Source organism: Nocardia sp. NPDC050710 (genome assembly GCF_040654375.1).
GTDB lineage: Bacteria > Actinomycetota > Actinomycetes > Mycobacteriales > Mycobacteriaceae > Nocardia.
Map to the genome: position 1 here is coordinate 171,583 of NZ_JBFAHV010000011.1, position 53,519 is coordinate 225,101.

The window sequence follows — 53,519 nt, forward strand, 5'->3', positions numbered from 1 at the left end:
CCCGGACCACCGCCAGTGGATCGAGTGTGCCTTCCTGATCGGCCTGCCGCAGGGCCGCGGCAAGGTAATCGCGCGCGGCCGCCTTGGCGGCGGCGGAGGCGCGGTCGCCACCACGCGGCCTGGACAGGCCGTCGTTCAGGACGACCGCGGAGTACTCCGCTCCGCCGACGGTCATCGTGAGCAGTGCGAAATCGTCTTCGTTCTTCGCGTGTCGCGGGCTCCGATCGCTCACTGCCGCAACCGAACCCAGGTTCTCCTGCCGCAGGTTCGCGGCCACGTATCGGCGCGTGGATTGCGCGGTGCCGTCGCCCGATTCCGATTCGGCGGGCTCGGGCTGCCGGTGGGCGGTCTCGGGAGTTGGCGCCGGACCCGGCCGCGCCGGTGAACTCTGTTCCGGCCCGGGTGTTTCGGGCTGGGCGTGGGCGATGTACGTGGGCTGCCCGTCGGCGCCGGGCCAGACGGCAGGTGCGGCGGGGTTCGGGGCCGCGTGGTGCTGTGGTTCGCCCAGCATTTCCGCGATATTGCGGATCGCGCGGTCGGCGATGCCGTAGCTCTCGGTGGCCTGTGCGACTCGTCGTTCCCGCCCGGTCGACGCCGCGACAGCCGCAGCGGCGGTGTCGCGAATATCGGTGGCGGCCACCAGTTCCGATACCGCGCGGAAGTGGTCGAGCAGCAGCGCGAAGCGCTCCGCGCTCAGCTCGGCCGTACCTCGCTCCACCAAGGCTTGCAGTTGCTCCAGCAACTCCGACATGTCCCGCAGCATGTCGTAACGCCGCGTGGCTTCGACCAGCTGATCGGGGTCGCCGGTATCGACCCTGTCGACGACTTCCCCGGCTCGCGCCATATCCGCGAAGATCGCCTCGGCCACCTCGTACAGCCGCTCGACCTCACCGCGCCGGAGGTGGTCCGCGAGCCGCGTCGGCATCGGTGTGCCCGTGTGCGCCAGGCGAGTTCGACCCCAGACCTCCGAGAACGTGGCGAGCGCCGTGCCCAGCCGAATCTCCGCGCTCGCCCGCCGGGTGTCCAGGACAGCGGACGTCCCTTCCGCCAGTCCCTCCTCGTACGCGGCAGCGGCAGCGGCGGCTTCGTCCGATCGGGCCAACCACCCCGACACCTGGTACGCAAGCTGTTCCAGCAACCGCAGCCGCTCCTCGGCAATCGGCACATCCCCGCGCCGCACCGCCAGCAACTCATCGATCAGACCGACCACGCTCTCCAGCACCGGATCACCCGCTGCGCCCGCACGTCTGGCGGCAACCGCCTCGCGAAGCGATCGCAAGTGCTCGATTTCGGAGGATTCGGCGTTGTCGTCGAGATCGATTGCGACGGGATCGATGCGGGGACCGGAATTCGTCTGGGGATCGGTTGTGCGGGCGAGGGCCCCCATGCGCCGTGCCGATGCCGCCGCTTGGGTGCGGTCGCGGGTACCGAGTTTTTCGCAGACCGACGCTATGTAGGTTTTGACGGCCTGGCGCGTGAGGCCGAGCCGGGTGGCGATCTCGTAGTCGCTCATATCCCGCTCGACGAGTTCGAGCACCGCGGCCTCGCGGTCGGTCAGGCGCGGGATGAGGTCCGTGCACACGGCGAACGCGACCGTGCCCGCGCGCGTCCCGAACCCTAATTTGCGGTTGAGACGGCTTACGTACGATTCGGCCGTTTGCAGGGTAAGCCCCAGGGCCTCGGCAATGTCGTTGCTGCTCTTACCTGCTGCGGCCAGGGCCAGCACTTCGATCTCGCGCGTTTTCAGCGCGGGGCGTTCGTCGTTCGCGACCGTGTGCAGTGTGCGCGGGAGTGCGCCGGTGCGGAGGGCTACGGCCACCATGCCCGCGCGCGTGTCGGCGCCCAGCTTGTCGCTGACCTTCTGCAACCGGGTGTCCACGGTCTGATCGGATATGTGGAGCGCCGTCGCGATTTCCTTGCTGGTCATCCCCTGTGCGACGAGGGTCAGCATTTCGGTTTCGCGCGGTGTCAGAACGATTCGGCTGTCGCTGGGTAGCGTCTCCGCGTCCAGCGGTTCGGCGGGCGCCCGCGAGAGCAGGCCCTCGCTCACCGCGACAGCGACGATCCCCGCTCGCAGCCGGACCCCGCCGAACTTGCGGCCGACGCTGCGGAGCACCTTTTCCACGGAATTCGGAGCCAGACCGGTGGATTCCGCGATTTCATCGTTCGTGTGGCCCTTTGCGACCAACCGGACCACCTCGGTCTCGTGTGAGGTCAATTCGCGGAAGGTCGTATCCGATGCCAGCAGGTACGTCCGCGGCAGGACCCCCGTATACAGTGCCGCGGCGACCAGAAGCGCGGCGTCGCCGCGCCCGGTGTCGTGGATACCGAGCTTGTTCCGGATCCGAGACATGTAGTGATGCACCGTGGTCGACCCAACCTGCAGAACGGTCGCGGTTTGCAGGACCGTGTTGTCGGACGCGAGCAACTCGAGCACTTTGCGCTCACGGTCGGTCAACCGTATTTCGGCACGAGGCTCCGCATCCATAAGGTCGATCAGAATGTGCGGGGCCGCCAAGGTATTCGCGATTTCATCGCGTCGGCGGGTGTCCAGATCGCGGAGTTGTTCGCCGAGCAGATCGTGGGCGTTGCGATGCAACCACTCGCGGGCCTCCGCGTCGGTGGCAAGAGGTTCCCAGAATCGGGATTCGGCCAGTTCGACTACCGAGCGGGTGACAGCACGTCCCAGCCGGACGATCTCCTCCGGGAGTCTGCGCCCGGATGCGGGTACGGCTCTCAGCAAACCATGGGCGATATACCGGAATGTGTAGCTTCCGTACCGCTCTCGCATCATGCGCAGAGCAGCGGGGTCGCCTTCCTGTGCCCGCCGCAGCGTGGTGTCCGGATGCACTGAGCCGTCGGCTGGCGGGCTCTGTGTGGGTATGGCACCTACGAGGTTCGCACCGCTCTCTTGGGGCTCGTCCGCATCGCCGAGATCTATGGCGACGGGATCGATGTGGGGACCGGAATTCGTCCGGGGATCGGTGGTGCGGGGCAGGGCCCCCATGCGCCGTGCCGATGCCGCCGCTTGGGTTTCGGCATCGGTTCGCGGCGCCGAGTCGAGGTCGCGGCCCGCCGTCTCCGGTTGGGCGGAGAACTGTTCGACGGCGTCCAGCGGATCTACCACCGGGCTCGCCGGATCCCCGGGTCGGGTTGGCGCGGGCGCATCCGCCGGATCGGCCGGACTGCTCGGCTCGGAAACCTCGACCTGCTGCAGTGGCGCTTGCGACTGTTCCTGCTGCGGTGACGACTCCACCTGCTCCTGCTGTCCGAACCCTTCGCGGGCGGGCTCAGAATCCGTCCGAGCGATGGCATTCCGGTCCCAGGCGATGCCGCGCCGCTCGGCCTCGGCGGCGGCCAGCCCCATCAGGCGGTCGAACAGTACCCGTTCACCCTCGGTCAGCTCCGCCGGGGACATCCGGCCGACGACGAAGGATTCCGCGATCGCTTCGGCCGCATTGAACGAGCCACTGTCGTAGAAGCTGTAACCGCTGAACCGGGGGGTCAGCCAGGCCATGAACTCCTCCACCGGAACCCTTGCCCGCGGTAGTTCGCCCCGGTGGTGATCGCGCAGCGCCTGCCACTCCTCGTCGCCGATCCGTTCGCCCAGCGTGATGCTGAGCGCGTGGCCGAACTCGTGCACGATCGTGGTGTACACCGGCCGGGTCGGATCCCCGCGAAAGTAGCCGGAGGCGATCCGTTCGGCCACCGTGTCGAACAACGCCGGTTCGGTGGCGTAGCGCACGCTGAGGGTGATCGAGTCGACCACGAAGCCGCCGTCGGCACCCACATGCTGGTCGACCCGCGCATGACCGTCCCCGACGACCTCCCCGATCCGGACCTCGGGCAGCCGCACCATCGGCAACTCGGCCAGCTGCTCATCGATCGCTCGGGCGTACTCGCGGGCCACCTCGACATCGACACCCTCGATATCGAACCCGACAACCCGAATGCCGCGCCGCGCCGCCAACTTCTCGCCGATCGCGGCGGCGCTATCGAGGTGCCGGTAGGGATCCGCGGAATTCCGGTCGCCCACACCCCGATCGCCCGGATCAAGGCTCGGTCGGCCTTGGATGGGGACGGTGGTGCCTTCGAGGTTGGCGTCTTCCTCGTGGGGAAGCGGGTGGAGTCTGCCTTCGGTGGTGTGGAAGTAGGCGATGTAGGCGCGGTCGATATGAGGGAAAGACTGTTGCCACGTGTCTCGGGTGCGGATTCGGGCGATGGGTTTGCCGCCGAGGTCTATGTCGGCGGATCGGGGGATATTGGTGTCGTAGATGAGGACTTCGCCGTCGAGTTGGGTGACGTAGTAGGCGTGGGCGATTCCGTTGTGCTCGACGACGAAGACGGCGCTGTGCCTGTCGCTATCGGGGTCGAGAATGCTGTCGATTTCGTTGTCGAGGATCGCCGCGAAGGGGGTGCCGTCCGGATTGTCGATTTCTGCGAGAGCCGTTGTCGCGCCGGTGACGAGTTCGTCCCAGCTCTCCGCGTCCTGATGAGGGATGAGGGCGTCGTCCAGGCCGTCGGCCCAGGCGGCGCGGACGGTGGGGGCGAGGCATTTGCTGACGTGACCGGGAATGGTGCCGGGCGGCTGCTCTTGTGCGCCGTCGCGGAGGAAGCGGCCCGTCGTCACGTAACGGGTCGTGGCGGGCTTCTTTCGCCCTCGGCTGTGTGTCTCGGCGATATTGCCCTCGGGCGGCGTCAGCCAGTATTCGGCGGATTGCTCGACGGTGTTCTTGCCGTGGGCGAAGGTGAGGCGCTGGACGGCGACGGTGCTGTCGGCGACTACGAGCGGGATTCCGCGTCCGCCCTCGCGCTCGACATCTTGTTCGTCGGCATTCCATTTCGGCAGATTCGCGGCGGCTCCGGGTGCGAGTTCGTTGGTGACGGAGACGCGCACCTGGCGTCCCGTCCCGGTACCCGACACACTCACGTCGAGTATTTCCTCCGGGGCGAGCCCGTACTCGGCGGCGTTGCTGTGCAGGTGTTTCTTGGCATTGGTGACGAATTCACTTACTGCCAGCGCCGCCTGGTCGACCAGTCCGCGCGGCAGCGTCCGCAGTCGTTCGGCGACGGCCTTCCGCGTCCCGCCTACCTCTTCCTGGTACGGCGGCACCTCTCCTTCCTCCGTCGCCCCAATTATCTCCATCCACCGGTCGAGATCGAGTTCGTCCGAGGAGGCGCGGATGGGCGCTCGGGCGGCCCGTTCGACAGGACCGGGCGTCGGTCCGAGACGCCAGTCGACCTGCACATAACTGTGGTCACCCGTGATATCGACGAGCCGGACGTGCAGTTCACCCTCGGTGAGCTCCGCGGTGACGCTGATGGGCCCTTGCCCCCACCGAACCGACGCGCCGACGGCCTCGGCGATCTCGCGGATGTAATCGGGGTCGGACCAGCCCTCCAGCAAGTCTGTGAGTTGTTGTTCCACGAGTGCGGTTTCCGCCTCGTCGCCGGCGGTGATGTCATCGAGGCGGACCTGCGGTGCCGAGGATTCCTCGGAATCGCCGAGATTGATGGCCACGAGATCGGATCTCTGCGTGGGGGATCCGATGGGCTGTTGCCACAGTTCCGGCGGGAGCGCCGATTTGTTCTTCCAGCGTTCGCGTGCCCTCGCCGCGGCCGAATTCCTTTTCGGCGCAGCCGGTTCGGGTGTCGTCGAGGTGGCTCGGCCGACGGGCTGGGCGGCGACCGGGGTCCGGTGTGATGCGGCGGCTGTGCGCTGTTCGTTCTCGAGCCGGTCCAGTTCGTTGAGGACGAAGCCCTGCGGCCCATCGGGTTTCAGGTATGCGGGTGCCCGCTCCGCACAGGCTGCGCGGTCGCTGGCGGACATGGCGCGCCATGTCCGGGCGAGGTTACCCGCGGTGCCGTCCGGGGTGATGCTGGGGCGGAAGCCGGAGGCGACCGGGGCCACACCGGGATTATCGGCGCGGGCCGCGGCGAGGGCATTGCGGTGCTCGGCATTTCGCCACACCTCGGCGACCGGTACGCCGCGCAGCAGCGCCTGTAGTGCGTAGGCCGGATGGGTGAAATCCTTCGGTGCGCTCTTGCCGAAGGCGTTGTTCGCCTCGGCGAGTGCCTCCGCCGGGTTGAAGACGGGGAGGGTGCCGAGGGACGGCGCCGTCGCGCCCGGGGCTCGGTGGGTGTGCTCCTCGTGGTACTGCTCACCGGCGAGTATCCGTGCGTGGGTATCGGCGTCGAGCTGCCGAAGCCATGCGCTGTACAGCGGTTCGAGTTCGATCGCACCGTCTCGGCGCGACAGTCCGGCCCGCCGCAGCCACACGTCGAACACCTCTCGGCTCTCGAAATTGCTCAGCCACACGTCGAAGGCCGCGAACAGGCGATCGTCCGGTCGCAGACTCTTCTTTCCGCGGCTGTATTCGTCGAGCTGACCCAGCCAGTCGTCGAATCGGGTATTCCGCGGCAGGGAACCGGCCTCGCGCAATCCGGCGAAATGGGAATACAGGAAGCCGAATGCCCGCGCCTCCAGCGAGTCGGCGTAGCGGCCGACACGCGCCGACCTGTCGCGCAGGTGCGACATCTCATGGCTGATGGAGTCGTACACCGGATCACCGGTGGGCGCCATCAACCGGCCCTTGCCGACCGCCTCCTGCATGGCGGTGCGGAACTTCGCCGGTTGGCCGAAGAGATTCTCGTTGAGCACCATGACGACCGGCGGGGTGTCGGTGATGCTGCCCGCGTCCCAGATGACGGCGCCCGTCATCCCCGCCATGGGTGCTACCAGAATGACGTCGAGACGGATGAACGGGTCCTCGTCGAAGGCGTCGACTATCGCGTTCCTGATCGACAGCGCCGTGTCGACGGTGATACTCGGTTTGTCCAGGCCGAGCACTTCGATGCCGTAGGCATCGAGCAATTCGGCGGCGACGGCCTGCTTCGTGAGCCGCTCGGACTCCGCGGTCGGTGCGGGATCCGGGGCGACGGGGACGCCGGTCGCGGCGAGCCGGGACCGGGTCTGCGGTGCGAAGACCTGCGGTGCCGCACCGGCGACGACCCGTTGCAGCACCGCCTGCACCACGGTCGGAATCAGGCCGCTGGCGCCGAGTTTGCGCCCGGCGCGCGCGAGATGGGCCGCGGCGGCTTCCTTGGTGATCGAGAGCCTGTCGGCGATCGCCACGGTCGACAGCCCCAGCGTCGCCAGCTCCAGCACCCCGACCTCGCGTGCGGTGAGGGTGCCGTGGGAGCCGACGTTCGACAGCGGGCGGCTGTGGTCGGGTGTTCCGATGGCGAGTTGCCCGCGGCTCAGCGCCGACGCCATCGTCGCCACGTCGCCCCGGGTGCCGAGCTTCATGCCCGCCCGGGATATGTGGCCGCGGACCACGTTCGGCGCCATGCCCATCGTGGCGCAGATGCCCCCGAGCGCTACGTCGTTCGCGACCAGAGTGAGTATTTCCGCCTCGACGGCCGACAGGTCCGGCGCGGGTTGCGGCCCGCTCTCGGTCAGCGCCCGCACCTGCTCGCCCAGCAGGGCGATGGCCGCGGTGTGGAGGGGGGTGAGATCGTCGCCCTGTCGCACCGCCTCCGCCGCGTCGGCGACGAGCTGCCGTTGCTCCGGGGTGAGGCGATTCAGGCTGTTGTGCAGCACATTTCGCGCGGCCTCGGACAGGCTGCCGCGGTCGGCGGGTTGCACCCCGGCCTGCGCGTGGGCCGCCGTGTCGACGGCATGGGCCAGCGGCGCGAAGGGAGCACCCGCCTGCTCGCCGGACGCCTGTAGCACCCCGAGAACATTCTGAAAGGCGTTGACGCTATTCACGGTGCGATTACCGGGAACTGCCGCGGGATCTTCCTGCTGTCCGTCGTGCGCCGTCCCTGCCACAGGCGCGGGAGCCCCCGCCCGCCCGAGCGGGTTCGCGGCCGTTGCGGAGTCGTGCTGGTTGCCGGTCGCCGGGGTGTCCTCGGTGTCGCCGTGGGCAGCAGGTGTTTTCGCTGCGGCAGCTGCCCCCTGGGCCTGGTGATGGTCGGTAGCTGTAGCCGCTGTGCCGGGGGCGTGCTGAGTGCCGGGCGTTCTCGCCGTGTCTGCTGCGGTAGCACCTGGACCGTGCTGGCTGCCCGGCGCATTGGCCGCATATGCGGCGGCTGTCCTGGAATCGGTCCGATCGCCCGTGGTGTTCGGACCCGACGAGTCGTCGTTCGGCGCGGTCGCGGCCGCGGACGCCCCGGGAGTGTTCCGAGCACCGGGCGTGTTCGCCGCGCCGGTGGCGGGCACCGCGGAATCAGGTTGCCCGTCCGCCGTTTTCGCATTCGGTGAAACGCCACCGTCGGTGTCCGGCGCACCCGGCATCGCGGCAGCAGCAGCGGGTGCGCCTGCCGCAGCGAGGGTGCCAGGTGCGGCAGCCGCAACCGGTGCGCCGGTTGCGGGTGCGGTGTGGCCGGGCACCTGTGATGGTTGCTGCGGCGGCTGGTGCTGTGGTTGTCCCGAGGCCGGTGCGGCGCGGGCGTGGCCGGAGGCAGGTGGCGCGTTGGGCTGGTGGGCCGAAGCGGGATCGGTGGTGGGGTGGACGACGCCGGAGGGCTGGAGCTTGGACACCAGTCCGCGGATGTCCTTCTCCGCCACGGCGAGGTTGTTCCGGCTGGATTCGAGATTGTTCTTGGCGGCCTCGAGTTTCGCCTGGGACTCCGCGGTGGGTGCGGCGCGATGCTCGGCGACCGCGGCCTGATGCTGGGTGACCGCGGATTCGTGGTGGGCCGCGGCCATGGTGTACCGGATGACGGAGATCTGAGCCTGGGGGCTGCCGCTGTAGAGGGGATCGTCCAGGGCGGTGAAGTACTGGACGCTGCCTTGGCCGCCGCTGCGCGCGGTCCGGTTCTCGGCCTGGATGTCGATATCGCGGTGTTCGGCCGACCGGCTGGACAGCAGCACGTGCAGCCCGCCGCGCTTGTCGATCTCGGGGGTGATGGGAATGTCGACGCCGCGACCACCCTGCCGATTGATGACCAGCACGTGGCCCTCCTCGCCCGCCTTCTTGAAGATCGCCAGCAGATCGGCTTCGGCGGTGACACCGTGTTCGAGAAACCATTTCGCATCGATGGCCACGTGTTCGACACCCCGCGCGTCCAACTCCTTCGACAGCGCGGCAACCTCGCTGTTGCGGTTGCAGATCGCCAGCTGCGGCCGCCCGTCGGGTTGCCGGTCAGCGATGCTGTCGGCCATCGACTTGATCTTGTCCCCCTGGGCGCCTACGACGACGTCGTTCGAGGGGTCCGCGCCCTCCAACTGCGACGGTTTGAAGCGGGGGATGTCGATGATCTCCCGCGCGGGCTTGCCACCGCTGTCCGTGGTGTCCATCCCGATCTGCCGCAGTTCGGGCTCGGCGTTGTCGGTGGTGGCCGACAGGCCGCTGAACTCGTCGCACCGCTCCGAGGAGAACAGTTCCCGTACGGTGACGGATTTGGAGCTGGCGGGATCGTCCCGGATCTGGATGCCGTGCTTTGCTTCGACGGCTTGGGCCAGCCCACCGTTCCAGCGGCTCTCGGTCGAGGTCTCCGCATCGAACATCACCTTGTGAGTGGTCTGATCGATGATGTAGATCTTGTGGGATTCCGGGTTCAGCACCTTCTTGCCGTCGACGATCAGGACGTTTCCGTCACTGTCGGTAAGGAATTCCGGCCCGAGTTCGCGGTGATGCCAGACCACGTAGTGGTCGTTCTCGGTGTAGCGCCACTCGGCGGTGGCGGCCATGGCAAGCCGGTGCGCTTCGGCCTCGGTCGGGATGCGACCGATGATGTTCTCGAGCTTTCCGGTGAGGTCGCGACCGAGGATGTGTTCGACGTTCGCGCGGTCGCTTCCGGTCAAGGTGGTGTGGTCTTCGCTCGCCCCGGCGGCGCGAACGAAATCGGCCTTGCTCAGCAGCCCTGCCTGCACGGCGTCCTGGAGGAAGGTGTGGGCATCGGTGACCCGCGCGGCTACTTCAGGACTGGCCGAGTTGCCGGCGCCCTCGGAGAGAATGAACACCGAACCCTTCACGGCCGCATCGACTTCGTCGACGCATTTGATTCTGCCGGGCGCGATATTGCCGCGGAGTTCCCCGAAGCCGTCCGCGTTCAGAGTGCCGAAGGAGATCGTGGCCTTGTCCTCGGCCACCGGCGCGTAAGGCTGGTCCGGGTTCATGAGGCGGATATCGAATCCATACTTCCCGAACAACTTCTGGCCGATGTTGTAGGCCTCGAGGGCGAGGGTGTCGAGTGTGGTGAGCACCCGCACCGGCTTGCCCTGGACGGCCCGCAAGGCCGAGGCGGCCTGGAATACCAGTGTCTTGCCCTCGCCCGCCTGCATCCTTCCCACATGACCGTCGCGCACGGCCAGCATTCCCATCACCTGGTTCCAGCGCAGGACCTTGCCTTCCCCGCGATTGATGATCTCGATCACCGCCAGGGCGGCCTCGCGATCGTTGCCGTGGAACAGCATCGTCTGCAGGTCCTGGTCCGAGACGGTGGTCCAGTCCCTGGAGCCATACTCGGTGAGGATGTCGTCGGCCTCGGCCCGATACGCCTCCGCGAGGGCTTTGGCGGCACCGTCGCCGGAATCGGGATGCCCTTCGCCCTGCTGGCTTCCGTCGTCGTCCGCGCGCCCGTGCTGCGGATCGGGTTCGCCCTGCGTATCGGCGGCATCGTCCTCGGCCTGTTTCCGGGCGCCGTCGTCCACCGGCGTGGGTTCCGCCTCCGATTCGTCGCGGGTTCTGGCGGGCCCGGGTTCGTTGTCGGCCTGTTTCCCGGCGCCGTCGTCGGCGCGTTCGTGCTTCGGCTCGGGCTTATCCCGCGTACCGGTGGTCTCGGGATGCCCCTTGGCTTGCTGCCCTGAGCCCTTGTCGGTCGCGCGGCCGTGTTCGGGCTCAGGCGCGGGCGGGGGAGCGCCGTCCTTGCCGCGGCCGCGTGCCGACCCGTTCACGTCGACCGCCGGAGGGCGTTCTCCCGCAGCGGATTCCGGAGCCGCGACGCGTGGCGGGCGGCCGTCTCCCGCGGCCGGGCGCACGGCGGTGCCCGGTTCGGATCCGGCGGCGGGACGCGCTTCGCCGGTCGCCGCCTTCCCGGCCGGTCGCTCGCGGACGGCCGCGGCGGGCCGGTCGCCGCCGGTGTTGCGGCCGTGTTCCCCGGGCTGTACCACGGGCACCTCGGCATCGGCCACCGCCGTCATGGTGGGCGCCGGCTTCCGGTCGGACGCCTTCGCGGCCGGACCGTCGGGCTGCGCGGCCGGGGCGTGCTCGGAGTCGACTACGAGAGGTGTCTCGGGCGCCGAGTCTTTCGCTCCCGTGCCGCTGTCGCGCCCGCGCGCCGCGCTGGGAGCGGATTCGTGGTCGCCGCCGCTCTTGGTTCCGGCGGTATGCGCGGTGCCGTCATCGGTCTTCGGTGCGACCGCGGTACCGCCGCTCGTGTCGCCGGGGCCGCGTGTCTGTCCGGCACCGGATGCGGTTTCCGAGGGGGCGGGATGCGGTGCAGCCGTGACGGTTCGGGGGCCGGTGTGGGTGCCGTCGCCTGCCGTTGTCGGCCGCGCGCCGCCCATCTCGCCGTCCGACGGGTGCGGTGTGCCCGGTCCGGTGGTGGCCGCGGGATGCGGCTGTCCGGAGACCGATGGGCGGCGGTCGCCCGGATGGGGGCGCGCCGTGACAGCCGCACCGTCCGCGGGATGCTCTGGCGCAGTGACTGTTCCGGGTGCTGCCGCGCCGTCCGCCGGTTTCGGGGCGCTTCCGTTCTTCGAGTCGAGATGTGCGGCGAGGGCATCTCGCAGTGGAGTCGGCTGTGGTTCCGCCGCTTTCGGCGCGGCCGAGGCGCCGCTTCGGAAATCGACTTTCTTGACCGGATTGACGTTGTCGAGCAAGGCATTCCGCAGTCCGGAGGGATTCCAGTCCATGTTGTTGACGGCGGGGCGCGGCGGCGCGACCCGGTTCCCGGTGGCGTTCGGGTCCACCAGCGCCATGAGTTCTTCGAGCTGCATCCGCGCATGGCTCGGCGGCGGATTGTTCGGATCGAAATCGGCCGTGACCAGACCGCGCGCGGCCAGCGCGTCGGCGAGCCCGCTGCCTTCAGAGGCATCCGCCGACCGCGCCACCGGCGGGGTCGTGGCCGCGGCAGGACGCGCGGCGGCGCGTATGCCCGCGGCGCCGTGCGCGGCAGCGCCGAGGAATCCACCCGTGATCGCGGGCAGCAGCCCCTCGGCGAAATTCTCGAGAGTGAGATCCTCACCGGACAACCCGAGCGCCGCACCGGCACCCACCAGGCCACCAACGATGCCACCGCCGGCGCCCACCACGGCGGTGCCGCCGACCTGAATCAGCACCCGCACACCGGTACGACCGGCCTTTTCGGCCAGGGCGGTGGTCATCGGTATGACCAAGCGGCTTCCGAACCACCGGCCGAAGAGCATGCCGGCGCCGCCACCGAGACCACCGGCGGTCCCGGCGATACCCGCCGCCTTCCAGTCCACCTCGTCGCGGTGGTCGTCGGCAACCTGCTTCAGCTGAACCGCGGCGTTGATGCCACCGCCCTGCAGGGCACCGATCACCATCATCTTGCCGGCCAGTCTGATCGCGCCGCGTTCAGCCGCGAGCCTCGCGCCCTGGCCCGAGAGGTACTGCAACATCTTCGACCAGGCGATCCGCAGCGCGGTGTCGGTCCGCATCTTGACTACATAGGCCTCCAGCGCACCACCGACGGCGAAGGTGATCGCGGCGTGCGCCAGCGTCCAGGCCAGGATCACCGCGAACCCGATGACGGTCCACTTCTGTAGCTCGAGGCCGTTGGCTCCCTCGTACTGCTGCTCGGCCAGGGTGTCGCTGTGGTCGGCCTGGCTGCGGTAATTCCGCGCGAGGTTCTGGTACCGCTCCTCGACCGCGTCACCGATACGCCCCTGGATGATCTGGTGTCGCTGCGCGGCCTCGGCGTCGTAGATCTTCGCCTGTTCACGGCACCATTCGGCCTTGTCCGACCAGTAGTCGCCGACCCGGCGCATCGCGTCTTCGTCGCCGACCGGGAAATGGCCGGCCACACACGCGACGACCTCTTCGGGCAACCACGACGGAAGGTATAGCGGCATAGCCGGGGTGGTCTCGTTATTCGACGGCAGGCAGGGGCACTCGTAACCCCGCAACCGTCAACCGAACCAGCACAAGGGAATTCTCCTGTCCGGCGTCCCTTTTCCCATTTGTGGGAATAGCGATGGGTTCGTGGTGCGGCACTCCGATCACGGTGCCGGGGGGTCCGCCGACGTGTGGGTGCCCCGGAAGAATTCGCGGATGTCGCGGAGCGTGGGCCCTTCGCCCAGGATGTCGGAGAGGTCGGGTTCGCCGTCGAGGGAGGCGGCTACCGGCGCCGCGGCGGACTCGCTGTGCTCGCGGGCACGGCGGGCGGCTTCCTGCGCCACTTGGACGATCAAGCGGGCGAGTTCATCCGGTGGCCTGCGCAGCGCCGCGGCGGTCAGCGACAGATCCGCGAGAACGCCATTCGCGTCGACGGTCGCCCCTACCGATCCATCGGACGAACCTGCTTGCAGGCGAAGGGTTTCCAGCTGCCGATAGATCTCGCTGAGCCGGGACTGCTGCTCCTCGTACGAGTCGACCAGCCGCTCCACCTGATTGCGCAATCCATTGTTGGCCGAACGCAGGCCCTCGCGTTTCCATCGATCCATACCTCATCCTTTCCGGATTCCACGCCATCCAGTTCGCCCTATTGCATGTCCAGCCGCGCCATGACCAGCAGCAGGCGGTGCAGCACCTTGGCCGGACCGGGTGCCTGGACGCCGCCCTGTTCGACCGTGGCGAATCCCTCGGCCAATGCCCGGCCGGGATCCAGTACGCCATCGCGAAAACAGTTCTCGCCGAGCTGGTCGCGCCAGCGCCGATAACCGTCGACCACGTGTGCCAGGGTCCGGCCCTCGGCGCCGGTGACCCGCAGGTATTCGGTGATCAGCGCGCGCTGGACCGTCTGCCGCGCCCGGAATCCGCCGACGAGATCGGCCACGTGGCCGAACTCGCGCAGGATCCTGGTGCGCATCGGGCGGTGCGCGTTCCCGACCGGGCGGGCCCGGGGCTGGTCGCGCCCCGACAGCGCGCCGGGATCGTCGACCGCACGACGGTCCAGGACGATCCACGGCTCCGGCTCCGGCTCCGGCTCCGGCGCCGTCGGCTCCGCCCGGTTCTCGACGCTCGACAGGTCGCCGCCGCTTTCCGCGATCTCGATGCCCCGCAGAGCGATCGGATACTTGGTGAGCACGGAGTCGACGGCGTCCGAGATCTCCTGGGCGGTCTGCGCGGAGATCCCCGAGGCCTCGAATCCGGTGATATGCAGGTTGTGCCGGACCGCCATGGCGGTGATGATCCGCATCGCCTCGTCGCCGGTGACCGGTTTCGGCTGCACTTTCGGTGCCGGATTCTTGCGCTGCTCGGGTTCGGGGGCAGGTTTCGGTGCGGCGGGACGTCGAGGCGGTGCGACCCGCGGCGGTGGTTGTTGCTCCGGAGATGTTCCGGTCCCGGGTTTCGACCAGGGGGCGCCGGGATTCCGGGGGGCGGACGCGTTCCGGCCGCCCGGCGGCGGTGATTGTTGCTCCGGGGATGTTCCGGTCCCGAGTTTCGACCACGGGGCGCCCGGATTCCGGGATGCTGCGGGGGCGGACGCGTTCCGGCCGCCTGGCGGCTGGGCGTTCGGCGTGCTCGTGGTGGGAGTGCCCGCTCCGCGACCGGAACCCGGGGACGGTGATGCGGAGGCTGCGGGCGACGGTGCCGACGCGGCCGGGGCCGAGGGGTTCGGGCCGGGAGTCGTGGGCTGGGAGGGTGCTTGCTGTTGGTGGCCGCCGGGTCCGGAATCGCTACCGGGAGAATTGGATCCGGCGGACGAGTCCGCGTGACGCTGTCCCGCGGGCTGCTGAGCGTTCGTGCCGTTATTGCCCGCGGCCGGTGAGCCGGAGCCCGATTGCGCGGCGTCGTTCGGTGCCTGCCCCGTACCGGGCGCTTGCCGGTCCTGATCGCCGCCGCTGTTCGACTGGTCGTTCCACGACGGATACGTCGTTCCGGGAACCCTGGTACTCCCGGTATCCGAATCCGAATCCCGGATGGAGTTGCCCGCGTCGCGATCCTGATTCTCGAAACTCTCGACCGTGCTGCGGAGATTGGAACTCATGGCCTCGACGTTCTGGACAAGGTTCTCGAATCCCGTCATGCCCTGCTTCGCGCCTGGCACATATGATTCGGCGAAGGTCTTGCCGGGTTTGTCGTCACCCCAGCACTCGCCCTCGCGGGCGAGGTCGGCCTTCAGCTCCGCCACCACCCGGGCCGTCTCCTCGGCGAGCGCGCGGAGTTCGGCAGCGGTTCTGCGCATTTCGTCCGGATCGACGTATAACGACTGGCCCACACGCTCTCCCGCTGTCGTGGCACTCGTTGCGGATATGCCCGTGCCGATGCCCGTCCCGGGCACCTCACCGGTGGAACCGGGGAGATAATTGTGCTCCGGAGCGTCCTCACCGCGCCTATCACGCCTTCTCTTCAGTGGGAATGTGCTGGATGCTGGGCGCGTGACGGCGTCGGCGCGCCGGGAACATGCGCCGACTGCATGGCATGAAATAGACGTGCCGGTGAGTCGAGCCTCAATGGGCGACCGGTGTGGAGGTGACGACGAGGCATCAGCCGGTTCGGACGGCAGTCAGGTCGCGATACCTGTCTACAGAGGTGACGGGCTGATGGCGTCTTTCGAGGTTCGGTACGTCGGTGGTGCGGCAGGAGAGCGCATCGCTGCCGGGCAGGCGAGCGCGCTTGCCGCGCTGTCGAAATGGCAGGCGGATTGCTCCGAAGTCGGGCGGTCCTGAATCCCGGCGAGTTGCCGGCCCGGTTGCCCATTTCTGTGTTTCCGAGGGCTCGCACCAGGGCAACCGTTTGACGAGCACATTTCGGTTCTGTTGGCGATCCGGAAGCGATGCACTGGATCAGGGAAACCCGCTGACCTGCGGAAACGTGTCACAGGTTTGTGCCCTCGGCGGGGCGTGTCGAAGATGGGAACGCAGGTGACCTGGAAATTTGCTCTGGTCGACTTGTAGTCGAGGAAGATTTCGCCTTGGGCTGAGCGCCGATGCGGTCTTCAGCTCGGGTCCTCGGCGACGACTCCAGGTTTGACGGCGTATCGGCTCGGTGGCCCAAACAATGTCGGCCGCACACGTCGGTGCGCTGCGCCCGACCGCTAGTTGGATCGCCCTTCCCGTGGCGTGCTGTAGGAGCCGTGAGATCGACGCCGTTGCCTCCCCGGCTCCGTTGTGGCTAGGCTTTGCGATGTTGTCGTGAGGAGGGGGCACGGGTGTCAACCGAACAGGATACGCCGGGAACAGATTTCGCGATTGTCCCAGCCGAGGTGACCGACGCGGGCGTCTACGTCGAGCAAGTCGCCGCCTCACTGATCAACGGACTCAATTCGCTCGACCGCGAGGTCACGAGTGTCCTTGATAATTGGAAAGGTGCGGCCGCAGACGCATTCGGTGACGGCTGGACAGGCGCCAAGGATGGTGCCGCCACGGTGTTGGACGCACTCGCGGCCATGGGCGAACTTCTCGGCGTGGCGAGCAAGACCATTGCTGACCAAGATATATCCAATGCCACGAACTTGTCGTCGCTGGACCTGCCGAAACTGAACCTGTAATGGTCGACGACTTCCGGGACTTCACGTTCGATATCGATGAGTTGGACCAGCTCGTGACCCGCGTCAATGGATTCATCGGGTTCCTCACCGAAAGTCTCGACGGACTCAACCACCGAATCGCCACCATCCAACAAAACTGGCAGGGAGCCGCTGCCACCGCCCAGGAGGAAGCCTACCGAGAATGGGCAATCGGCGCTGCCGCAGTGGTTGAAGGAATCACTGAGATGTACACTGCCGCCATCACCGCCCGCGACGCCTACAGTGCGGCAGAGGAAATCAATTTGAGAATGAGCGGCGGCTGAACTCAGTGGGCTCGATCTCCCCGCAGTCCTATGAGAGCGCGGCCAAAGAATGCTATGACCTCTCGGAGAAATTCCAAACCGTCTACAACGCGCTGCAGAGCGTCCTTTTGGAAACCAGCGCGATGGCCGGTGGCTACCAGGCGGTCAAGACGTGGTCGAAAGCCTACGACGACCGCGCCGCCGCAGTGACGCTGGTGGCGACCAGCTTCGCGCAGGCATTGCAGCACTTCGGCGACGTATTGACCGCGTCTGGCTACAACTGGAAGTGTGGAGAGTACAAGGCCAACAGCGACCCCAACAAGGGTGCCCCACCATCGTTGCCCAGCGGTTTCCCCTCGGAACTACCCTACGGCGCGGGCATAGTTACTGGTGTCGCGTCGTCGGGGGCTTACAGTCGCGGACTCGAGACGGACTGGACCGAACTGCAGGACAAGGTTACCGCGCTTGTCTCTGGCGGCGAAGTCCCCGACGGGGACACCGACAAGCTGGCGCGCGCCGCAACCGCATGGAAGACCTTCGCCCAGTCGGACCCTGTCTACTACGGCACATCACGACTACTGACGGTCGCCTCCGGGCTTGAACGTGGCTACGGTTCCAACGCACCGAAAGACATCCCGAACCACGTAGCCAACCTTCGTACACTCGCCCACGGCCTCCGCGACATCTTCACCGCAGCCCAAGACATCGCAGCCGCAGTCGACACTCACAAGGTCGCTTTGACGACAATGCGCTCGGACATGAACACCCAGTTCACCATGGTGGTGGTCGTCACCGCCATTCAGATCGGGCATTCGATGGTGCAGGTCAAAGAGCCACCAACGAAGCAAAAGACACCGAATGAGAAAAAGACACCCAGCGATCGCCAAGAAGAGATCGACTTCCTGGACCAGGCTGCTGGAGCTTTAGCTGGGCCTGCCAACACATTCCTTACCGCGCTCAGCGGATTCACCTTCACCACAGCCGTGCTGACGATAGGTGGATTGGCAACAATTGCAGGGCTGACAATCGTACTCGACCCTACGGGTGGCAATAGCATGGGCCCTTCTTCGAGTGCAGCACTAAAGGCGGCCCTGGATAGTTCTCCGTCGATCACCAAAGGTAATATCACCATCGATAACGGGCCACCAAACGGCTATATTGTCAAGCGTGACTCCAATGGGACAATTACCAACTATGTGCAGTTTGACCAGGATGGCCGAGGCATAAAGCGTGTCGACCTTACCGGGCGAGCCCATGCCGGCGTCCCAACTCCACACGTAGTAGAGATGGAACACGATGTTGCGCCAAATGGTAAAGTTTACGTGCGAGAACGGAAGGATGTACGACCCGCAAGACCCGACGAAATACCATAGGAGCACTGATTAACATCGGCGAAACTGGCGATAATTCCCCCTTTCTGCATGCGCTTTCCTTGGATTGGGAGAAGCGTAAAGATTCCTGCATCGCTCTCGGGAAACTGTTGCCTGCGTCCGACGCCTTCGGGGCGCTTATCACAATGCTCGATGACCCGGACACGGCCGTCGAGCAAGAAGCTGCCGAGGTCTTGGCTAGATTTGGCGGGATTGACGGAATATTGGCAATATTGGAGACCCTCGGACGCCGGGCCGAAGATGGCGATTCCGACTACATCGCATACCGGCTGAGAGAGCTCCAGATATTCGAGCAACTGCCCATATTGCAGTTGGCCAGGAACGCGCTAGAGGTGAACTCGTCGCCGTTCGCCCGCGAGGGCTTGAAACAGTTAGAAAGAATATTACCTTCGCACAATGGATAGCTCTGATGCCACGACCAGGAACAGGAAGATGGATGCGGTAACCGCCACCCGGTTGGGCGCGGTTGCGGCGAGCAAGGTTGTGAACGAAGTATCGTCCTTGACCTCGCTGATAGTAGTGCGAGTCCGGAAGAAGTGGCGAATCAGCTGAAGCAATGGCCAGTCCAAGGGCTACAGGAAGTTCTGGTTATCGATAAGTCTGGTAATGTAGTGCCGATCTTTCCCTGGATACCGCATATGGGGACTAAAATGGCGCTGGACTACATGATAGCGATCGCAACAGACCGAAGTGTGTCCGAAATTGCCACATTGGTCGACTCGATCTCTGTCTCGGGAACAATTTCCGATGGCGTGAGTACGAAAAGCCTCATCGATGGTGTTGCGGTTCGGCGTGGATTATATATTCGTGTGAGCGCTACCCGGTCTCCAGCATGGGGTGACCCTATAGAGGAAGAATTTGGGTTTCGGCCGACAGTGTCGATCTTTTTTCGATTGAATAAAGCAGAAAGCCTGGATGGTCAAGTCGCCGACATGTTATTCATCGCAACGAGATTATTCGCAGCCGTACCCGACGATACGATTATCTATTTCTTGGAATCCGGCGATGTCTGGGCAATTCGACGTTCCGGTAGACTTGAAATAAATTCAGCGTCCTTTATGTGGACGCCTGAACGCATTTCAATGATTCACCAACCTTACGACGAGATGTCATACACTCTATGAAAGGATGTACTTGGGGTTTGTTAACGCCCAAAATTCGGGTTGATCTCGCAATGACTTCGTTTCCGAATTCGGAAAATAGAAGCGCCCGTTGACCACGGTCAACGGCAGCGGTGAGGCGAAGTCGTGGTTCAGCTGTCCAGGACCAGTTTGATGGCTCGTTCGGGGTGTCGGGCGCCACCGCTGAACAAAGTCACGGTTCCCATAAGGGATCGAACCTGCGACGCTAAAACTAGCCCTCCACCTGCGGAAACGCTCTCGCAGGTTTGTGCCCTCGGCAGGATTCGAACCTGCGACACCCGCTTTAGGAGAGCGGTGCTCTATCCCCTGAGCTACGAAGGCTGGTCTTGTGGGACGCCCGCAGTCTACCGGGTCGAGGGGTTGGGGGCCGCATCGTGCCGGTCGAGGGTGGGAAAGGTGCTGTTTCAGGGGGGTGACCTGTGTGAGCAAGGGGAGGGGAAGGGTCGGAGGAGGGGGGCTGGGGGGTGGTCAGAAGCCGTCGAAGCCCCCGCCGCCGTCGAAGCCGCCGCCCCAATCGCCGCCGCCGTCTCCACCCCAGGGGTCGGTGCCGCCTTGATCGCCGCCCGCGTCGTAGCCCTGGTCGTCTCCGGCGGTGAGTCCGTCCTGATTACCCTCGCCGTAACCGCTTTCGAAGGCTTGTGCGTCGTAACCCACTCCGGACATTCCGGAGAAGAGTGAGGTGAACAGTAGTGCCGAGCCCAGACCCCAAGCGCCAGCGATCAATGCGGGTTGCCACCAGGGTTCGGAGTACCAACCGGCGGGGACCGGGCGGCCCGCGACGCGGCCGCCGGGGTAGTAATTCGGTGTTGCCGCAGAGGGATTCGGTGAGGCGGAGAGCTCTCGGCCCTCGTATCGGATGACCCGGTCTTCGCTGACCCGGCCCGCTGCGGCCTGTCCTTCGAGCTCCGGTATCGCGGGACCGGGGTCCATGTCCATGGCCGAGCGGGCGGCCCGGATGTAGTACAGCCCTTCGAGGGCGGTCTGCTTGGCCAGGCGGGCCTGGGCGGGGGTGCGGGCCTGATCGAGCTGGGATCCGGCGGCCAGGTGTCGTTCCGAGGCGTCGGCCAGCGCCTGCTTCGCCGGATCATTGCCGCCGATCAGGTGGTAGACCTGGCCGCCGAGCCGTTCGTTCACCTGGCGGGCGTCGGCCAGCGCGTCCGCGAGTTCTGTCGCCGCGCGCTGTTTGGACTGTAGAGCGAGCATCACGACGAGGGCGGCCACCACCAAGGCCGCGAGAAGCAGGAGCAGCCACCCCATGGTTCGCACGCCTTCCGTCGGCGGATCCGGACAGTATCGAGTTTACTGGTCGCTTGCTGAGATCCGGCTGAGTCGCGTGTGCGCCCGGTAGTCCTGGCGTACGCCCGGCAGTTCCGCGGCTACCGGCTACCGGGTCGCGTGAACGATGTGGCCAACTCGAGTGCGCGCTGTCGCCAACTCGGGTGCGCGCTGTGGCCAACTCGGCGTGAGCGCCGTGGCTGGCTCGGGGGAGCGCCGTGGCTAGCGCATCATGCCGAGCGAGCGGGCTGCCTGCGCCTCTTCGTAATCCGTGGGGTCGAAAGTCTTTGTCTTCCACCGGTAGAGCACAGTGGCGCCGGGCCAATTGTTGGTGATGCGTCCCGCGGCGTTGCGGTACCAGCTGGAGCAGAAGTTCCATGGGGTGTCCTTCAGCCTGCGCTGGAGCCAGTCGTCCCAGTTCTGCTCGGTGCCTTCGCGGGCCGCGAGGAAGCGGCCGGGTCGCTCGGCCAAGTACTGCACCATCTGGCGGATATAGCGGGCCTGGGATTCGAGCATGTAGATGATGGAACCGGAACCGACATTGGTATTCGGTCCGTACATCATGAACAGATTCGGGAAGCCGGGCACCGAGAGTCCGAGGTAGGCGCGGGCGCCCTCATCGCCCCAGACGTCGGCGAGCTTGCGTCCGCCGGTGCCGTAGATATTCATCGGCGCGAGGAATTCGGTGCCCTTGAAACCGGTGCCGTAGATGATCACATCGACCGGATGCTCCACGCCGTCGGCGGTGCGGATGCCGGTCGGCGTGATCGCCTCGATCGCGGTGGTCTCGACGGTCACATTCGGCTGGGCCAGCGCCGGGAAGTACTCATTGGAGAACAGGCCGCGCTTACATCCCGCCGCGTAGTCCGGGATCAGCTTCGCCCGTAGTTCGTCGTCCGGGACCTGGGTGGCGCGGTGCCGGTCGGCGATCGCGATCACCGGTGTTTTCATGGACGGAATATCGGTCAACGCCAGCGCGAGCACCTCGAAGAACGACCAGATCGCGAGTCGTTCGGCCAGCCGCGCCGGTGGGAAGTATTTGAACAGCGCTTTGTGCGCCGCGCTGTATTCGGTGTCGAATTTCGGCAGCACCCACGCCGCCGAGCGCTGGAACAGCGTCAGGTGCGCGACCTTCGGCTGGATTCGCGGAATGTATTGGATGGCACTGGCTCCGGTGCCGATGCAGGCCACCCGCTTACCGGTCAGGTCGACGCCGTGGTCCCATTCGGCGGAGTGGAAAGCCGCGCCCTCGAAGGTGTCGATGCCGGGCAGGTTCGGCATGGCGGGACGGGAGAGCTGACCGACGGCGGGGATGAGGATGTCGGCGGTCAGCGTCGCGCCGTCCGCGGTGGTGATATTCCATCGGCCGGTCTGCTCGTCGAATTCGGCATCGGTCACCTCGGTGCCGAACCGGATGTGGTGCGGTAACTCGTGCTTCTCGGCGACCTCACGCATATACGCGTGGATATCCGCCTGCTCCGAAAATCGCCGCGGCCAATCGGATTTCGGCTCGTAGGACCACGAGTACAGCGGTGACGGCACGTCGCATGCGGCGCCCGGGTAGGTGTTCTCCCGCCAGACCCCACCGAGGTCGGCGGCCTTCTCCAGAATGGTGAAGTTGTCCAGCCCGGCGCGCCGCAGCTCCAGCGCCATGCCCAGCCCGGCGAATCCGGCGCCGATAATGATGATTGACGGCCTTGTCATGGTTCGAGATTAAATGTCCGGACCTACATCGCCGAGAGATACCCGGACATTAAATCCACATTTTCGGCCAGGCTACGGGCCGGTCCGCCCGTTCGGACGGGTGGCAATGGTGGCGTCGCCGGGAGACGGGCGCAGCCGCCACAGCGACGTGACCTCGCGGGCACGGGCCGCGTGCAGGATGTCGGTGCCCGCGACTGCCTTCGGATGTCGTGGCGTGGTGTCGATTTTGTCGAGGACGTGTAATCCGGCCGCATCGATGAGATCCAGCAACTCCGCGCGCGACCGCAGGCCGAGGTGCTCGGCGAGATCGGAGAGGATGAGCCAACCTTCCCCGCCCGGTTCGAGACTCGCGGGCAGGCCGGTGAGGAATTCGCGGAGCATCCGGCTGTCCCGGTCGTACACACCGTTTTCCACGGCCGAGGTGGGAATCGCCGGAATCCACGGCGGATTACAGACGACGAGATCGGCGCGCCCGGCCGGGAACAGTGCCGGGCCGACAATGTCGATCTGCTCCGCGAGATTCAGTCGGTCCACATTGTCGCGCGCGCAGGCCAATGCGCGTGGACTGTTATCGGTGGCCACGATATGGGCGAACCCGCGCTTGGCCAGAACGGCGGCCAGTACACCGGTTCCGGTGCCGAGATCGAAGGCGGTGCGCGCCGCCGGGGTGGGCAGCGGCGCGTGCGCGACCAGTTCGACGTATTCACCGCGCACCGGGGAGAAGACGCCGTAGTGCGGATGGATGCGCGCGCCGAGTGCGGGGACTTCGACTCCTTCGACACGCCATCGATATGCCCCGATCACACCCAAAAGCTCAGTGAGCGAGACGATTCGGGGCTCGTGCGGGTCGCCGTAGGCCTGTGCGCACTCCTTGCGCACGTCGGGCGCTCGGCGCAGTGCGAGCGAATGGTCCGCCTCCAGTTGAACAACCAGCTTGCCGAGCACCATGGCGCGATGCCGCCGCGCCCGGCGATGGCGACCGAAGGCCTCGCCGGGATCGGAGACGGCCCGCCGAGTCGCGCGATCGACGCGACGGCCGATTGCTTGCAGCAGGGCCCGTGCGTTGTGGAAATCGCCGCGCCAGAGCAGCGCGGTGCCCTCGCGGGCCAGTCGATAGGCGGTGTCGGCCCGCATGCGGTCGTCGGCGATGATCAGCCGCCGAGGTGGTGTGGTCGAGTTCTCGGAATGCCAACGGGCCGAACGAATGACAGCTTCTTCGGTCCAAGAGATGGTGGACATGGGTACTCCTCGCGAAACGAGATGTGCAGGGCACGAAGAGCACTCCGACTGGAATCGCCGGAACAACCGGTGCGATGCACCGGCTCAGATGTGGGGTACGGCTACCGATCCCGCGTCGAAGCGCGCGAGGGTCCGTCGTAGAGAACCATGCCGAGCATCACGCCCAACCTTTCGCAGTCGAGAATTCCAGCCTGCCATACTGCTCCGGCCCACCACCCATGGCCCCGGCCGGGAATCCGGTGCCGCCGGGTTTCGGTGTAAACGGTTTCGGCTCAGCCGTGCAGCGCGGTCTTCAGTACCGCGACGGCCTGCGCGACCGCGGCCTTGCGGTGTCGTGCAGGGCGGTTACAGAGCGAGCATGGCGGCAGCGACCTGGTCGGCCGCGGCGTGGCGCAGAGCGGTACCCATGTCGTCGAGGACGAGCAGTCGCGCCCCAGGGATTTCGGCGGCGAGGACCTCGCCGTTGCCGACCGGGAAGAACGGATCGGCGCGACCGTGCACCACGAGCGTGGGCACGTCGAGCTCACCGAGCCGGCCCCGCCAGCGCGGGGCGCAGTCGATCCGGGAGAACACCATCCCGAGCTGGTTCGCCTGGTGCACCGCGGGATCGCTCGACGGTGTCCGGTCCCAGATTCGGGCCGCCGTCGCCCGCGCCTGTTGCGGATCGTTGCCCATCGGCTCGGCTCCCGAGGCGGCGAATGCCGCGACAGCGTCCCGGTCGGTCCAGTCCGGCCGTGGGCGGGAGAACAGCGCGCCCATGACCGCGAGGTTGTGGTCCGGCAGGTCCTCGTCGACCGGGCCCGGCGCCACCGGCCGGGTGCCGACGAGGGTCAGTGCGGAGAACACGTCCGGGTGGTCCAGCGCGGCGACCTGAGCGACCATCCCACCGACGCCGACTCCACCGAGATGGGCGGTCCCGGCACCGAGCACCTCGACCAACGCGGCCGCGTCGGCGACGAGATCCCGCAGGTCGTAGGCCGGATTCTCCGGGTCGAGGGTCGTCGACGCGCCGGAGTCACGCAGGTCGTAGCGGACCACGCGCCGCCCGCCCGACGCGAGCCGTCCACACAGCGCGTCGGGCCAGGACAACATCGTTGTGCCGCCGACCAGCAGGACCAGCGGATCGTCCTCGCGGCCGAAGCTCTCGATGCCGAGATCCACACCGTTCGCTCGCACCGAGGCCATGCCCAATCGAAACGGTCTCGTCATGCCTGGACTCCTGTCTGTCGGTATACCTCAGAGGTATCGACGACAGATTCACCCGAAAGTCATCGGTGTTGCCGACCGGAGAACGCTGATTCAGGATGCGGCAGCCGCCCGCTCGTTCGGCTCAGTCGGCCGCCAGGCCACGGGCGATAACGAGACGCTGGATCTGGTTGGTGCCTTCGAAGATCTGCATGACCTTGGCCTCGCGCATATAGCGCTCGACCGGAAAGTCCTGGGTGTAACCGTAGCCGCCGAAGACCTGCACCGCGTCGGTGGTGACCTTCATGGCGGCGTCGGTGGCGATGAGTTTGGCGACGCTGGCCTGGCGGGAGTAGGACAAGCCGGCGTCCCGGCGGCGGGCGGCGTCCAGGTAGGTGGCGCGGGCCGAGTCCACCGCGGCGGCCATATCGGCGAGCACGAAGCCCAGGCCCTGGTGATCGATGATGTGGCGGCCGAAGGCCTCTCGTTCCTTGGCGTAGGCGACGGCGTCGTCGAGGGCGCGCTGGGCGAGGCCCGTCGCGACCGCGGCGATGCCGAGGCGGCCGGAGTCCAGGGCGCTGAAGGCGATCGACAGTCCCTGCCCCTCCGCGCCGATCAAGCGTTCCTCGGGGAGGAAGGCGTCGTCATAGGCGGCGGTGGTGGTGGGAATGCCGCGCAGGCCCATCTTCTCCTCGGGTTTGCCGAAGCTCAGGCCCTCGGTGTCCTTGGGCACCAGGAAGCAGGAGATGCCGCGGGGACCCTCGCCGGTACGGGCGAACAGCGTGTAGAAATCGGCGCGGCCGCCATTGGTGATCCACGCCTTGGCTCCGGTGACCCGGTATCCGCCGTCGACCTTCGCGGCTCGGCAGCGCAGTGCCGCGGCGTCGGATCCGGCGTGCGGCTCGGAAAGGCTGTAGGCGCCGATGGTTTCACCCGACAGCATGTCGGCCAGCCAGCGTCCCCGCTGTTCGGCGGTGCCGAAGGTGTACAGCGGGTGGCAGGAGAGACTGTGCACGCTGACCGCGACCGCGACGGCGGCCCAGCGGGCGGCCAATTCCTCGAGCACCTGTAGGTACACCTCGTAGGGCTGGGCGCCGCCGCCGAACTCCTCGGGGTACGGCAGGCTCAGCAGACCGGCGGCGCCGAGCGCCGGGAACACCCCGTCCGGGAAGGTTCCGGTCTTCTCGCACTCGACCACCCGCGGCTCGAGCACCTTATCGGCGATATCGCGGGTCAGCTCGATGAGATCCCGGGCCTCCGGCGTTGGCAGCATCCGATCAACTGGCATGTCCCTGTTCTACCCGGTTGCCCGGGTCCCGTGACAGAGCGACCCCAGTTAATCGGTCTTAACTGACCGTTTCTTGGGGTTACGCCAGGGCGCTCCGGTGTTCTAATATCTGCGTATGAATGCAGATAGAGGGGAAACGCCGACTCTGCTGCAAGAGGATCAGGTCGGCTTGATCGTCGAGGTCTTCCGAATGCTGGCCGACTCGACCCGGGTCCAGGTGCTCTGGGCGCTGGTCGATCGTGAGCTGTCGGTGAACGACCTGGCCACGCAGGTGGGTAAGCCCGGACCGTCGGTCTCACAACATCTGGCCAAGCTGCGAATGGCACGGTTGGTGCGCACCCGCCGCGCGGGCACGACGATCTACTACAGCCTGGAGAATGAGCACGTCCGCCAACTCGTGGTGGACGCGGTGCACAATGCCGAACACGCGGGCCCGGGGGTACCGCCGCACCACCGCGGGGACGGCGACGTCCGCCACCTGCCGAGTCAGCACCGGGCGGTGCCGGAATGAGTCGCCCGGAACCGCATGCCGGGCAGCGTCATTCGCACGCCGATGGTCAGCACACCCACGCGCATGATCACAATCACGACCATGACCACCCCGGTGGACTGCGCGGCATCCTTCGCGAGATCTTCCTCCCGCACAGCCACGATGCCGTCGACAGCGTCGACAATGCGTTGGAGTCCAGTGCGATCGGGATCCGCGCGGTGAAGATCAGCTTGGTGGTGCTCGCTCTCACCGCACTGCTGCAAGTGGTGGTCGTCGCGGTATCCGGATCCATCGCGCTGGCCGCGGATACGATTCACAACTTCTCCGACGCGCTGACCGCGGTCCCGTTGTGGATCGCGTTCGCACTGGGGCGCCGGGCCGCGACCCGCCGCTACACCTACGGTTTCGGCCGCGCCGAGGATCTGGCCGGGCTGTTTGTGGTCGCCATGATCGCGCTCTCGGCGCTGATCGCGGGCTACGAGGCGGTGCGCAGGCTCATCGACCCGGTGCCGATCCAGCATCTGGGCTGGGTCGCCGCCGCCGCGCTGATCGGGTTCCTCGGGAACGAGACCGTCGCGCTGTATCGGATCCGGGTGGGGCGGCGCATCGGATCGGCCGCGCTGGTCGCCGACGGTCTGCACGCCAGAACCGACGGCTTCACATCGCTCGCGGTACTCCTCGGCGCCGGGGGCGTGGCGCTCGGATTCCCGGTCGCAGACCCGGTGGTGGGCCTGGTGATCACCATCGCCATCCTCGCGGTGCTGTGGTCCGCCGCGCGGGATGTCTTCCGCCGCCTGATGGATGGTGTGGAGCCCACCCTGGTCACCGCCGCGGAGCGGGCGTTGGTCGCCGAACCGGGCGTCCTCGGTGTGCGCAGTCTGCGGATGCGCTGGATCGGTCACCGGCTGCACGCCGATGTCGAACTGGATGTGGCGCCGACCACAACTCTGGCCGCCGCGCATGCCCTCGCCCACGGGGCCGAGCACACCCTCATCCACGCGGTCCCGAAATTGGACACCGCGCTGGTGCACGCCTACCCCGCGCATGCCGGTTGACCGACCGATATCGCCTGGTCGCTGTCGGAGTGCGGAATATCCGGTGGCGGAACGGAATTGGTGGATGCGGCGGGTTCGCCGCCGCTGACCTGCGAAAACTGAGGGCACCCGCCCGCGGATTTGTGCCGTGGCGAGAATTCCGATCGAGCCTCTCGTCGGCTGGCTACGCTTCGGTAGCATCCCCGATGTGACGTGGCTCATGCGGCCACAGAGGATAAAGGAGTTCCCATGTTGAGCACCATGCAGGACGAGCCGTTATCGCTGGCGACGCTGCTGAAATACGCTTCGACGTTCCAGGGTGACAGCACGGTGTCCACATGGACCGGAACCGGCGTGCGCACCATGACCTACCGCGAATTGGGCGCGGAATCGGCCCGTTTGGCGAATGCGCTGCGCGGGCTCGGCATCGAGGTCGGCGACCGGGTCGGCACCTTCATGTGGAACAACAACGAGCACATGGTGGCCTATATCGCGGTGCCCGCGATGGGCGCGGTGCTGCACGCGCTCAATATCCGGCTGTTCCCGGAGCAGGTGGTCTACGTCGCCAATCACGCCGAGGACCAGGTCGTCATCGTGGACGGCACGCTGCTGCCGCTGTTCTCCCAGCTGCTGCCGAACCTGAAGACGGTGCGCCACGTCATCGTGGCCAACGGTGACGCCGCCGCATTGCAGGCCCCCGAGGGCGTGCAGGTCCACTCCTACACCGAACTCCTTGCCGCCCAGCCGGATACCTACGACTTCCCGGTGATCGACGAACGTGCTCCCGCGGCAATGTGTTACACCTCCGGCACCACCGGTGACCCGAAGGGCGTGGTGTATTCGCACCGCTCCAACTGGCTGCATGCCATGCAGGTCATCTCGCCGAACAGCATGGGCTTCTCCGAGGCCGACTATGTGCTCTCCATCGTGCCGCTGTTCCATGCCAATGCCTGGGGTCTGCCGTACGCGGCCCTGATGGCGGGCGCGAATGTGCTGATGCCGGACCGCTTCCTGCAACCGGGTCCACTGCTGGAGATGATGGCATCGGAGCAGCCGACCTTCGCCGCCGCGGTGCCGACCATCTGGGGCGGCGTACTCGCCGGGCTGGAAGCCAAGCCGCAGGACATCAGCCACCTGCGCACCGTGGTGGTCGGCGGTTCGGCGGTGCCGCCGTCGATGATGCGGGCCTTCCAGGACAAGCACGGTGTGCGGATCCTGCACGCCTGGGGTATGACCGAGACCTCGCCGCTGGGCAGTGTGGCGCATCCGCCGTCCGGTGTGACCGGTGAGGACGAGTGGGCCTACCGCTACACCCAGGGCCGCTTCCCGGCCACCGTGCAGGCGCGCTTGGTCGGCGACGACGGCACCGTCATGCCCAATGACGGAGAGTCGCTGGGAGAGTTGGAGGTTCGCGGTCCGTGGATCACCGGTTCCTACTACTCGCCGGACGGCGCGGCGGTCGATCCGGAGAAGTTCGATGACGGCTGGCTGCGCACCGGTGACGTCGGCAAGATCAGCCCGAACGGCTATCTGACCCTGGTGGACCGGTCCAAGGACGTGATCAAGTCCGGCGGCGAATGGATTTCGTCGGTGGATCTGGAGAATTCGGTCGTCGGTCATCCGTCCGTCGCCGAGGCCGTGGTCATCGGCGTGCCGGATGAGAAGTGGGATGAGCGCCCGCTGGCCGCGATCGTGCTGCGGGAGGGCGTCGACGCGTCCGACACCGAGAAGCAGGCCGCCGAACTGCGCGACTTCCTTGCCGACAAGTTCGCCAAATGGCAACTGCCGGAACGGTGGACGTTCATCGACGAGGTCCCGAAGACCAGCGTCGGCAAATTCGACAAGAAGCGGCTGCGCGCCCAGTACGCCGACGGTGAACTGACCATCATCACCCTGGGCTGATCCGCCCCCTCGGCGGACGTGGATTGCCGGTGACCCACCGCAATCCACGTCCGCCGAGCTGTATGTGCGGGCCGGAATCCGGTCCGGATTCAGCAGTTACGCAGTTCCGGGCTCTGGTTCAGGAGCTGGGCGCGGGTGCCGATGAATGTGCTGTAGGTGTCGCCGCCCACCGCGGAGAGCGGGAAGGCCGCCACCCGGTGGCAGTTCTGGAAGGCCAGCTTCACGCCGAAGTGCCGTTCGAGGCCGCCGCGGATCGCGTCGGAGGCCATGGCGCGCAACAGTTGGCCGCGGGCCACCTCATCCGGCGGGGGTACCACATTGTCGGCGAATTCGGCTGTGCCGGATTGCAGTTCGCCGGCCACCCGGCTCACAACCTCCCAGGCGTAGGGCAGTGACGTCCGTACGCATTCGACGAAGTCGGCGTCGTCGACCTCGCCGCGTTCGGCGCGTTCGAGCAGTGCGGCGGGAACATCGAGGGACATGGAGCTCTCCTCTGTGGGCGGGGTGGATGGCGGTGCGATGCCCCTGAATTTTAATCGAAAAGTGGTTGTCAACAAACCAGGATTCGCCGTGAAAGTGCCGCGTTCAGTGCGGTTTTCGTCTCGGCGGCCAGGGTCCTTACCAGTTCGCCCGCTGGTAGCTCCGGGGTCAGGAGTTGGGTTTGGCCCGCCCACAGGTTGACCTCGTCGGGGTTGCCCGCCGCCCGCGCGGCGGCGCGCAACGGTGCGGTGGCGTAATGGATTTCGGGGTAGGCGGCGGGTGCGTTCGCGGTGTGTTCGGTCATGAATTCGTTGCGCAGCCCGCGGGCCCGGCGCCCGGTGAAGGCGCGGGTGAGCATCGTCGGAGTCGCGCTGGCGAGTGCGCCGCGGTGGACGGGATTGGTGCCCGCCTCCGGGCAGCGCAGGAAGACGGTGCCCAATTGGACCGCGGCGGCGCCCGCGGCGAGCGCGGCCGCGATACCCGCGCCGGTGCCGATGCCGCCGGTGGCGACGATCGGCCGATCGACGGCGGCGGTCAGCAGTTGCAGCAGGGCGAGCAGGCCGAGCGGATCGGTCTGGTCGTCGGCGACCCGATCCACGAAGGTGGCCCGGTGCCCGCCCGCCTCCGCGCCCTGTGCGACCAGCACGTCGGCGCCCGCGGCAATGGCGATCCGGGCCTCGGCGACCGAGGTCACGGTCACCCACACCTCCGAGCCGACCGCATGCAGCCGGTCCACCTCGGCCGCGGACGGGCAGCCGAAGGTGCAGGTCACCACCGCGACGGGGGACGCCACCAGCGAATCGAGCTTGGCGTCCCAATCGTCGGTGTCGTATTTCGGCGTGCCGACCTCGTGATCCCGGCCCAGCTCGGCCAGGTAGTCGGCGAAGTCCTCGGGCGGCGTCGGCGGTCCGGGAACGAAGAGGTTCACCCCGAGCGGAGCGTCGGTCAGCGCCCGGGTCGCCTCGATCCGGGCCGCGGTATCGGCCGCGCTGAGGTAGCCGGCCGCCAGCACGCCGAGCCCGCCCGCCTCGGCCACGGCGGCGGTCAGTTCGGGTGTGGAGGGTCCGCCCGCCATCGGTGCGAGGACGATCGGGACGCGCAATTCATCGATGATCACGAGGAAAGTCTCGTCCATCCGGGACTTGTAACCATGACGAAAGGGCCTGTGACCTGGGCCGCGCCGGGAATTTCGGCATCGAAGGTTGCGAAATGGTCACGACGGGGTAGAGTTCCCATCACAACGGATGCCGAAACGTTACAAAGTTTCGGGGCTACCCGATCGGGGTAACGCTGGAGGCCTTCGTTGACCACTGTAGGTCGGACGCTAGGACGAAGCTTTGTCGCAGCACCGGGTAGGCCCCAGTTCCATTACCGTCATGGATCTTATCGGCGATGGCGTATCGGGTCGGCCGACGCGGCATCGCGCCGAGTCGACCTCGGCCGAGCGGGTGAAGATGGCGGCAGGCGTCGCGGTCGCGGCGGGCGCCCTCATCGGCACCGTCACCCAGGTCGCCCCGGCCATCGCGGCCCCGCTGGTCGATCACGATGCCGAGGAATCGAACCAGGCCGCCGAGCCCATTACCTTCAAGGGCACCGCCTTCTCGACCACCCAGGCGAAGTTCGCGTCGCCGGTCGCCCAGGCCGCCCCCGAGCCCGTCGCGACCCAGGTCGCCGCGCCGGTCGCCGCTCCGTTCGGCTTCAACAACCTGCCGCCGGAGATCGCGGGCCCGCTGGCCCAGGTCGAGGACATCCTCAAGGGCGTGCAGCAGCAGGTCGCTCCGGCGCCCGCGGTGCGTCCGGTCGCTGGCGCCATCAGCTCCGGATACGGCAGCCGCTGGGGCGAATTCCACTACGGTATCGACTTCGCCGATAGCCTCGGCGCCCCGATTCACTCGGTCAGCAACGGCACCGTGATCGAAGCGGGCCCCGCCTCCGGCTTCGGCCTGTGGGTGCGTGTGCTGCAGGAAGACGGCACCACCGCGGTCTACGGCCACGTCAACGACATGCTGGTCCAGGCGGGCCAGAAGGTGCGCGCGGGCGATGTCATCGCGACCGTGGGCAACCGCGGCCAGTCGACCGGCCCGCACCTGCACCTGGAGATCTGGGATCAGGGCGGCAGCAAGATCGACCCGATGCCGTATCTCGCGTCCAAGGGCGTCCCGATGCACTGGGGCCCGTCCCAGCACTGAATGTTCCTGCCCGGCTCGAGATTCCGCTCGTCACACCCGCCCCACAACGACCGGCCGGTCATTAGGCTCGGGCCGTGACTGAGCTGGGCGACATCTTCGAGCCTGGATCACCGCACGGCCGTACCTATGCCGTGCTGGTGCATCATCCGCGATCCGGCCTTGCCGAGATCGCGCGCTATCTGAGCGTCTCGGAGGAGGCCGCCGCGGTCTCGCTGGAGGTGCTGTGTGACCTGCAGGCCGCGGTCCGGGTCGAAGGACCCGACGGCGAGCCGACATGGGATGCCCATGCCCCCGAATCGCTTTCGGAATCCGAGGCGCGGCGCAGGCAGCACGAAATCAACCAGATGCACGCCGCCGCCGCGCGACTCAGCGAAACCTTCCGTTCGGTACGACGTTCACCGCGCAGCAACGGCGCCATTGTTCCGGTTTTCGAGCGGCTGGAAATGCTGGCCGATTTCGAGGAGTTGCAGACCTCGGCACGCGGCTCGATCAAGGTCATCGAGCGCGGCCCCTACCTCAGCGAGCCGGAGCGCGAACAGCAACTGTTCCTGCTCAAGCGGGCTCGGCTCGGCGACGGCATCCGCTACCAGACCCTGTACCAGGACACCATCTACCAGGACGCGGAACGGCTGCGGCACGCACTGTCCACCAATGCGAGTGGGGCGCAGGCCAGGACACTGCCGGAACCGCCGTTCAAGCTGATCATCAGCGATGACGAACGGGCCAGCCTGGTGCTGCACGCCGACGAACGCCGCCCCGATCCGATGGGCCTGCGGCTCACCGGGTCGCCCGCGCTGCGGCTGCTGGTGAAAACCTTCGACGTGCTGTGGTCGCTGGCCGCGCCGATCTCGGTGAATCCGGCCGCCGACGAGCTGGACGAACGCGATAAGGCGATCCTGACCCTGATGGGCCTGGGCGCCACCGACGACACCATTGCCCGCAGGCTGGGGATGTCGCGGCGCACTGTGGTGCGACGCACAGCCAGGTTGCTGGAACGACTGGGAGCGAGTACTCGATTCCAGGCCGGTGTCCAAGCAACTCGGAGGGGTTGGCTATGATCTGGCAACCGGTAAAGCCCTGCCGTGGACGAAGTTCGGTGGCCCGGCACGAAGCCGCTACCTATGGTCTGATAGGGGCTCAATGCCCCTAGTGATAGGGGCGCCATTGTCCCGAATATCGATTCCTTCTCGCTTAGTTCGACAGGTCTCGACATAACCTGCGGGCTCGACGCGAGAGGTATGTAGTACTCGAATGGATGTGGTTCGTCGTGCTGTTCGAGGTCGAACTCGTCGCAGATCGGGTACTCCGCTATTCGTCCAGTTGCTGACCGCGGCCGTCGAATCCGCGGCCGATTCCATAGCGATCCGCTACAACCCGACCGGCGAACCGTCCGATCAGCGCGAGCTCACCTATTCGGAACTGGACGAATCCTCGTCGAAACTGGCGCGGGAATTGATCGCCCATGGCATCGGCCCCGGCGACGTCGTCGCCGTCGGCTTCACCCGTTCGCTCGAATCGGTGCTCGCCGTGTGGGCCGTCGCCAAGGCCGGTGCGGCCTACGTGCCGGTCGACCCCACCCAGCCGCCGGAGCGCAGTGCCTACCTCGTCGCCGACTCCGGGGCGGTGCTGGGGCTTACCGACTCGACGCATCGCGGGCGGCTCGGCGCCGGGATCGAGTGGCTCGAGCTCGATGATCCGGTGCACCGGGAGCGGATCGCGGCCAGGCCCGCGCATCCGATCTCCTATATCGACCGGGTGCGCACACTGACCGAGCAGCATCCGGCCTACGTCATCTACACCTCCGGCTCCACGGGCCGCCCGAAGGGCGTCGTGGTGACCCATGCCGGTCTGGCGATGCTGGTCACCGCGCAGCGGGAGCGCTACGCGGTGGACGGCGATTCGCGGGTGCTGCATGTCTGTTCGCCGAGCTTCGACGTCTCGGTGCTCGAACTGCTACTGGCTTTCAGCTCCGGCGCGACGCTCGTGGTGTCGCCGCCGACGGTATTCGGCGGGGCCGAACTCGCCGACCTGTTGCGGCGCGAACATGTCACCCACATGCTGATCACGCCCGCGGCGCTCGAGTCGGTCGATCCGGCCGGGCTCGACGAATTGCGCGTCGTGGTCGTCGCGGGTGATGCGTTCGGTCCCGGTCTGGTCGAGCGTTGGGCGGTCGGCGGTCGGTCCTTCCACAATGGATACGGCCCCACCGAGGTCACCATTCTCGCGACGGGTACCGCCGAGCTGGTCCCCGGCCTGACGATCACCATCGGCGCCGCCCTCGCCGGTGTCGGTGCGGTGGTCCTGGATTCACTGCTGCGGCCGGTACCCGCCGGAGTGACCGGCGAGCTCTACCTTTCCGGTCCCGCGCTGGCTCAGGGCTACCTCGGGCGGACAGCGCTGACGGCGCAACGGTTCGTCGCCAATCCGTTCGGTGAGGACGGGTGCAGCCCGGGGGTGCGGATGTATCGCACCGGCGATCTGGTGCGTCGCACCGCCGACGGCGCCATCGAATATCTGGGCCGCTCCGATTTCCAGGTGAAGATCCGCGGCTTCCGCGTCGAGCTCGGTGAGATCGACGCAGCGCTGACCGCGCACCCCGATATCGAATACGCGGCGACGCTCGGCAAGGTGGCGCCCTCGGGTGCGACCCTGCTCGTCTCCTATGTGCTGGCCCGCGACGGCATTTCCCTCGACACCGGCGAACTGTCGCGTTTCGTGGGAACCACGTTGCCCGGCCATATGGTGCCCTCCTCGATTGTGGCGCTCGACGCGATCCCTTTGACCGCCAATGGAAAGCTGGATCGGCAGGCACTGCCCGAGCCGGTCTTCGAGGCGGCGGTCTCGCGCGCACCGGTGGGCGCGGTGGAGACCCGGCTCGCCGAATTGTTCGCGCAGGTGCTCGGTGTGCGGCGGGTCGGGGCCGAGGATTCGTTCTTCGCCGCCGGCGGCGACAGCATTCTGTCGATCCAGCTGGTGTCGCGGGCGAGGGCGGCGGGCATTGCCTTCACCCCGCAGGATGTGTTCGAGCACCGCACCGTGGCCGGGTTGGCGCGGGTCGCGGTGGTAGGCGCCGAACCGGTGCCGATGCTCGCGGAGCTCCCCGGCGGCGGTGTGGGGGAGATGCCGCTGACACCGGTGCTGGCCGCCTACCTCGCCGGCGGGAGATCCTTCGGCCGATTCACCCAGCAGATGGTGCTCGACCTCCCGGAGCGGATCGACCGGGCGGACCTGGTGGCCACTCTCGCCGCGGTGCTCGACCACCACGACATGCTGCGCGCACAGGTGCGGTCCGTCGACGGGCGCTGGCTGCTGCGCACGCTGCCGCCGGGTGCGGTGGATGTGGACGCGCTGCTCACCCGTATCGAGGTGCCCGCCGGTCTCGGCAGTGACGAGCTATGTGAAACGGCCAGTGCCGCAATGGATTCCGCGCTGGATACGCTGGATCCGGCGGCGGCGCGGATGATCGCCTTCGCCTGGCTGGCTCGCCCGGACGGCCGGGATGCGCTGATCATCGCCGCCCATCACTATGTGATCGACGGCGTGTCGTGGCGGATTCTGATCTCCGACCTGGTGACCGCGTGGGCGCAGCGCACCGGGGGACACAAGATCGCCCTGCCCGCGGTGGGCACATCGTTCCGGCGATGGGCGCACGGACTTGTCGAGGCGGCGCATACCGCCGACCGCGCCGACGAGCTGTCGTACTGGCGGCGGACGCTGGCCGTCACCGATCCGCCATTGGGCGCGCGGGCTTTCGACCCGGCCGTCGATACCGCGGCAACCGTGCGGCGTATCACCGTCGCGGTGCCCGCCGAGGTCACCCATGCGGTGTTGACCGTGCTGCCGACGTTGTACCGCGGCGGGGTCAACGACGGACTGCTCGCCGCGCTGGCGCTGGCGGTGCGCTCGTGGCGGACGAACCGGGGTGTCGATGCCGCGGCCACGCGGGTGCGGCTGGAGGGGCACGGTCGCGAGGAGACCGCGGTCGCCGGTGCCGATCTGACGCGCACCGTCGGCTGGTTCACCAGCATGTATCCGGTGGTGCTCGAGCTGTCCGGCCTCGATGCCGAGGCGGCCTGGTGTGGTGGCGCCGCGACCGGGGCGCTGCTCAAATCGGTGAAGGAGCAACTGCTCACGGTGCAGGACCGAGGCATCGGGTTCGGCATGCTGCGCCATCTCAACCCGGATACCGCGGGCGAACTCGACGCCGCGCTGGGCCAGATCGGCTTCAACTATCTCGGCCGGATTTCCGCGGGTGACGTGCCGGAGTCGTCGACGGACTGGCTGCCGACCGCCGACTGGGGTGAGCCGGAGGCCGAACAGGATCGGGCGATGCCCGCGGCCGCCGTGGTGGATATCAACGCGATCGTCACCGGCACCGAATCCGGCGCGCAGCTGAACGCGTCGTTCGCGTACGCGTCCGAGATCCTCGACGAGGCTGCCGTGCGGGAGCTCGCCGAGCACTGGGTGGCCGCACTGACCGTGCTGGCCGCGCATGTGCACGATCCGGCGGCCGGTGGCCTGACTCCCGCGGATGTTCCGCTGGTGCGGGTCACCCAGGGTGAACTCGATGGCTGGCGGCGGGAGTACCCGGGTCTGGTCGATGTGCTGCCGCTGTCGCCGCTACAGCTCGGATTGCTGTTCCTGACACAGATTTCGGCCGATTCGGCCGATCCCTATCTGCTCCAGCTGGCGGTGGAACTCTCCGGCGTCATCGATCTGGATCGTCTGCGCCGTGCGGCGCAGACGGTGGTGGATCGGCAGGCGGTCCTGCGCTCCGCATTCGTCACCGCGGCCGAGGGCGCGTCGATTCAGATCGTGACCGAGGGGCTGGAGGTGCCGTGGCGGATCGTCGACATTCCGGACACCGATCCGGCGGCGCTGCTCGCCACCGAACAGCGGACCGGGTTCGATCCCGCCGTGGCGCCGCTGCTGCGATTCACGGTGTACCGCACGGATTCTGGGCGCGTACATCTGGTGCTGACCGCGCATCACATCCTGCTGGACGGCTGGTCGATGCCGTTGCTGATGAAAGAACTGCTGATTTCCTATGCGGCCGACGGTGATTCGACGCACCTGCCGCGGGTCCGGCCGTATCGCGACTACCTCGCCTGGCTGGCCGGGTACGACCGGGACGCCACCATGCGCGCGTGGCGTGACGCGCTGGCGGGACTGGCGCCGACGCGACTGGCCGCATCCCTCGCGCCGCCCGCGCGGCCTGCCGAGGGTTACGGGGTATGCGCCGCCGATCTGACGCCGACGGATACCGCGGCGCTGCTGGCGTTCGCCACCGCTACCGAGGTCACCGTCAATACGGTGGTTCAGGCGGCATGGGGCCTGGTGCTCGCCGCCTGCGTAGGACGCGATGACGTCGTCTTCGGAGCGGTGGTTTCCGGACGGCCGCCGCAGCTCGACGGAGTCGACGATATGGTCGGCTTGTTCGCCAACACCGTCCCGGTCCGGGTTCGGTTCGATGCCGATACGCCGGTGCGCGAACTGCTGATCCGGCTTCAGTCCGAACAGGTTTCGCTGCTCGACCGTCATCACGTCGGGTTGGCCGATATCCAGCGCGCCGCGGGTGCGGGCGAGTTGTTCGATTCGCTCGTGGCCTACGAGTCCTATCCCGTGGACGCCGACGGCTTGCGGCAGGCCTACGGGACGATCGACGGACTGGAAGTCCTCGACCTGCACGGGGGCAATTTCACCCACTACCCGGTGGCCGTCCAGGTCGAGCTGGGAGCCCAACTCCGCATCGGCGTGCAATACCGGCACGACATGATCACCACCGCGACCGCGCAGGCGCTCGCGGATCGGTTGCGAGCGCTGATCGGTGAATTCGTCGCCGCGCCGGAACGCACAGCGGCGGATATCGAGGGGCTGTTCGACGCGCGCGATGACCTGATCGCGCAGACGCGCTACTGGCGCACCGCACTCGAGGGGCTGCCCGAGGAGCTGAACCTGCCCGCAGATCGCCCCAGGCCAATGGCTTTCACCACCGCCCACGGATGCGTCGCATTCGAGATCGGCGCGGATCTGGGTGACGAACTGCGGCAGGTCGCGCGGACGCGGGATACGACGGTCTTCACCGTCGTTCACGCGGCATTCGCGGTGCTGCTGGCGCGACTATCGGGTACCGATGACATCGCGATCGCCACCCCGGTCGCCGGGCGTGCGGCCGACACACTGGTATTGCGTACCCGGGTGCCGGGCGGAACCTCCTTCGACGATCTGCTCGAACAAGCGAAAGACGTTGCCTCACAGGCATTCACCCGAACCGAACTACCATTCGACGCGCTGGTGGCATTGCTGGACCCGGTCCGCTCGGACGCGCGTCACCCGCTGGCGCAGACGATGCTGTCCGCCGGGGATCGCGTGCCCGTCGCGTCCGAACCCGGCTCCACGATCGTCGATGGCGGCACCGGTCCGGAACTTCCCGGGCCGCCGCCCGCGACGGCGAAATTCGATCTGTCCCTGCATATTCGGGAGGACGGCGCCGCCGCGGAATTGACCTTCGCGCCCGAGCTGTTCGACCGGCGCACCGTGGAAGTATTCGCCGAGCGATTCCTCCGGCTACTGGCGGCCGCCGTGCGCCGACCGGCTGATCCCGTCGGCGATCTGCCGCTGCTCGACGCCGACGAACAGCGGCGGCTGACCCGCGTATGCGGCGATGACGTGATGGCCACCGGGCTATTGCCCGATCTGTTGACCCGTGGGGTCGATCTCGGCCGCGACAGCATCGCGGTGCGATATCGGGGCCGGTCGATCAGCTACGGCGAATTGGACGAGCGCAGTTCGCGTTTGGCGCGTCTGCTGATCCAACGCGGTGTCGGCCCGGAAGCCCTGGTTGCCGTGGCGCTACCGCGCTCCTACGACATGGTGGCCGCGGTGCTGGCGATCGCCAAAGCGGGTGGCGCGCATGTACCGGTCGACCCGGGGTATCCGGCGGATCGGGTGCGGCATATGGTGTCCGACTCCGGCGCGGTACTCGGCATTACGGCCACCGAATACGCCGATCGGCTGCCCGGCGGCGTGGACTGGCTGCTGCTCGACGATCCGGAGACCGAGCGTTTGTGCGATGCGCAGCGGGCCACCGCGGTGACGGACGCGGATCGTCTCGCGCCGCTGCGTATGCGGCACCCCGCGTATGTCATCTACACGTCCGGGTCGACGGGTGTGCCGAAGGGCGTCACCGTGACCCATGCCGGACTGGGTGGGCTCCTGGAGGAAACGGTCCGGCGCTACGGGCTCGAGCCGCACCACCGGATGCTGCATATCTGCTCGCCGAGCTTCGATCCTTCGGTCCTCGAGTGGTTGTGCGCGTTCTCCGTCGGCGCGACGCTGGTCATCGTGCCGCCCTCGGTCGTGGGCGGCGCCGAACTCGGCGACCTGTTGCGCGCCGAGGCGGTCACGCACGCGATCATCACCCCCGCCGTTCTCGGCACCGTCGATCCGGCCGGTCTGGAGGCGCTCCGGGTGGTTTCGGTCGGCGGCGACGTGACGACCACCGAACTGCTCGGCCGATGGCAGCCGGGCAGGCGCTATTTCAACGCCTACGGGCCGACCGAGACCACGATTATCTCGTCGTACGCGGAATTGACGGTGGGGCAGCACATTACGGTCGGTACACCGGTGCACGGCATCGCCGCGCTGGTCTTGGACGCACGGCTGAATCCGGTGCCGCCGGGCGTCGCCGGTGAACTGTATCTGGCCGGGGGCGGCCTGGCCCGCGGCTATCGGAACAGGGCCGGATTGACCGCCGAACGGTTCGTCGCCGATCCGTGGGGTGCGCCGGGTGCGCGGATGTACCGCACCGGCGACGTGGTGCGCTGGTATGCCGCACCGCTGTCGGTCGATTGGCAGCTCGACTATGTGGGGCGCTCCGACGCACAGGTCAAAGTGCGTGGCTTCCGCGTCGAACTCGGTGAGATCGACGCGGTGCTCGGCGGCCATCGTGACGTCGAATTCGCGGTGACCGTGGGCCGGACGCTGCCCTCCGGTTCGGCCGCGCTCGTGTCGTATGTGCTTGCGGCACCGGGTCGCACGGTCGAACCGGCTCGGCTCACCGACCACGCGGCAGCGACGCTGCCCTCGCATATGGTGCCGTCGGCGATCGTCGTACTCGACGAGATCCCGCTGACCTCCAATGGCAAACTCGATCGAAAGGCATTGCCGGAGCCGGTATTCGCGACCACGGTCACGCGGGCGCCGCTCGGTCCGATCGAATCGCGACTGACCGAACTCTTCGCCCAGGTGCTCGGCGTCGCGGCGGTCGGGGTGAATGATTCGTTCTTCGCGATCGGCGGCGACAGCATTATGTCGATCCAGCTGGTGTCGCGGGCCAAGGCGGCCGGGATCGTCTTCACCGCTCGCGATGTCTTCGAGCAGCGGTCGGTGGCCGGATTGGCCCGGGTCGCGGCCGTGGGCGCCGACGCGGCGCCGAATGCGCTGGCGGAGTTGCCCGGTGGCGGCGTCGGGGATATTCCGCTGACGCCGGTACTCGCCGAATTCCTCGCCAACGGTTCCTGCGACAGGTTCGCCCAGACCATGGTGCTGGCGCTGCCCGACGGTATCGACCGCGCCGGTCTGGTCGCGACGATCGCCGCGGTGCTCGACCGGCACGAGGTGCTGCGTTCCCGGCTGTGGCGCGACGAGGGCCGATGGCGGTTCGAGGCTTTGGCGCGGGAAGCGATCGATGCCGATGCGCTGGTATCCGAGGTCGACGTACCCGCGGCGGTGGACGCCCGTGAGCTCGCCCGAATCGGCAGTGCGGCAATGTCTTCCGCATTGGCCGCACTGGATCCCGCGGGCGCGCGGATGATCGCCTTCACCTGGTTGCGCAGGCCCGACGCGCGCGATGTGCTCGCGGTGGCGGCGCATCACTACGCGATCGACGGGGTGTCGTGGCGGATCCTGATCCCCGATCTGGCGACGGCCTGGGCGCAGCATGCCGCGGGGCGGCCGATCGAGCTGCCCGCGGTCGGCACCTCGTTCCGGCGCTGGGCGCACGCGATCACCGAAGCGGCCGGCGCGCCCGAACGCGTGGCGGAGGCCGGTTATTGGCAGCGGGTGCTGGCCACACCGGATCCACTGCTCGGCAGCCGCGCCGTGGATTGTGCGGTCGACACCGACGCGACCATGCGGTCGGTCACGGTGCGGGTGCCGGTCGAGGTCACCGAGGCGGTGCTGACGACGCTGCCCACGCTGTATCGCGGCGGTGTCGACGACGGTCTGCTCGCGGCCCTCGCGCTGGCGGTGCGCACCTGGCGGGCGCGGCGCGGTATCGACGCGCCGGTCACCCGGATACGACTCGAAGGCCACGGACGCGCGGAATCCGTTGTCCCCGGCGCCGATCTGACGCGTACCGTCGGCTGGTTCACCACGATCCATCCGGTCGCGATCGACCTGTCCGCCGTGACAACCGCGGACGCGCTCGCCGATGAGGCGGCGCTCGCGACCGTCCTGAAATCGGTCAAGGAACAGCTGCTCGCGGTGCCGGACAAGGGCATCGGATTCGGCATGCTGCGCCACCTGCATCCGGCGACCGCCGACCTGCTGACCGGGGATATCGGGCAGATCGGCTTCAACTATCTCGGCCGCGCCTCCGCGGGCGTACCCGCCGACCTGCCCGACCGGAGTTGGTTGCCGACCGCCGATCTGGGTGAGCTCGACATCGAACACGAGCTGGCCATGCCCGTCGGCGCGGTGATCGATATCAACGCGATCGCCGCCGACACCGAGGCCGGACCGCAGATGGAGGTGAGTTTCCGCTACGCGAGCGAAATCCTCGACGAGGCGGGGGTGCGGGAACTGGCCGCGGACTGGTCGGCCGCGCTCGCCGCACTCGCCGACCATGCGCGACACCCGGCAGCGGGCGGCCTGACCCCGTCGGACGTGCCGTTGGTGCGGGTCTCCCAGACCGAGTTGGACCGGTGGCGGCGCGACCATCCCGGCCTCTCGGATGTGCTGCCGCTGTCGCCGCTACAGGGCTCGCTGCGGGTGCTCATGGAATTGCTGGACGGGTCGGTCGACGCGTACATCATCCAGTTGGCGGCCCAGCTGACCGGCGAGGTGGATACCGAGCGGTTGCGCCGGGCCGCGCAGACCATTCTGGACCGGCACGCGAATCTGCGCTCCGCCTTCGTCTCCGCGGCCGACGGGACGACCGTACAGCTGGTGGTGGACGAGGTCGAGGTGCCGTGGCGGATCGTCGACGGCGTCTCCGATGCCGACCTGCCGGAACTGCTGGCCGCCGAACAACGGCGCGGATTCGATCCGGCGTCGGCGCCGCTGCTGCGGTTCACGCTGTACACCACCAGTGAACACAGCCACCTCGTACTGACCGGACATCACATCCTGCTCGACGGTTGGTCGATGCCATTGCTGATGAAGGAGCTGCTGGTCCTGTACGCGACCGGCGGCGACGCGTCACCGCTGCCGTCGGTCCGGCCCTACCGCGACTATCTGCGGTGGCTCGCGCGGCAGGACCGCGACGCCGCCGCACGGGCCTGGTCGGAGGTGTTGGCGGGCGTCGAGACGACCATGCTGGCCCCCGAGGTGGCTTGGCCCGCCGCCTCCGGTGCCGGGTTCGGCGTCTGCGAATTCGATCTGTCGACCGCGCAGACCACGGCCGTCACCGCGTACGCGGCCGCCGCCGAGGTCACCGCGAATACGGTGATCCAGGCGGCGTGGGGTCTGGTCCTCGCGGCGAGTACCGGACGCGACGATGTCGTCTTCGGCGCGACGATCTCCGGCCGGCCACCGCAACTCGACGGCGTCGGCGACATGATCGGCCTGTTCGTGGACGCCATCCCGGTGCGGATCCGGTTCGATCGGGATACGACGGTGCGGACCCTGGTGGACGGGTTGCAGGCCGAGCAGGCGTCACTGCTCGATCATCACCATCTCGGACTCGGCGCCATCCAGCGCGTGGCGGGTCAGGGCGAATTGTTCGACACGATGCTGGTCTTCGAGTCGTACCCGGTGGACGTCGACGGGCTGCGGCAGGCGAGCGGCGCCCTCGACGGATTGCGGGTCGATGGGCTGCACGGGGCCGATTTCACCCACTATCCGATCACCGTCCTGGTCTTCCTGGACACCCGCACGCTGGTGCAGGTGAAGTACCGGCGCGATATGGTCGCCGACGCGATGGCGCAGGCCGTGGCCGATCGGTTGCGTCGCGTACTCGGCGATCTCGTCGCGACGCCGGACCGTACCGCGGCCGAGACCGCGCTGCTGCTCGACGCTCGATCCGACGATTCGATCACCAAGTCCCGGTATTGGCGTGGCGCGCTGGCGGGTCTGCCCGATCGGCTGGAGTTGCCGTCGGACCGGCCGCGCACCAGCGCGCGTTCCGAAGCCCGTGGGCGGGTGGAGTTCTCGGTGCCCGACCGGGTTCATCGGGATCTGCGCCGGGTGGTGTGCACGGCGGAGGTGTCATGGTCCGCACTGGCGCGCACGGCATTGGCGGTGGTGCTCGCGCGACTGTCGGGCACCGACGACATCGCGATCGGGACCCCGCCGCCGGGCGGCCGTCGCGCCGAGTTGGCGCTGCGTACCCGGGTGGACGGGAGCGCACGCTTCATCGACCTCCTACCGGAGGCGCACCGGGTCGAACAACACGGCTTCGCGCACGCCGGAATTCCGTTCGACGAGCTGGTCGACCTATTGGGCGTGCGACGATCGCCGGATCGGCACCCCCTGTTCCAGGTGGCGCTGTCGTTCCAGAGCCCGCCGGACGCGGTGGGCGATCTGGCGCTGGCGATATCGGCCGCGGACGACGGGCGGGCCGAGATCCGCGGCGAGATGTCTTTCACGCGTGATCTTTTCGACGACCGCACGGCGGATGTCCTCGCGCAACGGTTCGTTCGGGTGCTGACGGCGATCGCGGATCGGCCCGAGACGCGGGTGTTCGACCTGCCGATCCTGGCCGCGCACGAATACGAACGGCTGACCCGGATCGGTGGCGGGGCCCCGGTCGCCGTCGGGATGTTGCCGGATCTGCTGGCCCGAGGTGTCCGTTTCGGGCGGGATCGGGTCGCGGTGCGCGACGCCGGACGGGCGTATACCTACGGTGAGCTGGACGAACTGTCGTCGCGCCTGGCACGGACGCTGATCGAGCAGGGCGTCGCGCCCGAAACGGTCGTGGCGCTCGCGATGCGACGTTCGTACGCGATGGTCGTCGCGGTATGGGCGGTCGCCAAGGCCGGTGGCGCGTATCTTCCGGTCGATCCGACCTATCCGGCGGACCGGGTGCGGTACATGCTGGCCGATTCCGGTGCGGCGGTGGGCATTACCGTCGCCGAGCAGCGGTCGGCGGGGCTGCCCGACGCGGTGGACTGGCTGGTGCTCGACGATCCCGCGCTGCTCGCGCGCTGCGCCACCCACTCGGCCGCCGCGGTGACCGACCTGGATCGTCGTGCGCCGCTACATATCTCGCATCCGGCGTATGTGATCTACACATCGGGGTCGACGGGTTCGCCCAAGGGGGTCACCGTCACCCACGCCGGCCTCGGCGGATTGGTGGGCTACACGGTCGATATGCTGCGGCTGACGCCGGAGCATCGGATGCTGCACGTATGTTCACCGAGCTTCGACCAGTCGGTCGAGGAGATGACCAGCGCCTTCCACAGCGGCGCGACCCTGGTGATCGCCGCGCCCGGCATGGTGGGCGGCGATGAACTGCACGACCTGCTGCGCGGCGAGCGGGTGACGCATACCATCATCACCCCGGCGCTGCTGGGCACCATGGATCCGTCGGGCCTGGACGATCTGGAGGTCGTGTCGGCGGGTGGCGAGGCCACCACGCCCGAACTGCTGGCCAGATGGCAGCCCGGCCGCCGCTTCATCAATGGATACGGCCCGACCGAGGTGACGATCGGCGCCACCTATACGACTCTCCTCGCGGGACAGCGGGTGACGATCGGCCGTCCGGTTCCCGGCCTGTGGGCGGCGGTACTGGACGGACAGTTGAACCCGGTGCCCGTGGGTGCCACGGGTGAGCTGTATCTGGCGGGTCCGGCGCTGGCACGCGGCTATCACGGGCGTGCCGCCGCGACGTCGGAGCGTTTCGTCGCCAATCCGTGGGGACCGCACGGGGACCGGATGTACCGGACCGGCGATCTGGTGCGGTGGGTCGAGGTACCGGAGGCCGTGTCGATCGGCTGGGAGCTGGAGTACCTGGGCCGCACGGACTTCCAGGTGAAGGTTCGCGGTTTCCGTATCGAGCTCGGGGAGATCGACGCGGTGCTCACCGCCCACCCCGAGGTGGACTACGCGGTCACCGTGGGTCGCGAAAACGCCGGTGGTGTCACGGTTCTGGTGTCGTATGTGACGGGTCGGGCGCTCGACCCGGAGGAATTGACGCGGTGGGTCGCGCGGACGCTGCCGTCGCATATGGTCCCCGCGGCGGTCGTGGTGCTCGACCGGGTTCCGTTGACCGCAGTGGGCAAGCTGGATCGGCATGCCCTGCCCGACCCGGAGTTCGCGGCGCGCGTCTACCGGGAACCGTCGACGGTCGCGGAGCGGGCCGTCGCCGATGTCTTCGCCGAGGTGCTCGGCGTAGCGCGGATCGGCGCCGACGACGACTTCTTCGCGCTCGGCGGCAATTCGCTGCTGGCCACGCGCGTGACCGCACGCCTCGGCGCCGGGGTGGACGCCCGGGTTCCGGTGCGGCTGCTGTTCACCGCACCCACCGTCGCCGGGTTGGCGCGGGAGTTGGCGGAGCTCACCGGCGCGGGAAGTCGTCGCGCCCTGGTCGCGGGCCCGCGACCGGAACGTATTCCGCTGTCACCCGCACAACAGCGAATGTGGTTCCTCAACAGGTTCGATACCGAGTCGGCCGCCTACAACATCCCCATCGCGATCCGATTGACGGGCGAACCCGATATCGACGCGCTGCGGCAGGCCTTCACCGATCTCGTTGTGCGACACGAGATCCTGCGCACGGTGTACCCGCAGACCGAATCGGGTCCGGTACAGGTCATCCTGGCGCCCGAACACCGCGACGTGCCACGACTCACGGTGTGCTCGATCGCCGACGCCGATGTGGATTCCGCTGTGACGGAGCTGGTTTCGACGATATTCGACGTCACCGCCGAGGTGCCGCTGCGCGCCGTGCTCTTCCGGATCGCGGACGGCGACCACGTCCTGGCCATGGTCGTGCACCACATCGCCGGTGACGGCTTCTCGGGTGGCCCGCTCACCCGTGATCTGGTGTCGGCGTACGCGGCTCGGGCACTGGGGCGAGTCCCGGATCAGGCGCCATTGCCGGTGCAGTACGCGGACTACGCGGTGTGGCAGCGCGAGGTGCTCGGTAGCGAGGATCAGCCGGGGTCGATCGCGGCCGAACAGATCACCTACTGGCGACAGGCGTTGGCCGACCTGCCGGACCAGCTGGAACTGCCGAGGGACCGGCCGCGCCCCGCGGTGCAGTCGTTCGCGGGTGGCCGGGTCGAACTGCGCATCGACGCGCCCACGCACGCGGCGCTGACGGAAGTGGCGCGGGCGGAGGGCGCCACGCTGTTCATGGTGGTGCAGACCGCGTTGGCGGTGCTGCTGGCCCGGCTGTCGGGCACCGACGATATCGCGATCGGCACGCCGACCGCGGGTCGCGGCGAGGCGGTGCTGGACGATCTCATCGGCATGTTCGTCAATACCCTGGTCTTCCGAAGCCGGGTGGACGCGGACGCCAGTTTCGCGGAGTTGCTTGCGCGGCAGCGGGATACCGATATCCAGGCCTTCGCGCACGCCGATGTGCCGTTCGAGCGTTTGGTCGAAGTGCTGAATCCGGTGCGGTCCACGGCGCGGCATCCGCTGTTCCAGGTGGGCCTGTCGTTCCAGAACCTGGCCCTGGGCCGGATGGAGCTGCCGGGGTTGACCGTCACGGGGATGGAGACGGATCGGCAACTGTCGCAGTTCGATCTGCATGTGATCGTGGCCGACGGCTACGACGAGGCAGGTGCGCCGACGGGGATCGGCGGCTACTTCACCTATGCCGCGGATCTGTTCGACGAGTCGACGGTGTCGGAATTCGTAGACCGATTCATCCGGGTACTGGATGCCGTGGTCGCGAATCCGCGGGTGCCGGTCGGTGCGATCGATCTGCTCGCGCCGCGCGAGCGCGCCCGGATTCTCACGGTGTGGAACGACACCGCGGATGCGTCCACCCGCGACACGGGCGACACCTTGGTTTCGCTATTGGACGCGACGGTGGAGCGTGTGCCGGGGGCGGTGGCGTTGGTCGACGCCGATGGTGCTCGGCTGACATATGCGGAGTTGGATTCCCGGGTGAATCGTCTTGCCCGGTATTTGATTTCGGTGGGTGTGGGTCCGGAGTCGCGGGTGGCGTTGGCTATTCGTCGTTCGGTGGATCTGGTTGTGGCGATGTACGCGGTGGCCAGGGCCGGTGGTGCGTATGTGCCGGTGGATCCGGATCAGCCCGCGGAGCGTACCGATTACATCCTGTCGACGGCGGCACCGGTCTGCGTGCTGACCAATGCCGATGCGGATTGCGCCACATCCCCCGTACCCGTCGTTCGGCTGGATCGGCTGGACCTGTCCACGGTGGACTCGGCCCCGATCGCCGACATCGACCGCATCACGCCACTGCGTGCCGAGCATGCGGCCTATGTGATTTTCACGTCGGGTTCCACCGGCCGTCCCAAGGGCGTCGCGGTTTCGCATGGCGCGATCGTGAATCAGTTGCTGTGGAAGACAAACGAATTCGGGTTGGATACCGCTGACGCGGTGCTGCTCAAGACGGCGGCGACATTCGATCTGTCGGTGTGGGAGTTCTGGTCGGCGGCGGTGTGCGGTGGTCGCCTGGTGATCGCCGCGCCGGACGGGCACCGCGACCCGGTCTATCTGAACGCGTTGATGGCGCGGGAGGGTGTGACCACCCTGCACGCCGTGCCGTCGATGCTGGACGCCTTGCTGACCGGTCGGCTGCCGGAGTCGTTGCGCCGGGTACTGGCCATCGGCGAGACGTTGCCCGCGGCGCTGGCGCGCCGGTTCATGGCGGCGAGACCCGAAACAGAGCTGTTCAATCTGTACGGCCCGACCGAGGCGGCGGTATCGATCACCAGCCATCGGGTCGGCCGCGGCGACGAGGTATCCGTGCCGATCGGCGGCCCGGTATGGAACAGCCGGGTGTATGTGCTGGACGCGCGGTTGCGACCGGTGCCCGCCGGTGTTCCGGGTGAGTTGTACCTGGCCGGTGCGCAATTGGCGCGGGGCTACATCGGCCGCCCCGATCTGACGGCGGATCGCTTCGTGGCCGACCCGTTCCAGCCCGGTGCCCGCATGTATCGCACCGGCGATCTGGTGGCGTGGACGGCCGACGGTGAGCTCGACTACCGGGGCCGCACGGACTTCCAGGTGAAGATCCGCGGCTTCCGCATCGAACTCGGCGAGATCGATGCCGTACTCGCCGCCAACGACGAGGTGGACTTCGCCGTCACAGTAGGCCGGGAAAATCCCTCCGGGGCAACGGTGCTGGTGTCCTACGTGGTGGCGGCCGCACACCGGGCGATCGATCCGGATCGGCTGATCGAGTGGGCCGCACGGACCTTGCCGTCGCATATGGTGCCCGCGGCGATCGTTGTCCTCGATGACGTCCCGTTGACCTCGGTTGGCAAACTCGACCGTGCGGCGCTGCCCGAGCCCCAGCTCGCGACCCGTGCCTACCGTGCACCCACGACCGCACTGGAGACCACGGTCTGCGAGGTTTTCGCGGATGTGCTGTGCCTGGAACGCATCGGACTGGACGACAACTTCTTCGAACTCGGCGGCAATTCGCTGATCGCTACCAAGTTGACGGCCCGGCTGGGCGAGGCGGTGGCCGCAACGGTTCCGGTGCTGTGGGTGTTCACCGCACCCACCCCGGCGGGTCTCGTCGCGCAGTTGCGGGCGCGCGGCGCCGAGGGCGCAGGTGCGGACGCGGCCTTCGATGTGCTGCTGCCGCTGCGGACCTCCGGCGCGGCCGAACCGCTGTTCTGTATTCATCCGATCGGCGGCGTCGCGTGGTCGTTCGCCGGGCTGGCCGCCCACCTCGATGCGGATCGGCCGATCTACGGGCTCCAGTCACCGGCGCTCGATTCCGCGGACCCGCTACCGGATTCGATCGAGGATTGGGCGCGGCTCTACGTCAAACACATCCGCGCGGTGCAGCCGCAGGGCCCGTACCACCTGCTCGGATGGTCGCTCGGCGGTGTGCTCGCCCATGCCGTGGCCGTCCAGCTTCAGGACGAGGGCGAGCGGGTGGCCTTGCTCGCCATGCTGGACAGCCGACTGCGCCACTCCGACACCGTTACCTCCGTCGCGGCGACCGAAGTGCTGGTGCCCGAACTGCTCGGCGGACTGCTCGGTGATCACGCCGCCGAATTCGGCCTGCACGACACCGTGGAATTGACGCAGCTGGCCCAGCGGCTGAGCTCCCTCCCCGAGCCGTTCGCATCCTTCGGGGCCGCGCGGATCGAACGCGTCGTGGACGCCGCAATCGATTCGGTGGCGCTCGACGAGGCCTATCGCGCCCGGCCGTTCGACGGGCACCTCGTCTACTTCACCGCGACCCAGGACGATCCCACCGGTTCCGCCGGCGCCGCGACCTGGGTGGACGCGGTGGCGGGCGCCGTACACAACCACCCGGTGGACACGACACACTGGCGAATGACCACCGATGCGGCGCTGCGGCGCATTGCGGAGGTTTTGCACGAATGGTTGTGAACCGAAACGGGTTCGAACTCGGTCACCGCCACGTCCCACCCGGTGTCGGCCGACTGGCAGGGGCTGAATATCGCTGCGGTGCTATGACACCTACGCGCACGGCATCGGATAGTCCGCCCGGACCTGCCCGATGACAGCGCTCCGTTAGAGCAGTCGCACCGGGAGCACGCGTCTGTGATCCGGAGCGTGGGACCGTCGCGTTGCGCTTCGCGGTCATGTCGCTGTGGGTCGGTGGCTGTGGGTCGTGGGTCGTGGGTGGCGGGCCGGTGGCTGTGGGGCGTTGGCTGGTGGCTGGTGGTCGTCGGCTGGTGGCCGTGGGCTGGTGGCCGGTGCCCGGTGGCCCGGTGGCCGTGGGCTGGTGGCTGGTGGCTGGTGGCCGTGGCTGGTGGCCGGTGGGCCGATTCGTTCCTGGTGGGTATGGCGGTAGCGGTGACCCCGGTCCGTTCCGGGGCACGTCACATAACCTCACGTCGTGTCGCCGGATGGCTGCTGTAGTTGTTGTTTGCAGCCATTTGTTGTTGCGGCCATTTGCGGTGGTGCTGGCGGTCGAGCTCTTTGCACGCGTGGATGTTTGCGAGTGTTTTGGCCGGGTTGGTGGCGGTGGTTGACCGCTGGAGTCTGCGACGGGCTGACGTACGGGGTGCGATCCGTCCGGTGCGCTGGGATGTTTCGAGTCCGGCCTCAGGACAACGGTTTCGAGCCAACCCGGCCGTCGTGGACCATCGCGTGCCAGCGGTCGCAGACCAAGGCTTCTTTGTCGATGTCGATGTCGATGAGCTGTGAGCTGTGGCTGGTGGGCTGGTGGTGGCCGGTGGGCCGAGGGCAGTGGAGGTTGCGGTGGGCCGTGGGTTGATCCGTTCTCAGTCGGTATAGCGGTAGCGGTGATCCAGGTCCGTTCTGTGCCATGTCACATAACCTCACGCCGCGTCGCCGGATGGCTGCTGTAGTTGTTGCAGCCATTCGCGGTGTTGCCTGCGGTCGAGTCCTTCGCGCGCGTGGATGCGGTCGAGTGCTTCGGCGAGGAGATCGCCGGTGGTGGCGGTGGTTGATTGCCGCGGTCGTAATGGGGCGATGTGTGGTGGTGCGATCCGTCCGGTGCGGCCGGGATGTTTCGAGTCCGGCCTCAGGACAACGGTTTCCAGCCAACCCGGCCGTCGTGGATCATGGCGTGCCAGCGGTCGCAGATCAGGGTTTTCGTACCGATGTCGATGTCGATGAGCGGTGGGCGGTAGGCCGGTGGTCGGTGGGCCGTGGCCGTGGCCGGTGGCGGTGGCCGGTGGCGGTGGCGGTAGGCCGTGGCCGTGGAGGTTGCGGTGGCCGTGGCCGTGGTGGTGGAGGTTGCGGTGGGCCGTGGGTCGATCCGTTCGCGGTGGGTATGGCCGTAGCGGTGATCCCGGTCCGTTCCGGGCCACGTCACATAACCTCACGCCGCGTCGCCGGATGGCTGCTGTAGTTCGCGTAGCCATTCTCGGTGGTGTTGGCGGTCGAGCTCTTTGCGCGCGTGGATGCGGGCGAGTGCTTCGGCAAGCAGTTCGCCGGAGTGGTGGCGGTGGTTGACGGTCGGGGTCTGTGATGGATCGATGTGTGGTGGTGCGATCCATGCGGTGCGGCCGGGATACTTCGAGTCCGGTCCCAGGACAACGGTTTTCCAGCCGCCGGGGCCGTCGTGGACCATGGCGTGGCAGCGGTCGCACGCCAGGGTCTCATTGCCTATGTCGGTGGGCCCGCCCTTGCCCCATTCGGTGACATGATGGATCGCGCAGAGGCTGGCGGGAGCGTCGCAACCGGGCCGCGAGCAGCCGCGCACGGCGGCGATCAACGCCATCCGCTGCTCGGCGGTCGCCAGGCGTTTGGTCTTTCCGAGATGTAGGGGCACACCGTCGTGGTTGAACACCATCAGGAACGGCTGTGAGCGTTCGGCCAGTTTCAACGCCTCCGGCAACGGCACCGTGCCGCCGGTGGCGGTGGTCGCGACTCCGGCGGCCTTCTCGACCTCGGTGACGCTCATCGTCAGGATCGTCGACACCGGCAACCCGCGATGCCGGCCGAGCGCATCCGGAGCCACGCCGGGTTGCAGCAACGCCAGCAGCGCATCGTGGGTGCGCTGCGCCGAGGTGCGGGCATCTCGTTGCGCAGCCGCCGCGAGTGTATCCCGATCAACCGATTCGTAATCCCCACAGGGAGAGTCGGGATCCTCGGGATTGTTCACACCGGGCCGTCCCAGCTTCGCCACCACCGGGTCCAGCAACGCCCGCAGAGTCGGGGTGATCTCCCCTCGTACTGGCGACATCCCATCCGCCCGCTGCCGTCCGATGGTGATGCCACGCATCCGTTGCCGGTCCCGCTCATCGGTCAGATGCCCGTCCGGATCCAACCTCGCCAGGATCGCTTCGCCGATTCGGGGAATGTCGTCGGGGGAGCTGGCGCGGGCGAAGTCGGCCAGGATCTGTTCGGCCGCTCGGAAATCCGCATCCGACGTGGATCCGGGGACTCGCTTCATCACCGCCGCGATCGACCGCGCGTGATCGGCGGAGATGGCGCCGTCGGCTTGCGCGGCAGCCGTGGCGGGCAGGCGGGGTTCGACGGGGTCGCCGCCCATGTCGTGCCATACCCCCAGCGAGGTCGCGGCCGCGACGCGGGCTGTGGCGTCGGCGTTGGACAGTCGCAAGGTTTGCATCAGGAACTTCTTCACCGTGCCGGTGCCGGTGTGCGACGGCAGAGACCGGTCGGAGGCCTCCACGATCAGGCGGTGCCCGATCGCGGCCAGCGTGCGGGTGGCTTGTTCCACTTCCCGCAACGCGTGGACGATCTCGTCGTCGGTGAGCCCGGTCAGTGGTGTTTCGTGGAGTTCGGCGACCGAGGCCAGCAGCGGGTAGGTGACCCGTTGCTGAAGAGTGTCGGTGACCGAACGCATGTACGAATCCTACTGGCCTGAAACCGTGACACGCCAGGGGTTTTCGGATCTGAACTGGATGTCTTCACACTGGACGAATGACTGAAATCATCAGGGCTACAACCATTTCCCCGTTCTCGTGGACGCCGCTCGTGATTGCCGAGGTCGGTGGTGTCTCCACGATGTGCGTCGAGAGCTGTGCGGTCGCTACAAGATTGCGTTGACGGTGAATCGACGCCTGAATCGGTCCGCAAGTGCCCGGCCGGGTGCTGCTGGTTGTGTGGTCGCCGCGAGCTCGCGCAGTCGGCAAATGTGTACAAGAAGGGTCGGTCACTGGGTCGCGTCCGGGCACCGATCTTCGGTAGGGCGCGTGGTTATGGCGGCCCCTTCGGGACGGGATGGCAGTGCAGGGCGCGCTGTGGGCCGTACCCGGCTTTACCCTGCTGTCAGATGCGTGGTGCGGGCTTCCGGCCTGGCTGGCGGCTGTGGTTGCGTCTCGAACCCCGCCGAGTGAGAAACGAAGGTCACCGGACGGTAGGGAAGCGGTCGCAGTACAGCATCACAGCGCTTGAGCAATGATCGAATCCTGTGGGTGCGACGCGATGTCGCGTGTGTGAGTGAACTCGTGGGTAGGAGGTCAGTGATGCCGGTCGCGTAGTTCTCGGTTGGTGTTCGTGACCGA

At 67.5% G+C, this 53,519-nt stretch carries 23 protein-coding genes and 1 tRNA gene (1 of these 24 running past the window's edge); 11 read left to right on the forward strand and 13 right to left on the reverse strand.

Annotated features, from left to right (window positions below; all coding sequences use genetic code 11):
• The 3 genes from AB0H61_RS20745 to AB0H61_RS20755 all read right to left on the reverse strand — a co-directional run.
• A protein-coding gene (locus tag AB0H61_RS20745; RefSeq protein ID WP_357306854.1) for a LuxR C-terminal-related transcriptional regulator crosses the window boundary here: on the reverse strand, nt 1-13,045 show its 5' end (the start). It extends 17,120 nt beyond the left edge of the window; the window shows 13,045 of its 30,165 coding nt (coding positions 1-13,045); it begins with the start codon at nt 13,043-13,045; its stop codon lies beyond the left edge, outside the window.
• A 147-nt stretch (nt 13,046-13,192) separates the two neighbouring features.
• Nucleotides 13,193-13,636, reverse strand: coding sequence for a YbaB/EbfC family nucleoid-associated protein (locus AB0H61_RS20750; RefSeq protein WP_357306856.1), 444 nt, complete (start codon nt 13,634-13,636; stop codon nt 13,193-13,195).
• Nucleotides 13,637-13,674: 38 nt separating this feature from the next.
• Nucleotides 13,675-15,354 (reverse strand): WXG100 family type VII secretion target, encoded by a 1,680-nt coding sequence (locus AB0H61_RS20755; RefSeq protein ID WP_357306858.1) that lies wholly within the window; start codon nt 15,352-15,354, stop codon nt 13,675-13,677.
• A 933-nt stretch (nt 15,355-16,287) separates the two neighbouring features.
• Here AB0H61_RS20755 and AB0H61_RS20760 point away from each other — a divergent pair.
• The 5 genes from AB0H61_RS20760 to AB0H61_RS20780 all read left to right on the forward strand — a co-directional run bounded on the left by AB0H61_RS20760 (nt 16,288) and on the right by AB0H61_RS20780 (nt 19,422).
• On the forward strand, nt 16,288-16,626 hold the full coding sequence (locus AB0H61_RS20760) for a WXG100 family type VII secretion target (protein WP_357306860.1): 339 nt from the start codon (nt 16,288-16,290) through the stop codon (nt 16,624-16,626).
• Nucleotides 16,626-16,928 (forward strand): WXG100 family type VII secretion target, encoded by a 303-nt coding sequence (locus tag AB0H61_RS20765; protein WP_357306862.1) that lies wholly within the window; start codon nt 16,626-16,628, stop codon nt 16,926-16,928. The genes AB0H61_RS20760 and AB0H61_RS20765 overlap by 1 nt, the downstream gene beginning before the upstream one ends.
• Before the next feature lie 5 nt (nt 16,929-16,933).
• Nucleotides 16,934-18,280 (forward strand): polymorphic toxin type 24 domain-containing protein, encoded by a 1,347-nt coding sequence (locus tag AB0H61_RS20770; RefSeq protein ID WP_357306864.1) that lies wholly within the window; start codon nt 16,934-16,936, stop codon nt 18,278-18,280.
• A 44-nt stretch (nt 18,281-18,324) separates the two neighbouring features.
• The gene (locus AB0H61_RS20775; RefSeq protein WP_357306910.1) at nt 18,325-18,702 is read left to right on the forward strand and encodes a HEAT repeat domain-containing protein; all 378 of its coding nucleotides are present in this window, start codon (nt 18,325-18,327) and stop codon (nt 18,700-18,702) included.
• Nucleotides 18,703-18,792: 90 nt separating this feature from the next.
• On the forward strand, nt 18,793-19,422 hold the full coding sequence (locus tag AB0H61_RS20780) for a SitI3 family protein (protein ID WP_357306912.1): 630 nt from the start codon (nt 18,793-18,795) through the stop codon (nt 19,420-19,422).
• Nucleotides 19,423-19,688: 266 nt separating this feature from the next.
• Here the strand turns inward: AB0H61_RS20780 and AB0H61_RS20785 are convergent.
• The 6 genes from AB0H61_RS20785 to AB0H61_RS20810 form a co-directional block, all read right to left on the reverse strand.
• A tRNA-Arg gene (locus AB0H61_RS20785) sits at nt 19,689-19,761 on the reverse strand.
• A gap of 147 nt (nt 19,762-19,908) precedes the next feature.
• Nucleotides 19,909-20,697, reverse strand: coding sequence for a DUF1542 domain-containing protein (locus AB0H61_RS20790; RefSeq protein WP_357306866.1), 789 nt, complete (start codon nt 20,695-20,697; stop codon nt 19,909-19,911).
• 240 nt (nt 20,698-20,937) lie between these two features.
• Nucleotides 20,938-22,419: an NAD(P)/FAD-dependent oxidoreductase gene (locus AB0H61_RS20795; protein ID WP_357306868.1), complete on the reverse strand. Its 1,482-nt coding sequence runs from the start codon at nt 22,417-22,419 to the stop codon at nt 20,938-20,940.
• 72 nt (nt 22,420-22,491) lie between these two features.
• Nucleotides 22,492-23,658, reverse strand: a complete 1,167-nt coding sequence (locus tag AB0H61_RS20800; protein WP_357306870.1) for a class I SAM-dependent methyltransferase — start codon at nt 23,656-23,658, stop codon at nt 22,492-22,494.
• Between the two features lie 345 nt (nt 23,659-24,003).
• Entirely contained in the window at nt 24,004-24,843 is an 840-nt protein-coding gene (locus AB0H61_RS20805) for an alpha/beta hydrolase (protein WP_357306914.1), read from the reverse strand.
• 145 nt (nt 24,844-24,988) lie between these two features.
• Complete coding sequence (locus AB0H61_RS20810; RefSeq protein WP_357306872.1) at nt 24,989-26,131, reverse strand: acyl-CoA dehydrogenase family protein; 1,143 nt, start codon at nt 26,129-26,131, stop codon at nt 24,989-24,991.
• Between the two features lie 115 nt (nt 26,132-26,246).
• On the opposite strand from AB0H61_RS20810, the gene AB0H61_RS20815 reads away from it, so the two are divergent.
• From AB0H61_RS20815 to AB0H61_RS20825, 3 genes are all read left to right on the forward strand, one after another.
• A complete protein-coding gene (locus tag AB0H61_RS20815; protein ID WP_357306874.1) occupies nt 26,247-26,642 on the forward strand; it encodes a metalloregulator ArsR/SmtB family transcription factor in 396 nt (131 codons plus the stop codon).
• Nucleotides 26,639-27,676 carry a cation diffusion facilitator family transporter gene (locus AB0H61_RS20820; protein ID WP_357306876.1) on the forward strand — a complete coding sequence of 346 codons (1,038 nt, stop codon included), beginning with the start codon at nt 26,639-26,641 and terminating at the stop codon, nt 27,674-27,676. Before AB0H61_RS20815 ends, AB0H61_RS20820 begins: the two co-directional genes overlap by 4 nt.
• A gap of 228 nt (nt 27,677-27,904) precedes the next feature.
• A complete protein-coding gene (locus AB0H61_RS20825) occupies nt 27,905-29,557 on the forward strand; it encodes a long-chain fatty acid--CoA ligase (RefSeq protein WP_357306878.1) in 1,653 nt (550 codons plus the stop codon).
• Nucleotides 29,558-29,646: 89 nt separating this feature from the next.
• On the opposite strand, the gene AB0H61_RS20830 is transcribed toward AB0H61_RS20825, so the two are convergent.
• Nucleotides 29,647-30,039 carry an SCO5389 family protein gene (locus AB0H61_RS20830; protein ID WP_357306880.1) on the reverse strand — a complete coding sequence of 131 codons (393 nt, stop codon included), beginning with the start codon at nt 30,037-30,039 and terminating at the stop codon, nt 29,647-29,649.
• 68 nt (nt 30,040-30,107) lie between these two features.
• Nucleotides 30,108-31,172, reverse strand: a complete 1,065-nt coding sequence (locus AB0H61_RS20835; protein WP_357306882.1) for a nitronate monooxygenase — start codon at nt 31,170-31,172, stop codon at nt 30,108-30,110.
• Nucleotides 31,173-31,413: 241 nt separating this feature from the next.
• Between AB0H61_RS20835 and AB0H61_RS20840 the strand changes: the two genes are divergently transcribed.
• The 3 genes from AB0H61_RS20840 to AB0H61_RS20850 all read left to right on the forward strand — a co-directional run bounded on the left by AB0H61_RS20840 (nt 31,414) and on the right by AB0H61_RS20850 (nt 49,944).
• Nucleotides 31,414-32,226: a peptidoglycan DD-metalloendopeptidase family protein gene (locus AB0H61_RS20840; protein ID WP_357306884.1), complete on the forward strand. Its 813-nt coding sequence runs from the start codon at nt 31,414-31,416 to the stop codon at nt 32,224-32,226.
• Nucleotides 32,227-32,300: 74 nt separating this feature from the next.
• Nucleotides 32,301-33,284 (forward strand): LuxR C-terminal-related transcriptional regulator, encoded by a 984-nt coding sequence (locus AB0H61_RS20845; protein WP_357306886.1) that lies wholly within the window; start codon nt 32,301-32,303, stop codon nt 33,282-33,284.
• Nucleotides 33,285-33,546: 262 nt separating this feature from the next.
• The gene (locus tag AB0H61_RS20850; protein ID WP_357306888.1) at nt 33,547-49,944 is read left to right on the forward strand and encodes an amino acid adenylation domain-containing protein; all 16,398 of its coding nucleotides are present in this window, start codon (nt 33,547-33,549) and stop codon (nt 49,942-49,944) included.
• A 1,123-nt stretch (nt 49,945-51,067) separates the two neighbouring features.
• On the opposite strand, the gene AB0H61_RS20855 is transcribed toward AB0H61_RS20850, so the two are convergent.
• Nucleotides 51,068-51,361, reverse strand: coding sequence for a hypothetical protein (locus tag AB0H61_RS20855; protein ID WP_357306890.1), 294 nt, complete (start codon nt 51,359-51,361; stop codon nt 51,068-51,070).
• Nucleotides 51,362-51,367: 6 nt separating this feature from the next.
• Complete coding sequence (locus tag AB0H61_RS20860) at nt 51,368-52,858, reverse strand: DUF222 domain-containing protein (protein WP_357306892.1); 1,491 nt, start codon at nt 52,856-52,858, stop codon at nt 51,368-51,370.
• Nucleotides 52,859-53,519 lie beyond the last annotated feature (661 nt).

Excerpts from the sequence above, each read along its gene's own strand:
- AB0H61_RS20800 (WP_357306870.1), bottom strand. The coding sequence starts at position 23,658 with ATGTCCACCATCTCTTGGACCGAAGAAGCTGTCATTCGTTCGGCCCGT.
- AB0H61_RS20835 (WP_357306882.1), bottom strand. The coding sequence starts at position 31,172 with ATGGACGAGACTTTCCTCGTGATCATCGATGAATTGCGCGTCCCGATC.
- AB0H61_RS20840 (WP_357306884.1), top strand. The coding sequence starts at position 31,414 with ATGGATCTTATCGGCGATGGCGTATCGGGTCGGCCGACGCGGCATCGC.
- AB0H61_RS20790 (WP_357306866.1), bottom strand. The coding sequence starts at position 20,697 with ATGGGGTGGCTGCTCCTGCTTCTCGCGGCCTTGGTGGTGGCCGCCCTC.
- AB0H61_RS20860 (WP_357306892.1), bottom strand. The coding sequence starts at position 52,858 with ATGCGTTCGGTCACCGACACTCTTCAGCAACGGGTCACCTACCCGCTG.
- AB0H61_RS20810 (WP_357306872.1), bottom strand. The coding sequence starts at position 26,131 with ATGCCAGTTGATCGGATGCTGCCAACGCCGGAGGCCCGGGATCTCATC.
- AB0H61_RS20830 (WP_357306880.1), bottom strand. The coding sequence starts at position 30,039 with ATGTCCCTCGATGTTCCCGCCGCACTGCTCGAACGCGCCGAACGCGGC.
- AB0H61_RS20765 (WP_357306862.1), top strand. The coding sequence starts at position 16,626 with ATGGTCGACGACTTCCGGGACTTCACGTTCGATATCGATGAGTTGGAC.
- AB0H61_RS20815 (WP_357306874.1), top strand. The coding sequence starts at position 26,247 with ATGAATGCAGATAGAGGGGAAACGCCGACTCTGCTGCAAGAGGATCAG.
- AB0H61_RS20820 (WP_357306876.1), top strand. The coding sequence starts at position 26,639 with ATGAGTCGCCCGGAACCGCATGCCGGGCAGCGTCATTCGCACGCCGAT.
- AB0H61_RS20795 (WP_357306868.1), bottom strand. The coding sequence starts at position 22,419 with ATGACAAGGCCGTCAATCATCATTATCGGCGCCGGATTCGCCGGGCTG.
- AB0H61_RS20805 (WP_357306914.1), bottom strand. The coding sequence starts at position 24,843 with ATGGCCTCGGTGCGAGCGAACGGTGTGGATCTCGGCATCGAGAGCTTC.
- AB0H61_RS20825 (WP_357306878.1), top strand. The coding sequence starts at position 27,905 with ATGTTGAGCACCATGCAGGACGAGCCGTTATCGCTGGCGACGCTGCTG.
- AB0H61_RS20750 (WP_357306856.1), bottom strand. The coding sequence starts at position 13,636 with ATGGATCGATGGAAACGCGAGGGCCTGCGTTCGGCCAACAATGGATTG.